Consider the following 57,671-nt stretch of genomic DNA (forward strand, 5'->3'; position numbering starts at 1 on the left):
GATTACTGGAGAATATTTTGGCTAGAAATTTAGACCCTAAATGCCGTCAATGCCGCCGTGAAGGTGAAAAACTGTTTTTGAAAGCTGAAAAATGCTTTACAGACAAATGTGCAATTGAAAAGCGCAATTTTGCCCCTGGTCAACACGGTCAACGCCGTAACTCACGTTTGTCAGACTACGGTGTGCAATTACGTGAAAAGCAAAAAGTACGTCGTATCTATGGTGTATTAGAAGCACAATTCCGCAGCTACTACGCTGAGGCAGATCGTAAAAAAGGTATTACAGGTGAAAACTTGTTGCAATTGTTAGAGTGTCGTTTGGACAACGTTGCATACCGTATGGGTCTAGGTGGTTCACGCACTGAAGCGCGTCAAATTGTGCGTCATAACAGTATTTTGGTAAATGGTAAACGTGTCAATATTCCTTCATACCAAGTAAAAGCGGGTGATGTGGTGTCTGTAGCTGAAGCGTCTAAACAACAGTTGCGTATTAAAGCTGCATTAGAAGCTGCAGAACAACGTGGTTTCCCTGAGTGGTTAGAAGTAGATGTGAAATCATTAAGTGGTAAGTTTAAAGCTAAACCACAACGTGATGAATTACCTGCAACCATCAATGAATCATTGGTTGTCGAGTTGTATTCTAAGTAATTTAGTGGTGTTCGTACTTAGTTATTACTCTTAACCTATTCATTCAAGGAAGTTTATGCAAAATAGTCCAACAGAATATTTGAAACCACGTGTTGTTGATGTAGAAGTGATTACACCTTTACGTGCTCGCGTTACGCTTGAGCCGATGGAGCGTGGTTTTGGCTATACATTAGGCAATGCGTTGCGTCGTGTATTGTTGTCGTCCATTCCTGGCTTCGCCATTACTGAAGTGAAAATTGATGGTGTGGTACATGAGTACTCAACAATTGATGGTGTGCAAGAAGATGTTGTAGACATCTTATTGAACCTTAAAGGCGTGGCACTAAAACTCAATACTAAATCAGAAACGATTTTGGTATTGAACAAGTCTGGCGAAGGCGTTGTTACAGCTGCCGATTTTGAAACTGGCCATGATGCTGAGATCGTGAATCCGAACCATGTTATTGCCCACTTAACCAAAGGTGGCAAGCTGAATTTGGAGGTGAAAGTGGAAATGGGTCGTGGTTATCAACCTGTTCCAGCACGCCAAAAAGTGAACCAAGAAGACCGCGTATTGGGCTTCATTATGGTAGATGCATCGTTCAGCCCAATCAATAAAGTGAGCTATCACGTTGAAAGTGCGCGTGTTGAGCAACGTACCGACTTAGACAAGTTGATTATGGATGTTGAAACCAATGGCATTATTGAGCCTGAACAAGCGATTCGCGATGCGGCTCGTATTTTGATTGGCCAATTGTCTGTGTTTGCAAACTTAGAGGGTGCACCTAGCGAAGTGGAAGTGAAATCTGCTCCGCAAGTAGATCCAATCCTGTTGCGTCCAGTAGATGATTTGGAATTGACAGTACGTTCAGCCAATTGCTTAAAAGCAGAAAATATTTTCTACATTGGTGATTTGATCCAACGTACCGAAAATGAGTTATTAAAAGCGCCTAACTTGGGCCGTAAATCACTCAATGAAATTAAAGATGTGTTAGCTTCTAAAGGCTTAACACTTGGCATGAAGCTTGAAAACTGGCCACCAGTTGGCTTAGAAAAAGCTTAATCCGTTTATTTGCAGTTAAAAGTTTAAGGAAGTTACTATGCGTCACGGTAATAGCAATCGTAAGTTAAATCGTACTAGCAGCCATAGAGCCGCTATGTTCCGTAACATGTCAGTTTCATTGTTGCGTCATGAAGTGATTAGAACCACTTTGCCTAAAGCAAAAGAGTTGCGCAAATATGCTGAGCCGCTCATTACTTTGGGTAAAGATGCAACATTGGCAAACCGCCGTTTGGCTTTTAGTCGCTTGCGTGATCGTGATATCGTTACTAAATTGTTCGGTGAATTAGGTCCACGTTACAATGCACGCAATGGCGGGTACTTACGTATCTTGAAATGCGGTTTCCGTAATGGCGACAATGCGCCGATGGCCTATGTTGAGTTGGTTGATCGTCCAGACAACACGACAGAAGCAGTCACAGTAGAGTAACTGTTAAATTGCGATGTCAGTAAAAAGCCAGCCTATGCTGGCTTTTTTATTTTATACGCTAAGGTTTATTCTATTAACTTTAAAATATCTGAAGTGGTAAACGGCCAGTTTAATTCGGCCTGAGTGTCTAGACGTTTTAACACTGGGATAGTTGTGCCGTAGCGCGTGACAAGGTCGTCATCGTTAGCAATTTCAATCATTTGCACTGTAAGATTTATTTCATCTAGCATGGCTTCTGCCAGCTCACATAAGTGGCAAGCAGATGTTGTATAAAGTTGAATCATTAAATGTTGTGGGTTGTCCAAATTGATGCATTATTTCTAGTGGTTTTCATCGATTTTAATCTAAATTAAATCATAATAACGTATTGAGAAAAATAATACCTATCCTGGGATTGTGATGTCAGACAAACAAGAAATCAAAGAAAGCTTAAGCGAGAGCCTGCAACAGGTGATCTCGTTATTAGAAAAGCACAAGTTGGTGGAAAGTCTTGTACATAAGCAGGATATGCCTAAGCACGATCTGGTAGAAAGCTTGGTACATAAGCAAAATCTCAGCGAGCTGCAAAAAAAATTAGATGTACTCCACCCGGCAGACGTAGCCTATATTCTTGAGGCGCTACCCCTTGACGACCGCCTGAAAGTCTGGGATTTGGTCAAAGCTGAGCGCGATGGTGAAATTCTGCTGGAAGTGTCTGACGCAGTGCGTCAGACCTTGATTGCCGACATGGATAGCCAAGAATTGTTGGCAGCAGCAGAGCAGCTAGATACCGATGAACTGGCTGATTTGGCGCCGGACTTACCGAAAGATGTGTTGCAAGACCTGATGTTCAGCTTGGATACGCAGAACAGAGAGCGATTGCAGTCCGCGCTGTCATACCCGGATGATGCCGTGGGCGCGTTGATGGACTTTGATATTGTGACCATACGTGAAGACATCACGCTGGAGGTTGCATTACGTTACCTCCGTAGATTGGGCTCACTGCCAGACCATACTGATAAACTGTTTGTGGTCGATCGCTCTGATATCTTGCGCGGCGTGTTGCCACTCAAACGTATGGTGGTGCACGAGCTAGATGTGAATGTTGCGGATGTGATGGCTGCCGATGCTGTCGTGTTTCATCCAGAGGATGTGGCGGATGAGGCGGCAAAAGCGTTTGAGCGTTATGACTTGGTGACGGCGCCTGTTGTGGACAGTAATAATAAGTTAGTTGGGCGTATCACGGTGGATGCGGTAATGGACTTTATCCGTGATGAAGCGGAATCCGACAAGCTCTCGATGGCGGGTTTGCGTGAGGAAGAAGACTTTTTTGCTTCAGTGTGGAAATCTGTGCAGAACCGTTGGGCATGGTTGGCCATCAATTTAATTACAGCATTAATCGCATCGCGTGTGATTGGCTTGTTTGAGGGGTCTATCGAGAAAATTGTCGCGTTGGCCGCATTAATGCCAATCGTGGCCGGTATTGGTGGTAACTCGGGTAACCAAACCACAACGATGATTGTGCGAGGCTTAGCGTTAGGGCAAATTTCATCGCACAATATGAATTCGCTCATTCAAAAGGAGTTAGGTGTAGCGCTATTGAATGGTTTGATTTGGGGCGGTGTACTTGGGTTGATCGCCTATATTCTTTATGGAAATTATGAGCTCGGCCTTGTGATGATGAGTGCAATGACACTCAATTTATTGCTGGCGGCCATTATGGGCGTCATGATTCCATTGGTCATGAATAAGTTTGGGCGCGATCCTGCAGTGGGGTCAAGCGTATTGATTACCGCCATGACGGATAGTGGCGGATTTATGATCTTTTTGGGTTTGGCCACCATCTTTTTGCTATAAATAACTGATATCACCTTTATGACGAACCCAGAAATAGAACTGATTTGGCAAGAAATTATGGCGGATTTCTCATCGCCAGCAGCGCTTTGGCAGTTGCTAATTATTGTGCTTGCCGTGGGGACTGCATTTGCAATCAATGGTGCATTACGTGCCTATTTCATGGATCGTTTACATGACCACACTAAGCCTGTGCTGGGGGTTGTTAATCGTATTCTGTTCCCAATCAGCGCATTAATCATGGTGGGGCTTGCACGCTACATTTGCGCAGAGTGGATGCATGTCGGCATGCTTAGAATCGCAAGTAGGCTATTGTTAGCAATGGCGGTGATTAGGGTGCTGGTGTATGCACTACGCTATATTTTTTCACCTAGCGGTTGGCTTAAAACATTAGAGCATGTGATTGCATGGGGGATCTGGTTACTGGTAGCGCTGCACTTGAGCGGTATTCTGCCGGAAATCGCTTTGGCGCTAGAAGATGTGAAGTTTAATATTGGTAAAAACCCGGTCAATCTATTGGTGGTATTACAAGGGATGCTCACTGTGGTGGCAACTATCTTTGTTGCGTTGTGGTTAAGTCGGCTCATTGAAAATAAGCTGATGCGTGCAGACCAAATCAATATCAATATGCGCGTAGTGCTCAGTAAGCTGGTACGTATTGTATTTATCTTTCTAGCAGTGTTAATCGCCTTATCAGCCGTAGGGCTCGATATCACACTGCTTTCCGTATTTGGTGGTGCTCTAGGTGTGGGGCTTGGTTTTGGCCTGCAAAAAATCGCCAGCAACTATGTGAGCGGATTTATTATCCTGGTCGACCACTCGGTGCAGATTGGCGATTTAATTACGGTAGCTACGCATTACGGTGTTGTTAAAGAGCTGCGTTCACGCTACATGACACTGCGTAAGTTGGATGGCACAGAGGTGATTATTCCAAATGAGATGATGATTACTGAAGTGGTCATCAATCATACCTCGGCAGAACATAAGGGCCGGATACAAATGCCGATCCAAGTGGCTTACGATGCTGAGCTAGATCAAGTCATTAAGCTCATGCGTAGTGTTGCAGAACAGCATTCGCGCACGCTTAAAACCAGTAACGTGGATGTGCATGTGAAAGGGTTTGGTGAAAGTGGTATTGATATGATGCTTTCATTCTGGGTGGCCGATCCTGAAGAGGGTTCTTCGGCATTGCAATCCGAGCTATATCAGAATATTTGGAAGTTATTTAAAGCCAATGGGATTGGTATTCCATACCCACAACGTGAGATTCGCTTGCTGAATACAAGTGTCTCACCAGAGTAATCTGGTGCGTGCGAATTGCTTGAATAGTGCTGGATATAGATAATAAAAAAGCCCGTTAATTTAACGGGCTTTTTTATGACTTAAATAATGATTATTTAAGTTTAGTTTCCTTATACATTACGTGTTTACGTGCCACTGGATCAAATTTTTTGATTTCCATTTTTTCTGGCATTGTACGTTTGTTTTTAGTAGTGGTATAGAAATGACCAGTACCAGCACTTGATTCTAATTTGATTTTTTCGCGCATTGCTTATGCTCCTTAGATTTTTTCGCCAGCAGCACGCAATTTTGCGAGCACAGCGTCAATGCCGTTTTTGTCGATAGTGCGCAAAGCCGCATTGGTAATACGCATGCTTACCCAACGGTTTTCACTCTCAACCCAGAATTTACGGTTTTGTAAATTTGGTAAAAAACGACGTTTTGTTTTGTTTTGTGCGTGAGAAACATTGTTGCCCACCATTGGTTTTTTGCCTGTTACCTGACATACACGTGCCATAATGACTCCTGAGACAAAATTGTCTTCAATACTTTGCTTTTTTAGAAAGACGGCAATTATAGTATGAAAACGATAATGTTTTCAAGCTAAATAGCTTAATTTGCTAATTATTTTCGTTGCTAGAGTTAATGTTTACCGGTACTACCAAAGCCACCTTCACCACGATCGCTTTGCGCAAACTCATCTACGATATGAAAGTCGGCCTGCACCACAGGCACAATCACCAATTGAGCGATGCGTTCCATCGGGTTCAGAATAAACGCCTCTTTGCTGCGGTTCCAGCAAGACACGAGCAATTGCCCTTGATAGTCTGAATCAATCAGCCCAACCAAATTGCCAAGCACGATGCCGTGTTTATGGCCTAAGCCGGAGCGTGGTAGAATCAGTGCCGCATAGTAGGTGTTGTCGATATGAATCGCCATGCCTGTTGGAATCATGATGGTCTCGCCCGGTTGTATGCTTTGTGTATGATCAATACAGGCGCGCAGATCCAAACCGGCGGAACCGGGAGTGGCATAACTGGGCATCATATGGTGGAGGCGATTATCAAGAATTTTTAGATCAACGGTAATGGACATAACGATGGTTTTTGTTTGAGCTGATGAGAATGTATTATTAAACACTAATTGCCTGTGAAAAGCACTAGACAATAAAAAAGCCAGCTTAACAAAGCTGGCTTGATACTAGTACATATGTCTAAAATTTGTAGCTAGCGCTTAATCCTAGTAGGTAGTTTCTATCTGCACCTGGTTCAAAGAATAAAGCATTGCCATCGTTGACGCGTACTGAACCAATATATTCTTTATCAAACATATTCTCCACGCGAAGGAACTCTTTGAAGTTCCAATGCGCGAGATTTTGCTCAAATCCAGCGCGTACATTAAAGATAGTGTATGAAGGCGCTTTATCTATATTGATGTCGTTGACATATACTTGGCTGCTATGCCTGCCTTCTAAAGCAGAAAAGAAGCCAAAGGTTGGATAGCTCCATGCAACTTCACCGTAAATTTGTGACTTGTAAGTACCAGGAATACGGTTGCCTGAATTCACTGTGCCTGTGGTGCCCGCTGCGTTAATGACGGTAACGAACGGATCCTCGAATTTGGCATTGAGCAATGTATAGGATGCGAAGACATTAATGTTGTTATCAAAGCTGGCATCTATTGAAGCCTCGATGCCTGTGCGTTTTGTGTCCCCTGCATTTTGAAAGCTGGATCGCCCAGCAACAGTCTGCCGAGTCACGATTTCATTCTCAGTATCTATTTTAAATAAAGTGAGGTTAGCTCTAATGTTGTCAGTAACAAATGCCTTTGCACCTATCTCAAAGTTGCGACTTTCCGCAGCCTTGAGCGATAGGTTGGGTTTGCTGGCTACACCGCCAGCGACATTATCAAAAGCAGCCTCAATGAAGGTTGGTGTTTCAAAACCTTTACCAAAGTTGGCATATAGATTTAACCTGTCAGTTGCTTTCCATGTGAGCCCGATAACAGGCGTGGTTTTTTGGTATTCCACAGCGCCGCTATTGTTACCGTTACTGCCTGTCCCAGTTAAAAAGTTATCCTCTACTTTGAGTCTTACTTTGGTATGCCTAGCGCCTGCATGCAGGTCTACGCTGTCAGAAACGCTTAGTTTACCTTGTACATATTGATCAAAATTGGTGGCGATATTCTCTTCATCGCGATTTTTAACGTTAACACTTACGCCACTCGCTAGAACATTGGTATCCAAACGACCATCTTCGAGCTTGCCATACGTTATGCCTGCACTAATGTTATAAGGTAAATTGCCTAAAGTGCCTTTGTTATCCCAGCGAGCATCCATGCCATAAAAATCACGGTCAATTTCGCTGAGTCGTGCATTAGTAGTGGCTGGTGTGAGGGCTGTGGCTGTCGTAGTTAAAATCTGTGCGTTTTTACGGTTACCTACATATGGCACAACACTTAGCTTATTATTTTCATTGAATGCATGCTCAAAATTAAAGCCAACTTGTGTGTGGGTACGGCTGACGCTGGTATTGGCGTTGATAGCAGCCGGTACCACAGAGTCTCGGGTGCTGCTGTTAAAGGCACGTGCACGGTCCAAGCCAAGCGGGTCTTGCGCATCCTGATCAAACCAATTAATCAAAGTGGTGAGTTTGGTATCTTCACTGATATTGAATTTAAATTTGGCGGTGGCTTGCTGTTTATCGCTCTCGCTATTATCGCGATAGCCATCGCTCTCAAAGTTGGAGCCATTTAATAAGTACTCAACACCGTCTGCAATACCCGCTGCATTGATGACTTGGCGTTTGGTGTTGTAACTGCCAAACATCACTGTGCCACCTATTTCAGGGGTTTTCGGTGCGTCTTCTGTGAACATTTGAATCACACCACCGGAAGAGTTGCCATATAGTGCGGAGAACGGGCCGCGTAATACCTCTATACTTTTGATTGCGGATAAATCCACAACACCAGGCTGACCTTGGCCATCCGGCATAGTGAGTGGAATGCCATCAACGTAAACTCGGACACCACGCACACCAAAGCTAGAGCGTGAACCGAAGCCGCGACTTGAAATTTGTGGGTCTTGGGCTTGTTGTGTTCTATTTTGTGCGGTGATGCCAGGCACTCTAATCAAGCTTTCCGAGAGCGTCATTTGTAGCTGGCCGTTTTGAATATCCTCTTGCTTGACCACGTCAATGGCAATGGGAAGGTCAAAGCTATTTTGCAGCGTGCGGGTGCCAGTGACAACAATCGGTGCGATATGCAAGGTTTTCTCATCCTCCTCTGCATAGGCATCGAGCGCCGGTACCATGCCTAATGCGCTGGCAACAGCCATCGGTAATAGTTTAAATTGGACTGTTTTGTTGTTTGAAATCATGTTGGTTTCATCGGTAGTGAATTAATCGCGCGATAATAACCATAATTAGAAGGATTGGCATCAGCAATATCATGATTTTATGCGATGCGCTCAGAGGGATTGACTTGCATTTGATGCAAGTCAAACGGGCAGGCTATTTAAGCATGCTGGCAAGGTGCTGCAATATTAACAACGCTACTTCTGGCTTTGTACTAAGTGGCAATGTGTGAGTGCCGGCATCATCAATCAGCGTGACTTGATTATGGTCTTGCCCCATGGCGATGCTGACATCATTGGCAACGATAAGCGGGAGTTTTTTAGCGATACGTTTTTGTGTTGCATGTTTAATCACATGCTCGGTCTCGGCAGCGAATCCTATGCAAAACGGTGCGTTGGGCAAGCTAGCAACATCAGCCAGTATGTCTTTATTTTTTAGCAAGGTTAAGCTAAGTGTGTCTTCACTTTTTTTGATTTTTTGTGTAGAAACTTGTGCCGGACTGTAGTCTGCTACCGCAGCAACGGCAATCAATACATCTTGATGATGCACTTGCTGCATCACTGTTTGATACATACTTTTTGCATCCAGCGCTTTGATAAAGGTAAGGTTGCTTGGAGGTGTTTGCGTGCTATGCCCACTCACCAAGGTGACTGCTGCACCCATGTCAACTGCTACTTGTGCAATAGCATAGCCCATTTTACCGGAGCTTAAATTGGTGATGGCACGGACCGGGTCAATCGGCTCTAGTGTGGCACCTGCAGTAATGAGGATACGTTTTCCTTGCAGCAACTTGGGCGTAAAGTGCGTAGTCACAGCTTGCATCAGTGCCTCAGGTTCCAGCATGCGTCCTAAGCCAATTTCACCACAGGCTTGCTCGCCGGCAGCCGGCCCTAATATGCTAATGCCATCCGCCTTCAGTTGGCTGATATTGCGCTGCGTTGCTGGGTTCTCCCACATCTGTTTGTTCATGGCTGGTGCAACGAGCAACGGACAGTTTCTCGCTAAACATAGGGTAGACAGTAAATCATCCGCACGACCATGCACGAGCTTTGCTAAAAAATCTGCGCTGGCAGGGGCAATCAAAATAGCATCGGCTTGGCGACTGAGTTCAATATGCGGCATACCATTCGGAATAGCGTTATCCCACATATTCATATACACCGGGTTGCCCGAAAGCGCTTGCATCGTCACAGGTGTAATAAATTGACAAGCGGCTTCAGTCATCACAACTTGTACACTGTAACTCTGTTGAATCAGTAGGCGCACCAGTTCGGCCGCTTTATAAGCTGCAATACCGCCTGTGATACCCAGTACAATCGCGCGTTTTGAAGATTGAGATGCCATGCGCGAATTCTATCTGAAACAAGGTGCAATTGCGATGATTGCGCGTACGGCATGAAAGCGGCATAGATTGCTGTTAAGATAATAGAAAAAACAGGTGCCTTATGTGGAAAAAAATACGCATTATCATTCTGCTGTTGATTCTTGCAACGGTGATTCAGCAGACGTTACAAGAAGATGCGGATTTGGATTGGAATAAAAATTTCTATGTAGCGGTATATCCTATCAATGCAGATAATAGCGCGGTAGTAAGCACTTACATTAACACACTCACCCCCCAAGATTTTGAGCCGGTGGCAGAGTATTTTGCAGAAGAAGCACAACGTTATCAGTTAGGCTTGCGTCGCCCATTTGAGATTCGACTCGGGGATAAAATCAATCAAATTCCTCCAGCACCCCCAGTGGAAAGTGGCGTATTGAAAGTCGTGCTATGGAGTTTACAGTTTAGATATTTTGCCTGGAAAAACTCACCTAGCATGTCGGTTAAGCCGGATATCCGGCTGTATTTGCTATACCATGATCCTTTAACTAGCCCTCGCCTTACGCATTCAACGGCTTTAAATAAAGGCAGAATAGGGCGTGTGAACTTGTTTGCCGATGCAGCGTATGCCAAAAAGAATTTGGTGATTCTGGCGCATGAACTGCTACATACGGTCAAAGCAACTGACAAGTATGACTTAGCGAACGGATTGCCTAGTTTCCCCGACGGTTACGCCGAGCCAGAGAAACAGCCCAGATTGCCACAAGATTATGCAGAGCTGATGGGTGGCAGAGTGCCACTGACCGAAAGTACTGCAGAGGTACCTAAGAGCTTGCGGTTAACTTTGATTGGACGCAAAACTGCAAGAGAAATTGGCTGGGTGCGATAATCATCAGATGGTCATTTCAATATAAGAAAGAAAAGAAAGCACAGCATGGCGATTACAGATTGGCCTGAAGGGGAGCGCCCAAGAGAAAAGCTGATGCAGCAGGGAGCAGCGGCATTGTCAGATGCGGAGTTGCTTGCCATCTTTTTGCGCGTAGGGGTAACAGGTAAAAGCGCAGTAGACTTAGCGCGTGATCTTTTGCAACAGTTTGGCAGTTTAAATGGCATTTTTTCGGCGTCGCTAGTGCAAATCAACCAAGTGCATGGCATGGGTGAAAGCAAGTATTGCCAGTTACAAGCAATTTTTGAGATGAGTCAGCGGGCATTGGCAGAGCAAATGCAGGTACGCGATGTGTTGTCCTCGCCTAAGCAAGTACGTGATTATTTGATGCTCAAGCTAGGGATATTACCGCGAGAAGTGTTTATGCTGCTGTTGCTGGATGCGCAAAATCGGGTATTGGCGCAGGAAGTGTTGTTTGAGGGCACGTTGACGCAAACCAGCGTCTATCCGCGTGAAGTGGTGAAGCGCGCGCTGCATCACAATGCCGCTTCTGTTATTTTTGCACATAATCATCCTTCTGGCATTGCTGAGCCTAGCCAGGCGGATGAAAGCCTGACACAGGCATTAAAGCAAGCATTGGCCTTGGTGGATGTGCGGGTGTTGGATCATTTTATTGTGGCGGGCAATAGTACCTGTTCGTTTGTAGAGCGCGGTTTACTTTAAGAGCGAGGAGCCTGAGATGTCTTTGCAAACTTGGGAATTGTTAAGTTACATTGTGACGGTGTTTGGTTTGCCGTTGGCAATCCTCTCATTTATGCTAGAGCAGCGTAAAGAACGTGAGAACGAAGAAGAAGAGGTGTATCAGTTATTGTCGGATGCCTATACCGATTTTCTTAAGCTGGTGATGGCGAATCCAGACCTTAAATTGCGCTCACAATCCAGTATTGAGCAGCTAACAGAAGAGCAACTGGAGCGTATGTACGTGATGTTTGAAATTTTGATTTCATTATTTGAACGTGCCTATTTACTTGCTTACGAGCCCAATATGGCGGGCAAGCAATTGCGGCGTTGGTATTCATGGGATGACTATATGCGCGAGTGGTGCGAGCGCGATGATTTTCGGGAGTGGTTGCCAAGGCTGTTGCAAGGTGAAGACCCCGATTTTGCCAAGTACATCACAAAAATCGCGAAAGAAAAAGGCCGGGTTGGTACGCCGACCTTGATTGAGGTTTAACCTACCTTAAGTGTGCTATGTGCTTTCACTAAACGTTTGAGTTCTGGCACACAAGAGCCACAGTTGGTGCCGCATTGCAACTTGGCTTGTAGCGTTTGCAAGTCTGCCCCAGCTTCACAGGTGTCGATAATTTCATTCTCTGACACATCAAAGCAGTTACACACAATTTTGCCACGGCTTTTTTGACCGCTAGGTGGCGCACTTAATGGCGCAAGTGCCCAACGTCTGAGTTCATCGGTAAATTGGCCTTGTTGCATCACTTGTTTCAGCCAGTCTGCTGCCAATGTTTCACCAATCAGTTTCACGCCAGTCACTTGGCCTGATTCTACCAAGATGCGTTTATGGATACCGCGTTTGGCATCGTCATAATTTAGCATGGGTGCGTCTTCCACCATGCCAAGCATTTGGTCCAAACGTTGAATAATCGCGGCATCAGGCGCAGTATGATGCGATGCACGCAATACGACCATGCCGTGGTCACGACCATACAATCCGCAGGTGGCGTAATCAAACTCTTTAAGTAGGGGGCGAATGTTTTCAACCAAACTTAGATTACTGCAAGTGCGCATGACCGTCATTTGCCAAGGCAGATCCAGCTTTTCAATCTTAATGGCCGTGTGCTTTAACTCTGGTTGCTTGGAGGTCTTATCAAATGCTGGCGGCATCAAGGCATTGACACCCAAGCCACTCATCGTTTGGCTTCCCCAGTGCATAGGGATAAAGGTTTCCGCCGGTTTGACTTCTTCGGATTGCTGCACACGAATATTCAGGCTGCCGCGTTTATTGCTCAGTTTCACAATGTCGCCGGACTTGAGCTGCCGGCGCGTCATGTCATCCTGATTCATGGAAACGACCGGCTCTTCCACATGGTTATAAAGCTGCGCAATGGTGCCAGTGCGGCTCATGCCATGCCACTGGTCACGTAGGCGACCTGTCAACAGGTGTAGCGGATGGCGTGCATCGGTTTTATCGGCAGTACCTTTATATACCGCGTTGTGGAACTGCGCTTTGCCGTTAGGTTTTTGGAACACGCCATCGGTATACAGGCGTGCCTCACCTGTCGTTGCACCTTCTTTAAATGGCCATTGTTGCGGACCTTGTTGTTCCAGCAACTGGTAGCTGAGTCCGGTAATGTCTAAATCGCGTCCGCGTGTTGTTTCACGGTGCTCGTTGAACACGCTTTCCGTGGTGGGGTAATCAAATAACGATTTACCCGTAATGGATTTAGATGCGAGTTTTTTCTCTAAACGTTGTGCAAAGTCTACCGCAATTTCCCAATCGTGGCGCGCTTCACCCGGCTTGGGCGATGCACTTTGCAAGCGTGTGATTCTGCGTTCCGAGTTGGTCACGGTGCCTTCTTTTTCACCCCATGTCGTGGCTGGAAAGAACACATCGGCGTATTGGTTGCTGTCGGTGTTGTTAAAGGCATCTTGCAGCACGACGAGTTCGGCAGTATTCAGCGCTTCTAGTACATTATTCAGGTCCGGCATCGAGTGTGCTGGATTGGTGCAGGCAATCCATACCGCTTTGATTTCACCTTTTTTAATGGCATCAAACATTTCAACCGCAGTTTTTCCGGGCTGGGCGGGCACATCATCAATGTCCCATAGTTTCGCCACTTCTGCGCGGTGCTCGGCATTGGCTAAGTCACGGTGACCAGAAAGCAAGTTGGCCATGCCGCCGACTTCACGGCCACCCATGGCATTGGGTTGTCCGGTGAGCGAGAATGGGCCAGCGCCCGGTTTGCCAATTTGGCCAGTGGCCAAGTGTAGGTTGATGAGTGCCGCATTTTTATCCGTGCCGTGCACCGATTGATTGAGCCCCATGCAATACATGGAGAGCGTAGGGCCAGCACCAAACCATTTAGCCGCTTGAATAATATCTTGCTCACTGATGCCGCAAATATCAGCCACCATTTTAGGGGTGTATTCGCGTACGGTTTCTTTTAAAGCGTCAAAACCTTCGGTGTGGTTGCGGATATACTGCATATCCAACAGCCCTTCCCAGAGCATCACGTGTAATAGACCATTGAATAGTGCAACATCGGTGCCCGGTAAAATGGCCAAATGTAAATCAGCAAACTGTGCCGTATCGGTGCGACGCGGATCGACCACCACCACTTTCATGTCAGGATTTTTAGCTTTGGCATCTTCGATGCGGCGGAAAATAATCGGATGTGCAAAAGCGGTATTCGACCCTGCAATAAACAAACACCCGGTATGGTCGATATCTTCATAACAGGCGGGTGGGGAGTCTGCACCCAATGTGGCTTTGTAACCAGTCACAGCGGAGCTCATGCATAGGCGTGAATTGGTGTCGACGTTATTGGTGCCAATCAAGCCTTTAGCCAGCTTGTTGAACACATAGTAGTCTTCGGTCAGCAATTGGCCCGAAATATAAAAGGCCACGGAGTCCGGACCATGTTGTGCAATGGTGTCGGCGAATTTATCCACCACATAATCCAGAGACGCATCCCAAGTACTACGCTGACGCTCGGCACCGCGCTCGGTACGCAATTCCGGATATAGACCGCGTGCATCCAATTTGGCCGTGAGGTGTAGGGTTGAACCCTTGGTGCATAGGCGTCCGAAATTGGCAGGGTGGTCGGGGTCACCTTTCACATCAATAATACGTTGATGCTCTGTTTTAATAATCACGCCACAACCCACGCCACAATAGCAACAGGTAGCCTTGGTCTCTTTGACCGCAGGATTAATAGGGGATTGCACTTGATTTGCCATTTGCTACTTTGTCCGTCTTTAAATTACTAACTTCAAACTTCTAAATACACCATACCATCTTCTACTTTGACTGCATAGCAAGCGGTTTGACCAACATCTGGCTCTTCCGCTTTGCCGTCTACCAAGCTGATTTTCCAGCTATGTAGCGGGCAGGCTACTTTGTCACCATAGACAATTCCTTGCGAGAGTGGGCCGCCTTTGTGTGGACAGGTATTGTTCAGCGCAAATACACGGTCATCTTCGGTGCGGAAAATACCAATATCTGTTTTTTCAGTACGCACCAAGCGTGAACCCAGTTTAGGGATTTCGGTTAAGGGGCAAACTTTTGTCCAGCTCATAAAAACTCCAAAATGATATGAAATGCAGTCAACGGTTAGGAGACTATTAGTAAATAAATAAATAAAAAATTAAGAATCAGAGAGAAAATCGCCAGCCACTGCCATTTGAGTAATCGGGCTCTTGCAATCAGTGGTGTGCGTTGCAATGCAATGGGTTTGAGCTCGCCGTATTCCAGCGCATGTAACATCTCGTCTGCTGTTTCAAAGCGTTTATCGCTATCTCGTGCAACGGCTTTAAGAATAATATTTTCTAGCCATGCCGGAATATCCGGACGGTAGCGTGTGGGGCGAATCGGCTCGCCAAAACGTGGCGCTTGAAAAGGCTCGATCTCGCCATAAGGATATTTTCTGGTCAGCAAGTAATACAGCGTGACGCCTGCCGCATAAATATCGGTAGTGATGTCTGCAGAATTACCTTCAAACAATTCCGGTGCCATAAAGCTGGGTGTGCCCGGGTTACTCATGGTTTCCGGTGTGCCGATGGTGGTATTGAGTGCTACCCCTAAATCTAAAATGCGCAAACGCTGGTCTGACCCAATATGAATATTGGCTGGTTTGATGTCGCGATGAATAATGTTTAAGCGGTGCAACATGCTGATGCCTCGCATCAGGTCTTCAGCGGTCTTGGCTACGCCATTGACCGTAAAGTGATGTCCATGTTCAATGCGCTGCTGCAAGGTCGCACCTTCGTGCCAGGTCATCACATAATACAAATGCTTACGTTGTTCAGCCGTTAACGGCAGCACTTGTGGCACGCATTGCGATACCACGCGTTTAGCCAGCCATTCTTCATTCAATAGCGCTTGGCAACTGTCTTTATCATTGGCCATGATAGGCTGCAGTGTTTTTAATACAAACAATTGCTTGCTCTGGTTTCTGACTTTGTACAGTACGGTAGCGCGTGAGTCATGCAAGATATCCTGCACTTCAAAGCCATCCAGTGTATCGCCCACTTTTAGTTTGGGTGGCACGGCTAAGTTCTGTGCATCCGAGAGTAAGTCATTCAGGTTATCGGTGCCAATCTCATCGATGCGCACAATGATTGCCGTTGCATTGTCTTGCCCACCTTTTTCCAGCGCCGTTTTGGTGAGGTGGTCACTGATCATTTGCGGGCTGTCGTACAGCATCATCGCATGATGGATCGCTTTCTCACCTAAAGGCTCCCATACGCCATCACTCATCATGGCAAAGGTGTCGCCTACTTCTAATAGGCCTTCGGAAAAGTCTACATTAAGCGTGCTATCTAACCCTACAGCGCGCTTGAGCACGTGGCGCATGTCGGGTCTGTCCCATACATGATCGGTCGTGAGTTGTGTGAGCGTTTTGTTGCGAAGGCGATAAATACGTGTATCCCCCACATGCGCCAGAATATAACGCTGCCCTTTCAATACAAGTAGCGATAATGTTGTCGCCATGCCAGACATATCGCGATTAGCTGCGGCCTGTGCCAGCACCCAACGGTTGGCGGCACTCAACACTTTTTCTAACGAGATATGGATTTGCCAAGTATCAGGCGTTGCATAGTAATCGGCAGAGACTGTACGCACTGTCATTTCAGCGGCTTCGCGCCCGCCCGCGTTGCCACTGACACCATCAGCCACCGCAATGAGCGCGCCTTTGGTGGCGAGCACCGCGTGGTTTGGCGTGACCACACCCGCGTAATCTTCATTACGTGTGCGTGGCCCTACTAGGCTGCTTTCGCCAACGCTAAATTTCAGTGACATGACAATACTTAACGATTAAAACAGCCACTATACCTTAGCGGTGGTAGCCGTTGCAGCACCCCAGGTAGTTCTCCAGCGTGTTTTCACACCCATTAATCCCACCATGGCTAAGATGGCCAATCCGGCAAATATCAATAAGCCAATTTGATAGCTGCCAGTCACTTGTTTAGAGTAGCCCAAGCTGGAAGCAAGATAGAAACCACCGATGCCGCCCGCCATACCAACCAACCCAGTCATGACGCCAATCTCTCTGCGGAAGCGTTGCGGCACCAATTGGAACACTGCACCGTTGCCCATGCCGAGTGCTGCCATAGCCAGAATCACAACCGTTAAGCCTAAGGCTTGAGTTGGAATACCAAAACTTAAGATAAATAAGAACAAGGCCGCCAAGATGTACATGATGGTGAGTGAACGAATGCCGCCGATACGGTCTGCCAATAAGCCACCAAATGGGCGTACCAATGAACCAGCAAACACGCATGCGGCCGTAAAGTAACCAGCATGGACTGGCGGTAGACCATATTGGTCATTGAAATAAATAGTCAATGAAGAAGCCAAGCCAACAAAGCCGCCAAAGGTCACGCTATAAAAGAACATGAACCACCAAGCGTCTTTGTCTTTTAATACAGCAAGATATTGCCCTAAAGATTTGGCTGCGGGTGCGTCCGGTGCGTCTTTGGCAAAAATCACATACACCAACAAGGCAATGCTGAGTGGGATGAGCGCTAAACCAAACACGTTGTTCCAGCCGAATGCAATCGCTAAGCCTGGCGCAAATAACGCGGCTAACGCTGTACCAGAGTTGCCTGCACCCGCAATGCCTGCACCCGCAATGCCTAATGCCGTGCCTTGATGCTCTGGCGGATACCAGCGTGAGGCCAATGGCAGTGCCACGGCAAACGCTGCGCCGGCAAAGCCCAAGAACATGCCTAATAACAAGGTATGTTGATAAGTATGCACACCATGTAGCCAAGCCACCAGCAGTGCGGCAATCACAATAAACTGGCCCACTAAACCCGCTTTTTTAGGCTTGATTTGATCAACCAACACGCCCATAAAAATACGCAGCAAAGCGCCTGTCAGCACTGGTGTGGCGACCATTAACCCTTTTTGTGCTGGCGTTAGATTCAGGTCTGCCGCGATTTGCACGGCGAGTGGGCCTAACATGACCCACACCATAAAGCTTAAATCAAAGTAGAAAAAGGCAGAAAATAGAGTGGGCTTGTGGCCGACTTCCCAAAAACTTTTTTGCATGATCATCTCCTTGGTGAAGCATTTTGCTTCACCTGTATATTGTTGAGCGTGAAACGGTTAGTCTCACGGGCACTTGATTGAAAAAGAAGCGGTATTACACTATGTGGTATTACGCCGTGCGGCACTACACTGTAATAGTGTCGAACTCTTTGTGCTCGGCGCGTTTTTTCACGCGATCTGCCCAAGGGTCTACAGAACCTTGTAAGGCGTACAGCAAGCGCTCATAAGCGGCGGTACGGCCTTCGGCATCTTCTAGAATACGTTTCTTCACGTAATCCAGACCTACACGTTCAATCCAGTGCACGGTACGGTCAAGGTAACGCGCTTCTTCGCGGTAAATTTGGATAAACGCACCAGAGTACTCAATCACTTCTTCTGCCGTTTTCACTTTGCAGAGGAACTGGGCGACTTCGGTTTTGATACCGCCGTTACCACCGACATAGATTTCCCAGCCAGAATCGACGCCAATGATGCCGACATCCTTAATGCCAGATTCCGCGCAGTTACGTGGGCAGCCAGATACCGCAAACTTCACTTTATGCGGTGCCCACATGTGGTCAAACGCTTTTTCAATATCAATGCCTAGCTGTGTAGAGTTTTGTGTACCAAAACGGCAAAACTCAGAGCCCACACAGGTTTTAACAGTACGGATCGATTTGCCGTAAGCGTAGCCAGAAGGCATATCTAAATCTGCCCACATGCTGGTGAGGTCTTCTTTTTTCACACCGAGCAAGTCAATACGCTGACCGCCAGTGACTTTCACCATTGGCACATTGTATTTGTCGGCCACATCGGCAATTTTGCGCAATTGATCAGAGGATGTAACGCCACCATACATCCGTGGAATCACAGAGTAGGTACCATCTTTCTGGATATTTGCGTGCACGCGTTCGTTAATAAAGCGTGACTGCGGATCATCTTTGGCTTCATGTGGCCAACTGGAAATTAGGTAGTAATTCAATGCAGGGCGGCAAGTTGCACAACCGTTAGGTGTGCCCCAGCTCATGCCTTTCATCGCATCTGGAATATTCAGGTATTTGTTTTTGCGAATTTCTTCACGGACGACCTCGTGGCTCTTATCGGTACAACCGCAAATCGATTTGCTGCTAGAAGGCGGTGCATAACCACCCCCTAAAGTAGAGGCTAAAATTTGCTCGACCAAGCCTGTGCAAGAGCCACAGCTTGAACCCGCTTTGGTTTGTTTTTTAACGTCGTCAATGGTGAACAAGCCTTTTTCTTGAATGGCTTTGACGATCGTGCCTTTGCATACACCATTACAGCCACAGACTTCCATTTCATCTGTCATAGCGGCTGCTTTGTCTTGACCTTGGTGCCCGGTATTGCCCAGACTATCTTGCCCGAACATGAGGTGATCACGTATCTCATGAATCGGTTTGCTATCACGCAACATCTGGAAATACCAAGCCCCATCCGTCGTATCGCCATAGAGCACGCTGCCGATGATTTTGTCATCTTTAATCACGAGTTTTTTGTACACCCCGCCTACTGCATCGTGCAACACAATTTCTTCGGTATCTTCACCGCCAGAGAAATCTCCGGCAGAAAACAAATCAATGCCTGTGACTTTTAATTTTGTTGAAGTCACGGAGCCTTTGTATAACCCAATACCAAAGTTGGCCAAGTGTGTGGCGCACACCTTAGCCATTTCAAATAACGGTGCGACCAACCCGTAAGAGGTGCCGCGATGTGAAACGCATTCGCCCACTGCATACACGCGCGGGTCGTAAGTTTGCATGGTGTCGTTGACTACAATGCCACGGTTACAATGGATGCCAGCCGATTCAGCCAATGCATAATTCGGGCGAATGCCTACGGCCATGACGACTAAATCGGCAGGGACTTCTTGGCCGTCTTTAAATTTGACTGCCGTCACGCGGCCATCTTTACCAATCAGTGATTCGGTATCTTTTTTCAGTAAAAAGTGCAGGCCTTTAGACTCTAGTGATTTTTGCAGCATCACGCCTGCAGTTTTGTCTAGCTGGCGTTCAAGTAACCACTCGTTTTTATGGACGACAGTGACATCCATGCCCTGGATTTTCAACCCATTGGCCGCTTCTAAACCAAGCAAGCCGCCACCAATTACCACTGCATGTTTATATTGTTTAGCAGTTTCAATCATGTCGTTAGTATCTTTAATGTCGCGATACCCCAGCACGCCTTGTAAATCGGCACCGGGAATTGGCAACATAAACGGCTTGGAACCTGTGGCCAACAACAAACGGTCGTATTCTGCACTGGTGCCATCTTCCGCATACACCACGCGATTTTTACGATCAATCTTGTTGATGCGTGCGTTAGTGTAGAGCGTGATATTGTTTTCTGCGTACCATTCGCGTGTATTTAAAATGATGTCATCAATCGTTTGCTCGTTTGCAAGCACCGGCGACAGCATAATGCGGTTGTAATTGGGATAAGGTTCATCGCCAAACACTGTAATGTGATAGATATCCGGCGCTATTTTGAGCAGCTCCTCTACCACGCGCATCCCTGCCATCCCGTTCCCGACCACCACTAAATTCATTTTTTTCATAGTACACCTACCTTGTTTAATCTATCGCGTTTAAGCAATTTACGAGCCATGTATATAACCATAGCGGAATCAATGCATTACATATCGTCTATACGTCATTTAACGTAGTGATGACCATTAATAGTGCATATGCACCAAGATGTGATTTATCTTGGTGCATGCGCAAAAACCTATCTCGCTACCCACTTTTTGTGGGTAGTGATGTTAGTTAAAATGTGTACATGGCAGTGAGCCATAGTTTTTCTGTATCTCTAAAACGATTCGCTTGAGAGGTAGTGGCTGTCGGTTGATAATGATCACTTTCCGTGAATTTGCCGTACTCCAGTTTAGTCATGATATTTTTATTAACGTTATAAGTTACGGCAGCGTTCCATTCTTTACCATAGCGGTTACCGTTAGTGCTTGCGCCGTTACCTACGGTATTGAAATCTTCATCCGAGTCGATTAAATGATAGTCGGCAAAAAATAAGAAATCGTCATAACGATAAGTGGCAGTCACAAAAGTATCTTTGATGCCTGATCTTGGCGTCACTAAAAACTTATCTACCCAACCTTGGAATAAGTGGTTGGTACCATAAGGTGTTTGGAAAGCATATTTGTTATCGTTACTAGATAACAACTCTTGGTCGATACGCATATTGAAGTTATCCCAACCCAAGCCGCCACCCAGTTTGTAGTAGTGTGCATCAATACGACTGTCGCCATCCGCATAGTCACTTTGTTTGGCATATTCGGCCGTGTAGTGCGCTCTGAAATTAGGGTTGAATGGGTGTGTACCGTCTAAACGTAACCCAAAGGTTTTATTGGATTGATCAGCAGTTAAATTAGGACGGCCGCTATTATTCAAAGTACCTGCACCAAACCATGCATTGCCAAACCCTAAATCGTTCACATTTGATAAATAGCCGTAACCGACTAAGAACTCAGTAGGGGATATACGGTAGCGTATATTTAAAATATCTAAATCACCGCCACGTTGCACGCTAGTAATTTGAGTGACTTCCTCGAAATGAGCTGCAAAAATCTCAGTTTCTGGAAGGCTCTTGTTCAACACGGATACACCATCAAATACTTGCATCACTTGGCGGAAAGCAATATCGCCAATAAACCGTACGTTATCTAAATTGACGGCTTGGCGGCCTAAACGGACGCGCGTGTTCTTCACGCCAGTCCAGTCGATGTAGGCTTGGTTGATGTCCGTAAAATCAGGGTCTACGATTTTGGCGTATTGGATTTTACTGTTTTGATTAGAGGCACCATTGATACGGAAACCGTTCGTGCCATCATTAAAGCTATCATCTAATTTGGAAACGTTAATAAACTGCACTGCAAAACTAAAGTTCTTGTATGGAGCCGTTTGCCAACCTACCAAGCTACGTAATGTAATACCATCAGCATCTTTCAAATCGTTGTTTCTGGTTGGATTGAGTGTGTTAGCCGCGTTGCTATAGTTAGCAGGTTGCAAACCATCTTGCTCTACGTGTTCATAGCGTAGTCTAAAACTAGTCATATTTTTACCGGTTTTAATCGCATCCATGAAGGTATATTCTGGCAAGGGCTCTTCCTCTGCGATTGCGTAGCCTGATACTGCAGAAAAACACAACAACACTGCAAATGAAACTTGACTCAGCTTAGACTTGGTATTACTTTTCATTCTGTTACTCCTTTTCACAAGATGGGGTGATACGTACTTAGGTACGTGGGTCTGTGGCTAAACTCCCATTTAGCCGCAGATCCTTTTTTTATGTTTATGCTGCTTTTTTCGCGTGGCGCTCGTATAAAAACTTCAGGACTTCGCTGCGTAAATGGTTGTAGTGCGGATCTTCAGCTAAATCCAAACGCTTTCTTGGGCGTTCTAAATCTACCGTTAATATTTCACCTATCGTCGCAGCCGGGCCATTCGTCATCATGACGATTTTGTCGGAGAGCAACACAGCTTCATCCACATCGTGTGTGACCATGACTGCGGTACAGCCGGATTTCGCCATGATTTTCATCAGCTCGTCCTGCAAGCCAGCACGTGTCAACGCATCTAATGCACCAAACGGCTCATCAAGTAATAACACTTTGGGTTCCATCGCCAATGCTCTGGCAATGCCTACGCGTTGTTTCATGCCGCCGGAAATTTCGTTAGGACGTTTTTCCGTTGCATGGGTGAGGCCTACCAGCTCCAATGCAGCTTTGGTGCGTGCTTGCAATTGTGCTTTGCTTTCAGTATTCCCAAATACGCGGTCCACCGCTAAATAGACATTCTCAAAGCAAGTCAGCCAAGGCAGTAACGAGTGATTTTGAAATACCACAGCACGCTCAGGCCCCGGTTTGGCAATTTCTCGCCCGGCACAAAATAAATGCCCAGCCGTTGGGGTAAGCAAGCCGGCGATCAAATTCAATACCGTGGATTTACCACAGCCGGAGTGGCCGATAATCGAGACAAATTCGCCTTCTTTGATATTGAGGTTAATGCCTTTGAGTGCATCAAACGTGCCTTTTTTGGTGACAAAGGTCATGTCTATATTCTCTAGTTGCACATAACGCTCTTGCAATGGTCTTTCTTGCACCGGTCTCTCTTGTAATAGTGTTTCCATATTGTTCTCCCTAAAGTCCGTGCGTTATTCGTAACTAAAACGTTTAGCTAGCAATGTCAGGCCTTGCTCGAGCAATAAGCCCACCACGCCGACAATCACAATAGCGATGATGATGTGTTCCACATTCAGGTTGTTCCATTCATCCCACACCCAGAAGCCAATGCCCACGCCACCGGTCAGCATTTCTGCTGCCACAATCACCAGCCATGCCACGCCGATAGATAAGCGCACACCAGTCATCATGTAAGGCAGTACGTACGGGAACAAGATTTTGGTCACGACTTTCCACTCAGATAAATTCAGCACTTTGGCCACATTCATATAATCTTGCGGCACTTTGCTCACGCCCACAGCGGTGTTGATAATCATCGGCCAAATAGCGGAGATGAAAATCACCCAAATCGCTGCTGGGTTGGCGGCTTTGAATACCAGCAAACCAATCGGCAGCCAGGCTAAAGGTGACACCGGTTTAAGTAGACTGATAATTGGCGCAGTCATGCGTGACATAAACTCATAACGGCCAATAATAAAGCCCATCGGAATGCCCACTAACGCAGCCAATCCAAAGCCGGTCGCTACACGCTGCAGTGAATTCAGGATGTTCCAACCAATGCCCACGTCATTCGGGTTGTTGATGTAGAACGGATCGCTGAACAAGATGGTCGCCGCTTTAAAGGTAGAAATAGGACCAGGTACGCCTTGCGATTGGTGGGAGATAAGTGTCCATACGACAATCATCAGTGATAAGCCAATCATGGGTGGAATGGCCCAGGCAAAAAACTGGCGCGCTAATTTAACCAACTTGCTGTCACTGCGGGGTGCAACTACCGCGGGTGTTTGCAGCATGTTGTCAGCATTTGCGGCTGGCATGGCCACCTTGTCGGAAGCTTGTACATCCATGGTGTTATCCTTGCTTTCTGCTAAGGGTATAGGGGTATCGCCGGAGGTATGCGCACCTCCTTTAAGGGGGGCGATATTCTTGATAGTCAATGTGCTCATAGGAATGTCTCCAGTAGGGTTGATTACACTTTGACTTTGAATCCGTTAGCGTAGGCAGCAGGATTGGTGCCGTCCCACACTACGCCGTCCATTAATTTGCTAGCACGCATTGGGCTGCTTGGTACGCTTACACCAAGTGATTTTGCAGCTTCGGTGTAGATATCAATGCGGTTCACTTTTTTGGCCACGGCTAAATAATCTGGATCTGACTTGAGCAAACCCCAACGTTTATGTTGGGTGAGGAACCACATACCGTCTGATAAGTACGGGAACGTCACTTTGCCGTCGTTAAAGAACTTCATGTAATTCGGGTCTTCCCATTTTTTGCCAATGCCGTTGTCGTAGTGGCCAACAAAGCGGCCGGCAATCACTTCTTCCGGTGCGTTCACATAGGCTTTGCCGGAAATGAGTTTGGCGACTGCAGCACGGTTAGCGGTGGCATCAATGTAGCGGCAAGCTTCCAAAATCGCTTTGGTCATGGCCAACGCAGTTTTTGGGTTTTGCTCAACAAACTCAGCAGTACAGCCTAATACTTTCTCAGGATGGTCCACCCAGATATCTTGTGTGGTAGCAACGGTAAAGCCGACTTTGTCGTAAATTGCACGTGCGTTCCAAGGCTCGCCCACACAGTAGCCATCCATATTGCCGATACGCATGTTGGCCACCATTTGCGGTGGAGGCACGACAATGGTTTTCACATCTTTCATTGGGTTAATGCCGTACGAGGCTAACCAGTAGTACAACCACATGGCATGGGTGCCGGTAGGGAAAGTTTGCGCAAAGGTAAAGTCACGGTTTTCGTTGTCGATCAAACGTTTCAGTGTTGCACCACTGGTCACGCCTTTGTCTTTTAGTTGGCTGGCCAAGGTGATGCCTTGACCGTTATTGTTCAATGTCATCAGCACATTCACGTCTTTTTGCTTGCCGCCAATGCCCATTTGTACGCCGTACATCAAACCGTACAGTACGTGTGCTGCATGTAATTCGCCGTTGACTACTTTGTCGCGAATACCTGCCCATGACGCTTCTTTGGAAGGCAGAATTTTGATGCCGTATTTTTTATCAAAGCCCATTTCAGCAGCAACCACAATCGGTGCGCAATCTGTCAGTGGAATAAAACCGATTTTGACTTCTTTTAATTCTGGCTCATCGCTACCTGCTGCCCATGCATTGGTGCTGACTGAAGGTGGAACAATATTCATCATCGCGGCCGCTCCTAGTGTCCCTGCTACAGCATGTTTAAAAAAGTTACGGCGGCTAGCATTGATGCCGGATTCAGCCGTATTGGTTGGCAAGGGGTCACTCAACGGTGTGTTATCCAACTCTGAATTACGCATTAAAACTCCTTCATTCACATAAAAAATAAACAATAAAAAAGGCGTCTACCGGGCAAGATAAATCTTGCTGGTAAGACGCCTTTGTCTTTAATTTACTGCAACAGAACTACCGACTTTGGTACTCTGTTTTAACTAGCAACGTTCCGCCGTTGGAGGCTGCTATGGGTTGTCTCTAATACTAACTGTTAGTGTGTACTGACTACACAATCAACATTTTTGCTGCTTCAATCAACTGGTTAGATAAATCCGCCAGCTTCATATTTCGTTTCATCGCCATCTCACGCAACATCGCGTAAGCATCTTCTTCATCCAAATTACGTTGACGCATCAAAATGCCTTTTGCCCGCTCTACCAATTTGCGCTCTTCAAGCTTCAAATTGGCGACACTCAACTCTTCTTTAAGCTGCTTTGTTTCTTCAAACCTGGCAACTGCTGCATCAATCACTGGCGTTAACCTTTCACTCGGAATCGTTCCTACTACGTAAGCACATACACCTGCTTGCGTTGCGGCTTTAATCTTTTGTTTGTCACCATCATGCGTAAACATGACCACCGGTCTGGGGTTATGTTGCGACAACACACAGATGTTTTCTAGTGTATCTCGGTTGGGCGACTCGGTATCGATAATGACAATATCGGGTGACATTTCACAACACACATCATGTAGGTTTACTCCATCCTCCACATGTGCAATCACATCAAACCCATTTTCTATCAATGATTGCTTCAATGGTTTGCTACGCGATAAATCATTGTCCACAATCAATACCTTTAACATGGTTGAGCTTTAGCAAAGGTTGTGCCAATAAATTAAGTATTTTTAACTGTTTGATTTTAAATGACTTGTTTAATAATGTTAAGGGGCGTTATTCAGTTTTATGAAATTCATTCCTGCACAATCGCGGTGCGTGTGCACCAAATCTATCATATGCAAACCTGCAATTTCCTGAGTTTGAATGTTCAAGCAGTCACTTAACGCAAGCAAAGGTATAGTTGTCAGCCAGCGAAACACAGCATGTGATGTTTGCGTTATATCAGCAGTGTTCATCTTTGGTATGTCGTGATTTATACTGTGATGCTTATTCATACATCATTAAAAGTGCATCATGTCGATCAATAAAAAAATCATGTGGGGGTTGGTGGCAGTGTTGGGTGCTTATGCCATGAGTACCATTGCTACATATCGTGGTGAAACCATTAATGCGTTGTGGTTGATAACCGCTGCTTTGTGTATCTATGCCATTGCTTATCGTTTTTATGCCGCATGGATTGCCGCCAAAGTATTGGTGATTGATGAAACGCGCGCTACACCTGCAGAACGTTTAGATAATGGGCGTGACTTTATTCCTACGAATAAGTGGATTGTGTTCGGTCATCACTTCGCCGCCATTGCTGGTCCTGGCCCGCTGGTCGGCCCAACCCTGGCAGCACAGTTTGGTTATTTACCCGGCACGTTGTGGATTTTGGTGGGTGCGGTATTGGGTGGTGCAGTGCAGGATATGGTGACCTTGTTTCTCTCCATGCGTCGCAATGGTCGTAGCTTAGGCCAAATGGCACGTGATGAGATTGGCGTAGTAGGAGGCTCTGCCGCGCTGGTAGGCACATTGATGATCATGATCATTTTGATTGCCGTGTTGGGCTTGGTGGTGGTCAATGCCATGAAACATAGCCCGTGGGCAACGTCTACCGTGGCGGCAACTATCCCCATTGCCATGCTGGTGGGTGTGTATATGCGTCATATCCGTCCGGGACGCGTGCTTGAGGCATCCGCTATTGGTGTCGCGCTGCTGTTGTTTTCTGTACTCGCAGGTGGCTGGGTCGATCATCATGAGACGTTGCGGGTGTGGTTTGATCATGATGGCTTGCCATTGGCCTACGCCATTATTGTGTACGGCTTTGCTGCCGCGGTATTGCCGGTGTGGTTGTTGTTAGCCCCGCGTGATTATCTCTCTACCTTTATGAAGTTGGGTACGGTGCTACTGTTGGCGGTGGCCATTGTGATTTTGAGGCCCGACATTCATATGCCTGCCATCACCCAGTTTACCGATGGCACTGGGCCGATTTTTGGCGGTAAGTTATTCCCATTTGTATTTATTACCATTGCCTGCGGTGCCATTTCAGGCTTTCATGCGTTGATTGCCTCCGGTACCACACCCAAACTGCTAAGCAATGAGCGTGATATTCGCATGATTGGCTATGGCGGTATGTTGCTAGAAAGTTTTGTGGCGATTATGGCGATGATTGCCGCCACGGTATTAGAGCCCGGTGTATTTTTTGCCATCAACAGTCCGGCTGGTGTGGTGGGCAAAGAAGCCATTGATGCTGTGGCCAAAATCAACAGCTGGGGATTTGCCGTGACGGTAGAGCAAATGGAACAGCTGGCGAAAGACATGGGAGAAAGCACCTTGTTTGCTCGTACCGGTGGTGCGCCAAGCTTGGCAGTGGGCATGGCCAGTATTTTTGGGAGTGCATTCGGTAAGCATTTACTTGCACTGTGGTACCACTTTGCCATTATGTTTGAAGCAATATTTATTTTGACCACACTGGATGCCGGAACGCGCGTGGGGCGCTTTATGCTACAAGATATGCTGGGCAACTTTAATAAGAAGTTAGGTGAGACGTCTTACACCCCTTCAGTGATTCTCACCAGCAGTATTGTGGTGGCAGGCTGGGGTTACTTTTTATATATAGGCGTGATTGATCCCAACGGCGGCGTGAATATTCTGTGGCCACTGTTTGGCATTGCCAATCAAATGTTGGCAGCCATTGCATTGAGTGTGGCGACTGGCATTTTGGTGAAATCCGGTAAATTAAAATACGCATGGATTACTGCATTGCCGCTGACATGGCTGGTGGCGATCACCACGGCGGCGTCATACCAGAAGGTGTTTTCTGAGGATGTGCGGGTAGGGTTCTTTGCCGCCGCCAACGATTTAAGCACTAAATTGGCGAGCGGTATCCTGCCTGCCGATAAAGCCGCAGTAGCGCCGCAACTCATTTTTAATCAGCATTTAGATGCGTATCTCACCTTGTTTTTTGTGGTGGTGTTGTGGGTGGTGGTGATTGATATGCTGAGAGTCACTAAGCGGTATATACAGGGTAAACCTACCTTGCCTGTCAGCGAAACGGCTTACGTGAAAACTAATTTACTCACTTAACGTCAAACGGATATGTTTAAAAAACTAACGCAATTTTGGTCTGCTATTCGCCAGCTTTCTGGTGATGACGCCTATGAGCGTTATTTGCAGCATCATGCCGAGCATCATGTAGAAACGCCACCACTCAGTCGAGAAGCATTCTTCAAACAATGGCAAGATGGTAAGTGGAAAGGTGTTAAGCGTTGTTGCTAACAGAAGCGGACGTGGCACGTGTGATTGAAATGGCTTGGGAAGATCGCACGCCATTTGAAGCAATTCAATATCAGTTTGGTTTGAGTCAGGATGGTGTGATCAGGCTCATGCGTGATCGGTTAAAACTTAGTTCGTTTAAACTTTGGCGCAAACGCACACATGGCCAGAAAACAAAGCATGGTCAGCTGCGGTCATCAATGGTCGTTAGGCATCAATCAAAAGAGCACAATAAAGCAAACCGATTAGCTAATTAGTTGTTTTGGTGCAAACGGTCAATTTGCATATATTCACCAGTGGCGTTTTTGTCAGTCTCAAAGTCGTTCTCAATCGGATCGTCTTTCACTGAGCGTCTCTTTTTGGTGGTTGCATGGTATTCCGCAATAATATAGTTAACTTGATCGTCGTGATCGGTTAATTTTTGAAACGTATTCATAAGCCAGTTAATCATTTTGCGTCACACATCACTAGGTTGTAGATGATTTGAGATGTGCAACTTGTGTGCCAATCAGCGCAACAAAATTTTACTTTATAGCTTGTTGATTTTTATGGATTTTTTGTAGCTTTGTTTTTGTTTGAAGAAAAACTGGCGTTGGGAATTAGAGCATCTCGTCAGCTTTTCAACAATGGACAGTGATTTATTTGACGCTTGGCCGTTTTGTTGCCAAAAAGAGTGCAATGCCAATCAACACCATGGGTAAGCTTAACCATTGCCCCATGCTCAAGCCTAGCCCTAACAGCCCTAAATGCGCATCTGGCTCACGTGTAAATTCCACTAAAAAGCGGAAGCTGCCGTACATGATTAGGAATAGTGCTGAGATTTGGCCGACAGGCCTTTGTTTGCGTGAGAACCACCATAGTACCGCAAACATGACGATGCCTTCCAACATGAATTCATAGAGTTGCGATGGGTGGCGGGCAATCGCATCTACTTGTGGAAAAATCATGCCGTAATCACTGCCGGTCGGTCGCCCCCACAACTCACCATTGATAAAATTGCCCATGCGCCCAGCGCCCAAGCCCAGCGGTACCAAAGGCGCTACAAAATCCATGATTTTGAGCCATGGCTGCGGGTGTTTTTTGGTGAAGCAAAACATGGCGACTAGCACCCCTAAGAATCCGCCATGGAAACTCATGCCGCCTTGCCAAATTTTCAATAAATTAAGTGGGTGCGCAATGAGATCAGGGAACTGATAAAACAGCATATAGCCAATGCGGCCACCCAGTATCACGCCCAATGCGCCATAAAATAGCGCGTCATCCAGCATTTGTGTGTTCCAGCCAAACCACGGTTTGTGCTTAATTTGATATTTTCCTAGCAACAAAAACGCAACAAAACCAATCAAATACATTAAGCCATACCAATGAATGCCAAAGCTATCGGTGATTTGTATGGCTACGGGGTTAAATTGTGGGTGGGTTAACATGAAACGCCTTAGAATGCGGTAAAATAATATTATACGTTTTAATTGCTTTGAGGTTATACATGCCAGTTTATCGTTCTCATACTACAACACAAGGCCGCAATATGGCGGGTGCACGTGCGCTATGGCGCGCTACGGGCATGAAAGATGAGGACTTTAGCAAGCCTATCATCGCAATTTCCAACTCATTTACACAGTTTGTACCTGGCCATGTGCACTTAAAAGACTTGGGCCAATTGGTCGCGCGCGAGATCGAGCGTGCAGGCGGCGTCGCCAAAGAATTTAATACTATTGCGGTCGATGATGGTATTGCCATGGGGCATGGCGGCATGTTGTACAGCTTGCCTAGCCGCGACTTGATTGCTGATAGCGTGGAATACATGGTCAATGCACACTGTGCCGATGCGTTGGTGTGTATTTCCAACTGTGACAAGATCACCCCGGGCATGTTGATGGCCGCTTTGCGTTTGAATATTCCGGTAGTGTTCGTGTCCGGTGGCCCAATGGAAGCCGGTAAAGTCAATTGGCAAGGGACGACACATAAGCTGGATTTAGTCGATGCCATGGTAGCCGCGGCTGACAGTAAAGTGTCTGATGCCGAATCCGACGCTATTGAGCGTTCTGCTTGCCCAACGTGTGGTTCATGTTCGGGTATGTTCACTGCCAACTCGATGAACTGTTTAACCGAGGCTTTGGGCTTGAGCTTGCCTGGTAATGGCTCCACTTTGGCTACCCATGGTGCGCGTAAGCAATTGTTTTTACAGGCGGGTCGCTTGATTGTGGATTTGGCTAAACGCCATTACGAGCAAGATGATTACACGGTGTTACCACGTTCAATTGCAAATTTTAAAGCGTTTGAAAATGCCATGAGTCTAGATGTGGCCATGGGCGGCTCAACGAATACAGTGTTGCATTTGTTGGCAGCTGCGCATGAAGCCGGCGTGGATTTTACGATGAAAGACATTGACCGTATTTCTCGCCATGTGCCGTGCGTATGTAAAGTAGCGCCTGCGACAGCGAAATATCATATGGAAGATGTGCACCGCGCGGGTGGTGTGATGGGGATATTAAGCGAGTTGAATCGTGCGGGCGTGATTCATGGTGATACGCCTACAGTACACAGCCCAACATTAGCCGCCGCACTCGAAAAGTGGGACATTACGACCACACAAGACGAAGAGGTGAAGAAATTCTTCCGTGCCGCACCGGGTGGCATTTCTACCACCATTGCATTTTCACAAAGTATGTTATGGCCTGAATTGGATATAGACCGCGCCGAAGGCTGTATTCGCGATAAAGCGCACGCTTACTCGCAAGATGGCGGCTTGGCTGTACTTTACGGCAATATTGCACTGGATGGCTGTATTGTGAAAACGGCCGGGGTGGATGACAGTATTCTTAAATTTACAGGACGTGCCCGTATTTTTGAAAGCCAAGATGCCGCAGTAGAAGCGATTCTTGCGGATAGCGTTGTTGCGGGTGATGTAGTGGTGATTCGTTATGAAGGTCCACGCGGTGGCCCTGGCATGCAAGAAATGTTGTACCCAACCTCTTACCTGAAATCTAAAGGACTTGGCAAGGAATGTGCTTTGCTTACAGATGGTAGGTTCTCAGGTGGTACATCAGGGTTGAGTATCGGTCATGCCTCACCAGAGGCTGCAGAAGGTGGGGCCATTGGCTTGGTAGAAGAGGGTGATACGATAGAGATTGATATCCCTAACCGCACCATCCACTTGAATATCAGTGATGCAGAAATGTCGGACCGCCGTGCGCACATGGAAGCCAAAGGCAAGGATGCCTGGAAGCCGCAAAATCGCGAGCGTTATGTCTCACCAGCATTACGTGCTTATGCCGCCATGAGTACCTCTGCCGCCAAAGGTGCGGTGCGTGATGTCGCACAAATTGAAAGAAACTAATACTATGGCCAAAAACAGTATGGAAAATATTTTGCTAGCCACACAAGCTAACCTAGAGGGTACGGTATCACATCCGCATCTTACATTTACAGAAGATGAAAATGGTTTGCAGTATATTGAGGTAGATAATCAATATGCAAAGGCTAAAATTGCATTACAGGGTGGCCAGGTCATTCAATGGCAGCCAAAATCAGAAAAGCATCCTGTATTATGGCTATCCGATCATGCAAGATATGTAAAAGGCCGTTCCATCCGTGGTGGCGTACCTATCTGTTGGCCGTGGTTTGGTGCACACCCTACCGATAGCACTTTATGTCCACATGGATTTGCGCGCGTGATCCCTTGGCAATTCATTGATGCAGATACTACTTATTCCGGTGCAACGCGTATTGCATTACAGATGCAACACACGCCAGAGGCACAACGTCAATTGTCTTACCCTTATGTGCTGACCTTGATGTTGACGATTGGCCGTCGCCTTAAAATCGATTTGGCGACTACCAACAAAGCGGCACACCCGTTCATGATTGGCGAAGCATTTCACACTTACCTTAATGTCAGCGATATTGAGAAGATTAGAATCACAGGCTTGCAAGAGTGTTTGTATGCCGACAAAGTAAGGCAGTATGAGCGCCATGTAGAACATAGCCTGCTGAAATTTAATGGTGAGTTTGACCGTGTTTACCTTAACCACAGTGCTGACTGCATTGTGCACGACTCTGACTATAACCGATTGGTACGTGTGTCCAAATCCGGCAGTAATACCACGGTGGTATGGACGCCTTGGGAAGAAAAAGCGCATGCACTTGGCGATATGGGTAATGACGATGAATGGCGTAAAATGATTTGTGTAGAGTCCGCCAATGCCATGGAAAACTCGATTGTGATTAACCCTGGTAGAACACATAATTTCTCTGTGGAATACAGTGTCGAGTCTCTCTAGATCTTGATATCGATGGCTAGCGTTGTCCAATATTTTAATGTTGGGTCAACCTAGTCCCTTGGTATCACGTTAAAGGTTTGCAACCCAAGTGTTTAGCGCATGCAGCCGTTTAAAAACTCCAATAGACTATTGTGGATTTTTAAATTATAGGTATGATGCTGCATGCAAAAAATATTGCAGATGTAATATAAATTTAACGGTAATTCAAGGAGATAGCATGAAAGTTTTATTATCAACAATCGCGGCGGCCACCATGTTATTAGCTGGTCAGGTCAATGCTGCAGATGCAGAAGCCGCTAAAGCACTTGCACAAAAAAGTGGCTGTTTAGCTTGCCATAGTATCGATAAAAAAGTATTAGGCCCATCTTACAAAGATGTTGCTGCCAAATACAAAGGCGACAAAACTGCAGAAGCTAAATTAGTAGAAAAAGTGAAAAAAGGTGGTAGCGGTGTTTGGGGTCCTATGCCTATGCCAGCCAATAGCCCACAAGTGAAAGACGACGACATTAAAACAATCGTACAATGGGTATTATCACTGTAATTTAGCACGACGAATTTTAAAGCCAGCTTTTCAGCTGGCTTTTTTATTGTCTATTCACTTAACTCACCAGCCCGAGTAGGTAGATAAATACGGCAAAAATGGCGATAGGAGCAACATAGTTATTGGTGACTGTCCAGATTTGATAGGCCTTCCGCTTCAGGTTTAGCTCATCTTGTAAGTGGTTTTTCTTCATTACATATCCAGCAAAAATGGCCATCATTAATCCACCCAGTGGCAGCATGATGGTCGATGTTAATTTATCTAACGTATCAAAAATACCTAAGCCAAATATGATGGTGACTGTTTTCCACGTGCTAAAAGAGAGTGATACCGCGATACCTAATAGCCAGATGGCAATACCCAAGACCAATGTAGCATGTGTGCGTTTGACTTGCGTGTTCTCCACAACCCAGGCAATCGTTGGCTCTACTAAAGAAATGGCGGATGTCCACGCTGCAAAGGCCACCAGCGTGAAAAACAATACCGCGATAAAACTGCCACCGGGCATATGACCAAATGCGATAGGCAGTGTTTGGAATATCAGTCCGGGCCCCGCATTAGGCGCAAGATGATTTGCGAATACAAGTGAATAGATCGCCAGACCAACCAATAACCCTAGCATGGTGTCGGCAATCGCGATGTAGATGGTGGTTTTGGCAATAGAAACATTGCGTTGCAGATAGGAACCGTACACCATCACAGCACCCATGCCTAAGCTTAATGAGAAGAATGCGTGTCCGAGTGCAGAAAGCACTGCCACGGGTGTGATTTTTGTGAAATCAAAGGTAAACATAAATTGATAAGCTGCATGCATATCACCCACTGACATACTGTACCCAAGCAATATGAGCAGAATCGCAAATAATGCAGGGATTAAAATATTATTGGCTTTTTCTAAACCAGCGCTTACTCCCCGTGCAACGACGCTCATCGTCATTACCATAAACAGGCTATGCCAGAAAATGAGCGTGATTGGGCTGTTAAGGAGTACTTCAAAATTCTGAGCGGATTGTGTGGCAGAAATATTGTGAAAAGTACCTTGCGTGGAAACAGCGATATAGCTGAGCACCCAGCCCCCAATTACGCTGTAAAAGCCTAATATCAGCACTCCGGCTAGCATGCCGGCAGCACCAAGGTATTTCCAATAGGTAGAAGCATTCGCCTCTAAGGCCAATTGTTGCATGGCATTAAACGGGTTTTTTTGTGCGCGGCGACCGAGCATGATTTCGGTCATCATCAGTGGGATACCCACAAAGAAAATACAAGCAATAAACACCAGCACAAATGCGCTACCACCGTTCACACCAATCATATAAGGCAGCTTCCATATGTTGCCTAGCCCAATGGCAGAGCCAGCGGTGGCGAGCATAAAGGTCCAACGGTTTTTCCATGCACCACGATGCTGCATTAAAAACTCCTTGTTACTTTTCCTTACTTGAGAAGTAGCGGTCTGTTTCTTGTTTAATGATTTTTGATAGCAACAATAAGCCGATGAGGTTAGGAATCGCCATCATACCGTTCATCAGGTCTGAGAAGTTCCACACGAATTCCAAGCTGGTGACAGCACCTACCATGACTGCAATCGTAAATACCACGCGATAGATTTTAATCGCGCGTGGCCCAAACAAAAATTCAATCGCTTTTTCGCCATAATAATTCCAGCCGATAACAGTGGAGTATGCAAATAACGCAATAGAGATAGCAACCAGCACATTGCCGGCAGGGCCTAAGGTTTCAGCCATGCTGGCGCTGGTGAGCTCAGCTGGGCCAACGCCTTGTGTCCAGCTATTGGCCGTGAGGATGACCAAAGCGGTCATAGAACAAACCACTAAGGTATCAATAAACGTTTGTGTCATGCTCACCAAAGCTTGCTTGACTGGGTCGTTAGTGCGCGCGGCTGCGGCTGCAATTGGAGCCGAGCCTAGTCCGGACTCATTGGAAAAAACGCCACGAGCAATACCATAACGCATGGCAGCGGCAATAGTGGCACCGACAAATCCGCCAGTGGCTGCAGCAGGATTGAATGCATGGTAAAAGATTAAGCCAAATGCATGTGGAATTTCACTGGCATTGAGTGCCAACACAAACAAGCTGCATCCCACATAAATTGCAATCATGACCGGAACTAAGTACGACGTAAATTTACTGATGCTGCGGATGCCTCCTAAAATCACTAGTCCGGTCAATAATGTCAACACAATGCCGGTAGTGACTACGGGGATATGAAATGTAGCCTCAAATATTTTGGCAGTGGCATTCACTTGCGTCATGTTACCAATGCCAAATGCGGCACAGGCTGTGAATATCGCAAATAATGTGCCTAGCCAAGGCAGGCCTGCTCCATGTGTAAGGTAATACATGGGGCCACCACGCATGCCATGCGGGCCTTTTTCGCGGTATTTTACTGCCAACACAGCTTCGCTGTATTTAGTGGCCATGCCAACCAGACCTGTGACCCACATCCAAAATACGGCGCCTGGGCCGCCCATGGTAATGGCGGTTGCTACACCAACGATGTTGCCAATACCGACAGTCGCTGCCAGTGCAGTCATCAGCGCTGCAAAATGGCTAATATCACCTTCATGGTGATGATCTTTTTGGAAAATCAGGCGAAAGGCGTGGGGCAGTGCGCGAAATTGCATGCCTTTCAGCAGGATGGTGAGATATAAGCCAGTGCCGACCAATAAGGTCAGCATAACAGGCCCCCATACAATACTAGATAACGTGGCGACGAGTTGTTCAATAGCTTGCATGGATGGCTCCCTTTTTAACGGATTATAGTCACAAATGGCGCCAGATTGATAGTGAATGCTGGTTTAGCTCTTAAAGTGATGTGTCAGTACGGTCGTCATAGATAAGTGATCGGCCACGCCAGCACTTTCACGCACGCTATGCATCGCCCACATGGCATTGCCTACATCCACACTGGCAACACCTAAGCGAGAGGCGATGATAGGGCCAATCGTGCTACCGCAACCTAAGTCAGTGCGATGTGCATATTGCTGGTACGGCACGCCTGCGCGCTCACATAGCTGGATAAAATGTGCAGCGGTATCTGCGTTGGTGCTATAGCGTTGGTTGACGTTGGTTTTAATGACAGGGCCTTGATTCACTCTGACATGGTGGCATGGTTCGTACACGCCAGCGTGATTCGGGTGAAAAGCGTGTGCCATATCGGCACTAATAAAGAAACTATTGGCTAGTGCGCGCAATCGACCCTCTTCATTGGTATCGGTAGCGCTACATATGCGCTGGATAATATCTTGCATGAAGCTACCACCAGCGCCGGTTGCACTCTCACTGCCTACTTCTTCATGGTCAAATAAGGCGCAGATAGCGGTGGCCTCTTGATCGTGGGTGTCCAACAACGCACATAAAGCGGCATGACAAGAAGCCAGATTGTCTAATTGGCTGTTGGCAATAAAATCTTCATCCACGCCCCAGAAACTGCCTTTTTGGGTGTCGTAGACATTCAAATCCCAGGTGAGAATATCCTTGGCTGCAATGTTTAATTGTTGCGCGATTTTATTGGTAAATAAGGCATAGGCTTCTTCATGATTAGGCGATAAGCCAAAAATCAATGGTAGGCCGGTTTGTTTATTGAGCACTAACCCTTTATCGTTTACTTCCCGATTCATATGAATGGCTAGGTTGGGTAAGCGCACTACAGATTGGTCAAATTGAATCAGATGGGTATCAAAGCCGTTGCCATTTCTTACATTCACACGGCCTGCCAAACTTAAATCACGGTCGGTAAATGTAGCGAGAATCGGGCCGCCATAGACTTCCACCCCAAGTTGCGCGATACCCTCATTGCTTTGCGCTGCTTTTGGTTTGATACGCAACCCCGGGGAATCGGTATGTGCGCCCACCATGCGAAAGCCTGCCTCGGCGGTAGGTTGTTTGCCGAGCACAAAAGCAATGATAGACGCGCCATCACGTACTACAAAATAGCGTCCATTTTTTTTAAATTGCCAAGGTTCGTTTTCACGTAAGGACTTAAAGCCGTTGGCTTTAAGCATGGCTGCCGTGGTTGCCACTACATGCCATGGGCTTGGGCTGGTGTCGATGTAATCGAGAAGCGCTTGCGCGGAGGCCTTGGCTTGGGGTGTGATGTTAAGTTGAAGCGTCATGGCTGCACCCACTGTTTGTCGATGAGGAAATCTGTATAAAGTTTGGCTTCTGGTGTGCCAGCTTCTGGCTTCCAGTCGTAACGCCACTTCACAATCGGTGGCATAGAAAGCAGGATAGATTCTGTGCGTCCATTCGACTGCAAACCAAATAAGGTGCCACGGTCGAATACAAGATTAAACTCGACATAACGCCCACGGCGATAGGCTTGGAAGTCGCGCTCACGCTCACCATATGGCGTATCTTTTCTGCGTTGTGCAATCGGTAGATAGGCGTTTAAAAATGCATCGCCCACCGCTTTCAGCATGGCAAAACTTTGCTCAAAGCCCAATGCGTTGAAGTCGTCAAAGAAAATACCACCAATGCCGCGCGGCTCTTTACGATGTTTCAAATGAAAGTACTCATCGCAATGCTGCTTAAATTTTGGGTAGAGTGCTTCGCCAAAAGGCGCAAGTGCATCGCGACAGGTGCGATGGAAATGCACGCAATCTTCTTCAAAGCCATAATAGGGTGTGAGGTCCATGCCGCCGCCAAACCACCAGATATCTTCTGTTGATTGTGAGGCGGCTTCGTTGTTTTCACTCGGAGCTTTTGCCACAAAGAACCGCACATTCATATGCACTGTAGGAATGAATGGATTACGCGGATGAAATACCAAAGAAACACCCATGGCCTCCCATGTTCTGCCCGCTGCTTCTGGATGTGCCAAGCTGGCAGATGGCGGCAGTTTGTTGCCCATTACGTGAGATAAGCCTACGCCGGCGCGCTCAAATACATTGCCTTCTTCTAATAGACAAGAGTTACCACCACCGCCTTCTGGGCGCTGCCAGCTATCTTGCAAGAAGTTTTTACCATCGACTAGCTCAATGGCCTCTACAATTTTGCTTTGTAGGCTTTGCAGATATTCAAAAACCGCTTGCGGATCAATCATAGCGTGAGTGTTTTTCTAGCCTTTGACGGCACGATAGCCGATATCTTTACGGTACTGTGCGCCCTCAAAGTGAATACCTTCTGTAATTTGATAAGCGCGTTGCTGCGCAAACTTAACGGTTTCACCTAATGCTGTGACACACAATACGCGTCCGCCACTGGTCACGGCTACGCCATCTTTTAAGGTGGTGCCTGCGTGAAATACATAGGCATCTTCCAGTTGTTTGGGCAGGCCGGTAATTTCATCGCCCAGTTTTGGCGTATCTGGGTAGTTGGCGCTAGCCATCACAACGCCTAATGCAAAGCGTCTGTCCCACTCTGCTTCTGCTTGGTCCAGCGTACCGGCAACGGCATGTTCAGCCAGCGTTAAGAAATCAGACTTTAAGCGCATTAAAATAGGTTGAGTTTCCGGATCGCCCATGCGGCAGTTAAATTCAAGCGTTTTCACTTCGCCATTGGGGCTAATCATTAACCCTGCATATAAAAAGCCAGTGTAAGGAATGCCATCTTTGGTCATGCCTTCTACGGTGGGTTTAATGATTTCACGCATCACTTTGGCATGAATGGCTGGTGTAACGACAGGTGCGGGTGAGTAGGCACCCATGCCTCCGGTATTGGGGCCAAGGTCAGCATCTAACAAGCGTTTGTGGTCTTGGCTGGTGGCTAACGGTAAGATGTTTTTGCCATCGACCATCACCATAAAGCTGGCTTCTTCGCCGGTTAAAAACTCTTCAATCACCACGCGCGCGCCAGCGGCGCCCAGCTTATTGTCACCCAGCATCATATCAATGGCAGCATGTGCTTCATCTTCATGCATGGCGACCACTACGCCTTTACCAGCCGCTAAACCATCGGCCTTAATGACGATAGGCGCACCTTGTTCACGCACATAAGTATGCGCAGCTTCAGCATCGGTAAATGTGCCATAGGCTGCAGTAGGAATGTGATGGCGTATCATAAATGCTTTGGCGTAATCTTTAGAGGATTCTAACTGTGCCGCAGCTTTGGTTGGGCCAAAAATTTTCAGGCCTTTGGCGCGAAACGCATCGACCACACCTTGTGAAAGCGGGGCTTCCGGTCCCACTACTGTAATGGCGATATGTTCTTGAATAGCAAAATCTACCAAGGCATCTACCGCAGTAATCGGTACATTCACCATATCAGGATTAGTGGCTGTGCCCGCGTTGCCAGGCGCCACATACACGCGGCTGACCTCTTTGTTTTGCGTGATTTTCCATGCCAATGCATGCTCACGACCACCGCTACCAATGACTAATACTTTCATAAATTTATTTTAATGGGCAAAGCACGTTGTTGCGTGCTCGCTCACTCCTTGTCTATCCAACACGATATGCCTGCGTCGTTCGCTCCGCGGCGCCTAGTGCTTTATCCCATAAAATGTATTTATAAGGTTCAGCAATTGTAACAACAACTAATACAAAACCGTTGTGAGCACTTTCAATGCAAGGCGCACGGAACAGAGCAACCGGAGCGTACATATGGTACGTGAGGATTGCGAGTACCGCGCAACACCGTAGTAGAAGTGCGCAGCAGGGTTTTTAATGTCTAAAGTGGCGGATGCCAGTCAGTACCATCGACAAACCACGTTCATCGGCTGCGGCAATCACTTCATCATCACGCATGCTACCACCTGGGTGAATCACGCAGCTCGCGCCTGCATCGGCCAGCACATCTACACCGTCACGAAATGGGAAGAAAGCATCGGAAGCGACCACAGATCCTTGCAGGCTCAAGCCAGCGTTTTGTGCTTTGATGGCGGCAATTTTTGTACTGTCCACGCGACTCATTTGCCCGGCACCTACACCTAAGGTCATGCCATCTCCACAGAACACAATTGCATTCGATTTCACATATTTCGCCACATTCCACGCAAACAATAAATCACTGAGTTGCTGTGGTGTCGGCTGCTTTTTGGTGACGATTTTTAAGTCGGCTTGGCTAAGCTCGTGATTGTCTGCGGTTTGCAATAATATGCCGGAGCCAATGCGTTTAGAGTCCATAGCGTTACGGCCATTTTCCCACGCACTTTTCCCACCTTTTGGCAGCGCGATTTTTAATACGCGTACATTAGCTTTGGCTTTAAATATGGCTAAGGCTTCAGCCGTAAAGTCGGGCGCAATCAGTACCTCAACAAACTGTTTGGCAACTGCCTCTGCGGCAGTACCATCCACCGTGCTATTAAACGCGATGATGCCGCCAAAAGCAGAGGTCGGGTCAGTTTTAAATGCTTTTTGGTACGCCTCAAGTGTAGTCGCACCTAAGGCAACACCACATGGATTAGCATGTTTGACGATTACGCAGGCAACACCAGTAAACGATTTAACGGTTTCCCAAGCGGCATCAGCATCTGCAATGTTGTTATAGCTGAGTTCTTTGCCTTGCAGTTGTTCCGCAGAAACCAGTGAGCCGGGCGCTGGATACAAATCGCGATATAACGCAGCCTGCTGGTGTGAGTTCTCGCCATAGCGTAGATCTTGCACTTTGACAAAGTGACCGTTCACTTGGTTTGGGAAAGGGTTGCGTGTGCCATCTGTATTGAATGAAGACAGGTAATCTGAAATTGCACCGTCATAATTACTGATGCGATTAAACGCGGCAACGGATAAAGCAAATGTGGTTTGTTGCGATAGCGCACCAGTAGATTTGAGTTCGGCCAATACATCGGCGTATTGGTTGGCATCAGTGAGCACAGCAACGTCTTTCCAGTTTTTAGCGGCTGAGCGCACCATGGCTGGGCCGCCAATATCAATGTTCTCAATCGCATCTTCTAAGGTGCAATCAGCCTTGGCCACGGTCGCCTCAAACGGGTAGAGGTTCACGATGACCATGTCGATATTTGGAATGCCTTGCGTTTGCATGGCTTGCACATGTTCTGGTAAATCTCTGCGGCCTAAAATGCCGCCATGTACTTTCGGATGTAACGTTTTAACGCGGCCATCCAGCATTTCTGGGAATCCGGTGTAGTCACTCACTTCGATGACTGGGATACTGTTGTCACGAAACAACTTGGCTGTGCCGCCTGTAGAGAGTAACTCTACGCCCAGTTGGCTAAGTGCCTGTGCAAATTCAATAATACCGGTTTTGTCTGATACGCTGATGAGCGCGCGTTTAATAATCGCCATTGATGGATTCCGTGAGACTAATGATAAATGGGTGTTTGCTTGCCTGAATCATCGCAGCTAGGTATTGGCTACCAGCCGTGTGTTCATGTTCTTGGTTTTGCGAGTTTGTGTTAATTACAGGCCGTATTCCGCCATTTTTTTACGTAAGGTATTGCGGTTGAGCCCTAGCATCTCAGCGGCTTTGCTTTGATTGCCCCCCACTTTGTTGAGGACATATTCAAGCATCGGTTTTTCAACGCAGCCCAGTACCATCTCGTAGATCGCGTGTGGCGGTTGGCCATCCAAATGCACAAAGTACTCATCTAGCGACTCGTTAATCGCGTCACTCAGTTTGCAGATATTTGCCATTATGCCGCTATTGCCTCGCTAGATACTGTGGTGTGCTCGTCGGTATCCGTGTCTGCGTATACCAAGCGCTCGTGTTTTGATTTGAGTTCATTAAAGAAATCATCAATTGCATTTAACTGCAACTCGATGGTTTGTAAGGTGTTCATGTGATGGCGGAAGTTGGCTGAGCCGGCTAGGCCCTTTGTGTACCAAGAGATATGCTTACGCGCCACACGCATGCCAGTGAGGTCGCCATAAAAATCATACAAATCATGTATATGCTCAAGCATGACTGTGTGAATTTCATCTACGGTAGGCGCCAACATGTGTTCGCCTGTGAGTAGGTAATGCTCTATTTCACGGAAAATCCAAGGGCGTCCCTGCGCGGCGCGGCCAATCATCACGGCATCGGCGCCAGTGTAATCTAAAACGAATTTGGCTTTTTCTGGGGTGGTAATGTCGCCATTGGCGATGAGTGGAATGTTGATGGCTTGTTTAACGGCGGCAATCGTATCGTATTCTGCATCGCCCATATATAAGCATGCGCGGGTTCGGCCATGCATAGCCAGCGCTTGAACGCCAATATCTTCGGCCATTTTGGCCACGGCAATGGCATTGCGATTTTGCTTGTCCCAGCCGGTGCGGATCTTCAGCGTGACGGGAACATCCACAGCATTGACTACTGCTTTAAGGATTTGCGACACCAATGGCTCATCTTTTAATAGCGCAGAGCCTGCCATCACATTACAGATTTTCTTGGCTGGGCAGCCCATGTTGATATCAATGATTTGCGCACCGTTATCTACATTGTATTTGGCTGCTTCGGCCATCATTTTGGGGTCAGCACCAGCAATCTGCACAGAGATTGGGTCTACTTCACCTTCATGATTGGCGCGGCGGCGTGTTTTTTCGCTGCCATATAATAAGGAGTTGGACGTCACCATTTCAGACACGGCCAAGCCTGCGCCCATTTTTTTGCACAGCTGGCGGAAAGGGCGATCTGTCACGCCTGCCATGGGGGCAACGACTAAATTATTTTTAAGGATGTGCGAACCAATTTGCATACAAATTTGGCAGTGTGGAAAAGCTGCCTATTTTATACGCAATTGCGGGGTGTGGAAACCCATTCTAGTGATTATTGTGACGAAATTGTTGAGTGGCCGTGACAGAATGCAACTTTAAAAAACATTTAAAATTCAATCAGTAAGGACTTACTTTCTGCGGAGATTAACGTGCGAGCTGATGAGGGTGTGTGCTTGGTTTCTGAAACGGGAGCCATCAGTATCTTTGACCCACATATGTAATAAGCCAGAAAAGAACAAATGCGTATCCATGGCAAGTTGGATTGGGCTATGTGTTGGATTGATTAGGTCTTTTTGTAATGCTCTTGCGTATACCTGTTCTAGTTTATCTACCATACCAGAGCAGTTATTCAAGATTTGTTGCAATACCGTGGCAAATTCATCCACATATTCGCACTTAGTCATCATAATTTCGTAGGTTTGGCGAGTTTCTTGGTGATCGTTGAGAATTTGAATAGTACCTAGAAGAAAATTTTCAATACGTTTCAACGGATCCGCCACTGGATCATTTGTTTTGTCGATATCTGCGAGCAGCGTATCGTCCATACGGTCAATCAGTGGTAGAAACACCTGCTCACGCAATGCATAGAATAGTTGTGACTTGTTTTCAAAGTGCCAATAGACCGCGCCGCGTGTAACGCCGGCATGCGAGGCAATTTGTTCTAGACTGGTGCGACTCACACCCTTTGTCAAAAATACTTCACGGGCAGCGTCAATAATACGCTGGCGAGTGATTTCTGCGTCTTCTTTCGTTTTTCGTACCATAATATACTGTGTGCTCGATATTAAAAATGTGTACGTTTTGAGTGGCTTGCGACACTTTTTTCAAAATACGTACAAAAACTTATTTACATACATTCATGTTTGTATATAATATACATTCATGCTTGTATGTATGCAAGCAATTTAATTAAACTAATATTTTAAACTTCATCAAGGCATTCACCTAGAGGCAGCTATGGCAAAAAGAACAATGCAATACACTCACACACTACTGGCAGTCATGCTCAGCACGCTGATTGCAGCATGTGGTCAACAAAAACAAGACGCTGCTGCTGGTGGAATGCCAGCCTTGCCTGTAGGTGTCATTGAAGTGCAACCGACTTCTGTGCCAATTCGGGCGGAAGCTGTGGCACAGACTGAAGGTGCAAAAGAGGTGGAAGTGCGCCCAAGGGTAGGCGGCATACTGCTGAAGAAGATGTTCCAAGAAGGTGAGCCGATTAAAGCGGGTCAAACCATGTTCTTGATTGATCCGGTGCCATTCCAGATTGCGGTGCAACAGGCTGAAGCGCAATTAGCGCAACAAAAAGCACGTATTACACAAACGCAACGTGAAGCAGACCGTTTAAAAGGTTTGTTGGATACGCAGTCGATTAGTCAGCGCGAGTATGACAATGCGCTTTCTGATAATTCTGTCGCTTCTGCGACATTACTGCAATACGAAGCGATGTTGCGCGAGGCTAAGCTCAACCTTTCCTATACCAGTGTAACGGCACCCACCAGTGGTATCGCGGGGCGTTTCGAGTTTTCAGAGGGTGCATTGGTATCAGCGAATACAAGTCTGCTCACTACAATCGTTCAATTGTCTCCAATTTGGGTACGCTTTAGTTTGTCCGATTCTGAATTAGCGTCATTGGGCGGTCAATTAACTAGCCGTAACGTAAAAAACATTCAATTAGTGTTGCCTGATGGCACTGACTTTCCTGAGTCTGGAAAGTTAAACTTCTCAGCGAGTGAGATTGACCCGGCATTAGGCACGCAGCAACTGCGTGCGGTATTTGAGAATGCCAACCGTAGTCTATTGCCAGGTCAATTCGTGCGTGCACGTGTGACCACTGGTACACGTGATGGTGTATTTATCATCCCGCAAACAGCGGTATTAACTGGTGACCAAGGCAAGTTTGTCTATGTGGCAGAAAAAGATGCTTCAGGCAAAACAATTGCAGCAGTAAGACCTATCCAAGAAGGCGGCTGGGAAGGTAAAAACTGGGTGATCTTAAGTGGCCTAAAAGCAGGCGATAAATTATTAGCCGATAATTTAATTAAGGTACGACCAGGTGCGCCTGTGGACCCACATCCATTGGGTGAGCCTCCTGCGGCAAATCCAAAAACTTCAGCTAAAGCACCAGCTAAAACTTCAGCATAAGGTAACGATTCATGACCAAGTTCTTTATTACAAGGCCCATTTTTGCCTCGGTGCTGTCGATTATTATCGTACTAGCAGGTTTGGCAGCATCATTCCAATTGCCGATTGCACAATATCCACAAATTGCACCACCTACGGTAATGATTACGGCCACCTATCCAGGGGCAAGTGCCGATACACTCACTAAAACTGTTGCGGCACCGATTGAAGAGCAGCTCAGTGGCGTAGACAATTTGCTGTACTTTAACTCTAGTGCAGACTCCAGTGGTACGTTGACAATTACTGCGACCTTTGAAGTAGGTACTAACGTGGACCAAGCCACGTTTAACGTGAGCAATCGTGTGAATATTGCTTCACCGCGCTTGCCAGAAGAGGTGAGAAGAAACGGCGTAGTCGTACAGAAAAGATCGAATGATATTCTGCTCGTGACGATGTTCACTTCTAAAAATCCAAAACACGACCGCTTATTTTTAAGTAACTATGCCACGCTAAATGTTGTGGACGAATATAAGCGTGTAAAAGGTGTTGGCGATGTCACCGTATTTGGTGGTCAAGATTATGCGATGCGTATTTGGTTGCGACCAGATCGTATGGCACAACTTGGCGTAAGTACAAGTGATGTAGCCGCGGCGATTAACGCACAAAACAATCAGTATGCGGCGGGTAAAATTGGGCAAGAGCCAGCACCTGCCGATCAACAAATCGTCTACACAGTGACAGCCAAAGGTCGTCTGGTGGATCCTGCTGAATTTGCCAATATTATTGTGCGTGCCAATGGCCCGAAAGGTGTGTTGTACCTTAAAGATGTTGCACGGATTGAGTTAGGTGCACAAACCTATAATGTAGCCTCTGCGCTTAATGGTAAACCAGGCGTGGCAGTGGCCATTTTCTTGCAAAACGGTGCAAATGCGTTAGATACTGCTGCAGCGATTAAAGCGAAAACTGAAGAGTTAAGACCGCGTTTTCCTGAGGGGATAGAAACAACAATTCCTTATGATACCAGTGACTTTGTGAAGGCAACGATTGAAGAGGTATTCAAAACCTTTGGTGAAGCTTTGGTGTTGGTGGTATTGGTCGTGTTCCTGTTCTTGCAGAGCTGGCGCGCAACGTTAATCCCGTTGATTGCGGTGCCTATCTCGCTGATTGGTACATTCGCTGGCCTATATATGTTTGGTTTCTCCATTAACTTGCTCACCTTATTCGCCATGATTTTAGCCATTGGTATTGTGGTGGACGATGCGATTGTGGTGTTGGAAAACACGGAACGCCTGATGTCCGAGGAAGGTTTAGATCCATTCCCAGCAGCGGTTAAGTCAATCCAACAAGTGTCAGCTGCTGTGGTGGCGATTGTGCTGGTGTTGTGCGCAGTGTTTGTGCCTGTGGCGTTCCAAGGCGGAATTGCTGGCGAGTTGTATCGTCAGTTTGCGGTAACCGTTGCCATTGCAGTGGTGATTTCTGGCGTAGTGGCTTTAACGTTAACGCCTGCACTGTGCGCGATGATTTTGAAAAAATCGCATGGCGAAAATGCCTTCTTTAGAAAGTTTAACCAAGGTTTTGGCGGGCTGACTAAGTTTTATACAAACACGGTTAACCTGACGTTACACCACAAAATTATCGGTGCCATTGTATTTTCTGCGATAGTTGCAGCGGTTGTATTTTTGTTCAGAATAGTGCCAGGTGGCTTTGTGCCTGCGGAAGATCAGGGCTATGTGGTGACAGTCGTGGTCATGCCAGATGGTGCAACCTTGGGGCGTACAGTTAAAACGACTGAGAATATTCGTGCGGAAATTGCAAAAGACCCTGCGGTGGCACATGAGTTTGCAGTGAATGGATTTGAGTTGCTCACAGGTGCCAACAAAACCAATGCTGCAACGATGTTTGTGCGTATGACCGATTGGAAAGAGCGCACATCTTCGGCTAATGACATTGTGGGTAAGTTATTTGGTATTGGCATGAGTCAGACAGATGGTATGGCGTTTGCCGTGAACCCGCCTGCGATTCGTGGTTTGGGTTCTGCAGGTGGCTTTGAGGTCTATGTACAAAGCCAGCGCGATACTGATCCAATTAAGTTGGCAGCTGTGATGAACAACTTTATGGACGCGATGCGTGCTGATCCAACGCTGACTGGTATCAACAGTTTCTTTAGACCGACAGTGCCGCAATTAATGATTGAGGTGGACGAAGCTAAGGCGATTTCACAAAATGTGAAAATTGCAGATATCTACACGACATTGCAAAGTACGATGGGCTCGTTTTATGTGAATGACTTTAACCGTACAGGCCGTACATATCGTGTGCAGCTACAAGCGGAGCCTGAGTTTAGGATGAAGCCGGAAGACTTAGGCAAAGTGTATGTGCGTAGCCAGCCAACTGCTGAGAGTCCTAATGGCAACATGATCCCGTTGTCTGCGCTTAGCACGGTCAAAAACATTGTGGGTGCTGAGCAATTAGAGCGCTATAACGGTTTGTTATCTGCCAAAGTGTTTGGCGGTGGTGCTGCAGGAGTTAGCTCAGGCGATGCGATTGAAACAGTAGAACGTATTGCCAAAGCGAATTTGCCAGATGGTTACCAAATTGCGTGGACAGGCCAAGCGTACCAAGAGAAACGTACGGGTTCAGCGGCACTATTTGCCTTTGGCTTTGCCATCATCATGGTGTTCTTAATTTTGGCAGCACAGTTTGAAACATGGGCGTTGCCACTGGCTGTGATTATGGCGGTACCGTTTGCGCTAGCGGGTGCTTTAACTGCAGTGCTTACACGCGGCATGACCAATGATATTTACTTCCAGATTGGTTTGATTACCTTGATTGGTTTGGCGGCGAAAAACGCGATTCTGATTGTGGAGTTTGCGAGCCAAAAAATGGAAGAGGGCATGCCGATTGCAGAAGCTGCACTAGAAGCCGCACGGTTACGCTTTAGACCGATTGTGATGACGTCAATGGCCTTTATCTTAGGGATTATCCCGCTAGTATTTGCAACAGGTGCAGGTGCTGCAGCAAGGCAATCTATGGGTACCGGCGTGTTGGGTGGGATGTTGTTGGCTACGTTTGTGGCTACCATTTTCATCCCGTTGTTCTTCACGTGGTTAAGTAACCAAAATACAGTGAGACACCATGGTGATGTTTAGAGAACAGGTGATGTTTAAAAAACAAGTGATGTCTAATAACAAAGGAAACGGTATGCAACCGTCAAATATTATGAAACCAACCATGAGAACCATTGCGCTATTGGTGTCGATGACATGGCTAGCAGGCTGCACTTTGCTTGGCCCGATGTATCAGCGTCCGGAAGCCAAAGATGTGCGCTTGCCTGAGCAGTTTAGACAAGCGGATGATGCTAGTGCGGTACAAGCACCCAACCAATGGTGGACGCTGTATCAAGATGCGCAGTTGAATGCGCTGATTGAGAAAGCACAACAAAACAATACCAATGTGCAGCTGGCGGTAGCTCGTATTGAAGAAGCCGATGGCTATATGCGTGAAGTAGGCGCTTACTTGCTGCCAACTGTAGACTTAGATAGCTCAGGTGTGCGTAATCGCGTGACACAAGCTGGTATTTTTCCGGTATTTGGGCAAAACCCGCGGAGTACCTATAAATTGGCGCTTAACTCATCCATAGAGCTGGATTTTTGGGGTAAGTTAAGACGTGCCAAAGAGGCGGCACGTGCAAGTTATCTCTCTACCCAATACGCTAAAGAAACCGTGCTATGGTCTTTATCTAGTTTGGTCGCCAATAATTACTTGATTATCCGCAGTTTAGATTCACAACTTGCGGTCAATAAAAGTAATCAGGCCATTAGTGAAGAGAGCTTGGCGCTGACAAAACGTCGTTTAGCGGGTGGGGTGGTGTCGGTGCTGGATGTACACCAGGCGGAACTGGCGCTAGATAACCTAAAATCACAGCAAGTGGAATTGCAGCGTCAACGTGCAATCAGCGAGCAACAATTGGCGGTGCTCACGGGTGAGCTTGACACTCAAATTGCAGCGGCTGATTTGTTGACGTTGCCAATTCCGCCGATTCCGCCCGCTGGTTTGCCATCCAGCCTAATGGAGGCAAGGCCGGATGTACGTGATACGGAGCAGCAACTGATTGCCGCCAATGCCAATATCGGTCTTGCCAAAGCAGCGCTTTACCCTAGCATCACTTTGACCGGTGCCTTCGGTGGTGAAAGTGTAGAGTTGGGTGATTTGCTGAAATCAGCTGCACGCGTGTGGTCGTTGGGCGTAGGCTTAAACTTGCCTATCTTTAACGGTGGTAGGTTGAATGCCAAAGTAGACCAAGCCACAGCTAAGCAAAAACAAGCGTTAGCAAGCTATCAGGGTGCTGTACAAACAGCTTTCCAAGAAGTGAATAATGCGCTGGTCAATTTGCGTCAGTACAAATCGGTAGAAGCGATTGCGCAATCTAAACAAGAGACAGCCAAGAAAATTTTAGAGGTTTCACAAAACCGCTATAAATCTGGTTACTCTGCTTATTTAGAAGTGCTGGATGCGCAACGTAGTTATTACGAAGCCACGCAAAGCTTTGTACAGAGCCGTCAAAATGTATTGACCGCATCGGTGGATTTATTCAAGGCATTGGGCGGTGGTTGGCAGCCAGTAGAAAAAGCGGCTAGCGCAGAGCCAGTTAAGAAGGCTGAGTAAGTTGTTCTAATCGGGTCAGCCAAGTGAGTGCTTGCACTTGGCTGTTTCCACACATTTCGGTGCTGGGTTGTAACCCGGCACAAAACACGGGCCGTTCTGGCCGACCAAAAATCATACACCGATTGTCTGCATCTAATTGAACACACCTAACACCCGCGGGCTTGCCATTGGGCATGCCGGGAATCGGGCTGTTAATGGAAGGTGCGATGCAACATGCGCCACATCCTTCTCGGCACGCTAAGGCAGCGGTGACCAAGGGAAACCTAGCGCAGAAATGTGTTGTTGGATATCGTGCATGGCACGTGTGACCGATTGGTTGGCGCCTTTGACGCCTAATTCGATGGTGCGACGCGTATCTAGCTTAGGCAGGCTAAATAATTTGATGTCCGGATATTGTGCCAAGATCTGGTGCATCATATCCAATAGCTGGCTTTCGCCTGCATCCAATACCAAAATAGAAGACTCGAGATAATCTTGCTGATGAAATAGATGTGGGTAATAGGTATCGAGCACCCATTCCACCATAGGGTGTGCCATTTCTGGAAACCCCGGTACAAAATAGTGTTGCTGAATGCTAAAGCCAGCCACGCGATTAACTGGGTTAGGAATCAAATCGGCGCCTTGCGGAAAGTCTGCCATCAATACACGTTTAGGGTAGGCCGCCTCACCAAATCTGGCTTCTAGCTCAGCCACTGCACCTGCGTGACGCTCAATAGGCACACCGAGTGCATCCGCCGCGCATTGACGCGTGTAATCGTCAGGTGTTGCGCCGATACCACCAAAGCTAAACACAATATCACCGCGCGCCATGCTGGCACTTAAGGCTAGGGTAATCTGTGCCGGAATATCGCCCAAGTAGTTAGCCCAACTAAGCTGTAAGCCACGTGCCGAAAGCAATTCAATCACTTTGGCCAAATGTTTGTCTTGGCGTTTTCCGGAGAGAATTTCATCGCCAATGATGTAAATGCCAAAATTTTGCATAAAAATTGCTTAAAAATACTTTGATGCGACGTATTTTAACTGTTGCACTAATAGTTGTCCTATTGAATAATTAAGGTGAGGGTAGGAAAAGTGAATGCAAAAAAATAATGGCATACAGGTTTGAGTGTCTTTGGAAAATAATAATGTAGCAATTCAATCAGCACAATTAACGCACTTACTGGCAGTCAGTGCGCGGACAGTCTTTGCCAGTTGTTTGCTGGCTATCGTCCTTGTCGTGATGCAAGGTGACGAGATTCCTAGGCAAATTCTGCTAGGTTGGCTGTGGATTATGCTTGCCGTAAGTGCCACCAGAATTTTGGTGACTCGCTTTCATGCCAAGCACCATACGGACGATCCGCATGAAATTAGACGCCGCTTGACCATGTTTAGAAGCGGCTTAATATTGAGCAGTATGATATGGGGTGCGGTGGGGCTGCTGATGATCCGTTATGGCCAGCTCGAGCAGCAGCTGTTTGTGAGTTATCTAATTGCCGGACTGTCGGCTGGCTCAATCGTCTCCTATTCTATTGACCGGATTAGTGCGATGACGTATATCGCATTTGCGGTATTGCCGACATTATTAGGGTTTGCCGTGCTCGGCCATAGCATTTCGGTGCCGATGGCTATTGCTGGTATTGTCTACGTCATTTTTTCTATTTTTAGTATCCAATCGTTTTATCGCAATTTGCTGGAAAGCGTTTTATTACGACAACAAGCAACTGAACGTGAGGAAGAAATTAAGCGATTGGCTTTTTATGATGCGCTGACCAATCTGCCCAATCGCAGGCTGCTCATGGATAGATTGCACCATGCGTTGGTGCTGAGCCGTCGTTCTGGCAAGCGTGGCGCGTTGCTGTTTCTGGATTTAGATCACTTCAAAATGCTCAATGACACGCTAGGTCATGATATGGGCGACTTACTGCTTAAACAAGTGGCTGAACGTTTGAAATTGAGTGTGCGCGAAAGTGATACGGTTGCACGTTTAGGCGGCGACGAGTTTGTAGTGATGCTAGAGGATTTGAATGAGGAGCAGCTTGCTGCGACCAAGCAAGTTGAGCATATCACCAGTCAAATGATTGCTAGGCTTAACGCGCCTTACCAATTAAATCAGTTTGAATATATCAGCACCCCCAGCATCGGCATTGCTATGTTTGGAGACCATGGTGAGTCGCACGAAGACTTGCTTAAACATGCAGATATTGCCATGTACCAAGCCAAGAAAGCGGGACGCAATATCATCCGCATGTTTGATTTTAAGATGCGAGATACTTTGCATTTGGAACGTGAGCATTAGTATTAGCCTGCAGGCTGCATGTGCTGTAAACGCTGTGTGTAGACGTTGCGCAATAATGGCGGTAAGTGCTCAATGCGCAGCGCATACTCCAGTGTGCTGGCATCGCCTTCTTCCAGCTTTTGTAGACCCAATGCCATTCTGATGCTGATGCTTTGCGATTGACGTTCTACCAGTGCAATCGAATCACCAGCAGCCACGTCACCTTCTTGAAGTACTTTGTGATAAAAACCGCTGCGTCCACTGTGTAAAAACATGGATAAGATATCCGGTTTGCCCACTTTGTGTCCAAATTTAAAACAGGGAATCCTAGGCATGGTCGCTTGTATCACTGCGCTGCCTACGGAAAATATATCCCCTACATAGACTTCATCCTCTAGCAAGCCTGAGACAGTAAAGTTCTCGCCAAACGTACCAAAGGGCAATGCAGGTTTGCTCAAGACTTTTTGCCAGTAAGCATAATGCTCAACAGGATAGCTATATACCGCCTGAAATTCACCACCATGTACTGTTAAGTCGGCTTGACCATCTCCGGCTAGGTTGGTTTTGCTTAGCCGGACCTTTCCGGATTGTGGGGTTTTATAAATGCCAGTGTTGACCGAGTTTCCGTTGATTTCAACGACGGTGGGCATGGCCGTATTGACAGAGATTAACTGCATGAGATGTACGCTCGCTCAAGTAACGATGAGTGCTATTTAACCGTAAAAGCGCCGCTGACCATATGCGTTAATTTGCGTATGTGCTTGGGATTAGTGTGCGCTTTCCCAGTTATTGCCTACGCCTACTTCTGCTAATAGTGGCACATCAAGTGTCGCTACGCCCTGCATCAGTTTCGGCAGTTCTGCTTTTACCAGCGCCAGCTCATTGTCTGGTACTTCTAATACCAATTCATCGTGTACTTGCATAATGAGTTTGGTCTGTAGTTTTTCTTGTGTCAGCCAGTCTTGTACTGCAATCATGGCGAGTTTGATCAGATCTGCCGCAGTGCCTTGCATAGGCGCATTAATAGCAGCGCGTTCTGCGCCGTTGCGTCTTTGTACGTTAGGGCTATTAATTTCTGGCACCCATAAGCGTCGTCCAAAATAGGTTTCGACATAGCCCTGCGCCTTGGCAAGCTCGCGCGTGTTTTGCATGTATTGTTTTACGCCGGGGTAGCGCGCAAAGTAGCGTTCAATATAGCTAGCGGCAGCGCTGCGCTCAATGTTGAGGTTCTGCGCCAAGCCAAAGGCGCTCATGCCATAAATTAAACCAAAGTTAATCACTTTGGCGTATCGGCGCTGTTCGTTATCGACTGCACTGCGTTCTACGCCAAAAATCTCGGCAGCGGTAGCGCGGTGAATATCCTCATTGTTGGTAAAAGCTTGCAACATGCCGCTATCTTGCGACAAATGCGCCATAATGCGCAGTTCTATCTGTGAATAGTCGGCAGAGACAATGTGGCAGCCTTCACGCGCAATAAATGCTTCGCGGATACGGCGACCTTCGGCCGTGCGTACTGGAATGTTCTGTAAATTGGGGTCGGAGCTGGCTAAGCGCCCCGTGATGGCTACAGCTTGGTTATAGCTAGTATGCACACGCCCGGTTTTGGCGTTAATCATTTTTGGCAGCTTGTCGGTGTAGGTGGATTTGAGCTTAGCTAAGCCGCGATACTCCAGCAACACTTTGGGCAACGGGTAATCTAGTGCTAGCTCTTGCAAGACGTCTTCATCGGTACTGGGGGCGCCGCTAGGCGTTTTTTTGGTGGGCTTGATGCCCAGCTTGCCAAACAGAATCTCTTGTAGCTGCTTAGGTGAGCCTAAGTTAAATGGTTGGCCGGCTAATTCGTACGCTTGCTTTTCCAGTGCTACCAGTTTCAGGCCAATTTCATTGCTCTGACGGTTGAGTTGATTCGCGTCAATCAGTACGCCATTGCGTTCGATAGTGAATAAAATCTCCATCGATGGCATTTCAATTTGGCTGTAAATAAAGTTGAGTTTGGTGTCTGCTTCCACTTGCGGATGCAGTGCCTGATGCAGTTGCAACGTAATGTCAGCATCTTCTGCGGCGTATTCAGCGGCAGTTTCTACTGTCACCTGATTAAAGCTGACTTGCTTGGCGCCTTTGCCTGCTACCTGTTCAAAACTGATGGGCGTGATGCCCAAATGGCGTTCACTTAACTCATCCATGCCATGACCGCGATGGCTTTCCAATACGTAAGATTGCAGCAACGTATCGTGCGCAATGCCGTTGAGTGCGATGCCATGATTGGCTAACACGTGTTTATCGTATTTTAAATTTTGCCCGACTTTTTTGAGCGCAGGGTTTTCTAAAATGGGCTTGAGTTTGGCAAGCGTTGTATTGCATGGTAGCTGCGTCGGCGCATCAAAATAATCGTGAGAGAGTGGCAAATAAGCTGCCTCTCCCGATTGCACGCTAAACGAGACGCCCACGATTTGTGCGGTCATCGGGTCAAGCGAAGTAGTTTCTGTATCGAAACAAAACAGTGAGGCTTGTTGCAGCTTGTCTAGCCAAGCATTCAGGTCGGTTTCGTTCAAAATCGTGTGGTAGTCACGGCGCGTATCCGCTTGATAATGAAAGTCAGTGTCAGCTTTAGTAACGGGTTGACTAACAGGCGGATGCCCAGAAGAGGCGTTGGTAGTGTGGCTAGGCATATTGTCCAATTCACGCTTCCAGCTTTTGAACTCAAAGTGGTCAAATAATGCAGTGAGTTTCGCTTTGTCTGGCGCTTGCGCTACCAGCTCATCAAAGTGTTCGCGGATGCCGATATCGCAGCGGATAGTAATCAGTTCGCGCGCAGTGGGTAGCCAAGGCAGTGCTTTACGCAAGTTCTCGCCCACCACACCTTTGATATTGTCTGCATTGGCTACGATATTTTCCAATGTACCGTATTCCTGCAACCATTTAACCGCAGTTTTGGGGCCGACTTTTTCTACGCCGGGCACGTTATCCGAGGTGTCGCCGATGAGCACTAAATAATCAATGATTCTTTCTGGCGGCACGCCAAATTTGTTTTGTACACCAGCAATATCCAACACATCATCGGTCTTGCGGAAGGCGTCACGCATGGTGTTGACCACGGTGATATGTTTGTTGACCAATTGTGAAATGTCTTTATCGCCAGTGGAGATAATGGTGTTGATGCCTTCACGTTCCGCCTGTTTGGCCAGCGCACCAATCACATCATCCGCCTCTACGCCATCTTCAATAATCAGTGGCCAGCCCATGGCGCGGATAGTTTCAAACAGTGGCTCAATTTGCACACGTAAATCATCTGGCATGCTGGCGCGGTTGGCTTTGTATTCCGGGTAAATATCATCGCGGAAGGTCTTACCCTTGGCATCAAACACGCATGCACTATATTCGGCCGGATAATCTTTATGTAGACGGCGTAGCATGTTGAGCACGCCCTGAATGGCACCTACCGGTTCGTTTTTGCTGTTACGCAAATCCGGCATGGCGTGAAACGCGCGGTACAAATAAGAGGAGCCATCTACCAGCAATAATGTTTTCATACGGGTTCCAAAAAGCGAGCAACAAAGTGACTAAAGCAAACTTAGTTAAGTCGGTTATTCTAGCTTTTATCGCTATAAAACACATGGCGTTGTTTAAAAATTGTTTTACTGTTGTGTTCCGCCAATTGAATTTAGCTGTGCATGGTAGAATCAAATGCATATATTGAGTAGGGCGAGTTTGTAAGATGACGACAAGAAAATTACCACTAGTGACAGCGCCTGAGCTATTGAACGGCGATTCTGCCAGTTATGGCTCTTGGCATGCATTTGAAATCATGGCCGAGTTTGTAGGGGCGACCGAAAAACTCAAAGAAATTACCCCGGCCGTTTCTATTTTTGGAAGCGCCCGTACCAAGCCGGATCATCCTTACTTTAAGCTCACCGAAGAGATTGCCCGCCTGCTCTCAGACTCCGGATTTAGTGTCATTTCCGGTGGTGGCCCAGGTATTATGGAAGCTGCAAATCGCGGCGCATTTGCTGGCATAGGCCCTAGTGTCGGCTTGAATATCGAGCTGCCGTTTGAGCAGAGTGGCAATCCGTATCAAGACATTAGCCTGACGTTTAAATACTTTTTTATGCGCAAGGTGATGTTTGTAAAATATGCATCGGCCTATATTGTGATGCCGGGTGGCTTTGGTACTCTGGACGAACTCATGGAAGCGATTACACTGGTGCAGACTGGTAAATCTCGCAAAATTCCTATTATTTTGGTTGGCACCAAATTTTGGGCTGGCCTGATCGATTGGCTGAAAAATACACTGATTGCTGAAGGTATGGCGTCGCCAGAAGATATGTTGTTGATTCAGTCTATTGATGACCCCAAGCAGATTGTGGAAACCATTTTTAGACATTATGAATCTACAGGGTTTGAGCTCACACCGGCAGAGCGCAAAATCCAATTATATTTGTAATGCCCAGCATTTTATTTATCGTGCCCAGCACTTATGGCCGGTGTAATTTGTTAAAATAATTAAAACTGTTAAGGAGAAGAAAAGTGCACCGTTTAAAGTTACTGTCTCATGTGATGTGCATTTTCTTAGTCAGTGGATTTGCAATGACCAGCACGGCTGCTGAGCCAGCCAAAGCGCCGCAGCGTGAATTGTTAGAAGAAGTGCCGCCACCTCCCAAAGTAATTGAGGGTGAGCCGATGGAAGAACCACAAATCACCATCCGCAAAAAGGGCACAGAGACCATCGAAGAGTACCGTATTAACGGTGAGCTATACATGATGAAAGTCACACCGCAAGGCGGCACGCCTTATTTTCTGCATAAAGATGATCCTAACGGTGGTTGGGTGAATATCGGCCCTAACCCACCTTTATCTGTACCGCATTGGATACTATTCCGCTTTTAACCTGAAGAGGGCCATGCCCTCTTTATTATTTTGGTGATTTTTGTTTAACCAACATGTCTGTTTTTACCACACTCACATCTGACGATGTTCGCGATTGGCTAACGCAATTTAGTATCGGCCAATTTCAGTCACTTAAAGGGATTGCTGCTGGCATTACCAATACTAATTATTTTGTGACAACAGATGCTGCGCGCTATGTGCTGACCATTTTTGAAAAAAATGATTTTGATGAGCTGCCATATTTCGTCAATCTGATGGCACACTTGGCGCAACACGGGGTACCGTGTCCAGCACCTATTATGGATAAGCAGGGAATCGCGCTGCATCGCCTGAAAGGCAAGCCTGCATTGATGGTGAGTTGCCTGCAAGGTCGGGATATTAGTACACCGAATGTTGCACAATGCCA

52 protein-coding genes (1 of these 52 cut by a window edge) are annotated in these 57,671 nt (G+C 46.8%); 21 read left to right on the forward strand and 31 right to left on the reverse strand.

The window, feature by feature from the left end:
• The first annotated feature begins 17 nt into the window (after positions 1-17).
• Genes rpsD through rplQ form a run of 3 tightly spaced genes read left to right on the forward strand, consistent with a single transcriptional unit; the run spans position 18 to position 2,116 of the window.
• Positions 18-647: a 30S ribosomal protein S4 gene (rpsD, locus tag A3Q3_RS0111170; protein WP_020183671.1), complete on the forward strand. Its 630-nt coding sequence runs from the start codon at positions 18-20 to the stop codon at positions 645-647.
• A 55-nt stretch (positions 648-702) separates the two neighbouring features.
• Entirely contained in the window at positions 703-1,689 is a 987-nt protein-coding gene (gene rpoA, locus A3Q3_RS0111175) for a DNA-directed RNA polymerase subunit alpha (protein ID WP_020183672.1), read from the forward strand.
• Between the two features lie 37 nt (positions 1,690-1,726).
• On the forward strand, positions 1,727-2,116 hold the full coding sequence (rplQ, locus tag A3Q3_RS0111180; protein WP_020183673.1) for a 50S ribosomal protein L17: 390 nt from the start codon (positions 1,727-1,729) through the stop codon (positions 2,114-2,116).
• 65 nt (positions 2,117-2,181) lie between these two features.
• Here rplQ and A3Q3_RS0111185 read toward each other — a convergent pair whose 3' ends face one another.
• The gene (locus A3Q3_RS0111185; RefSeq protein ID WP_026361885.1) at positions 2,182-2,400 is read right to left on the reverse strand and encodes a glutaredoxin family protein; all 219 of its coding nucleotides are present in this window, start codon (positions 2,398-2,400) and stop codon (positions 2,182-2,184) included.
• A 115-nt stretch (positions 2,401-2,515) separates the two neighbouring features.
• On the opposite strand from A3Q3_RS0111185, the gene mgtE reads away from it, so the two are divergent.
• Positions 2,516-3,952 (forward strand): magnesium transporter, encoded by a 1,437-nt coding sequence (gene mgtE, locus A3Q3_RS0111190; protein ID WP_020183675.1) that lies wholly within the window; start codon positions 2,516-2,518, stop codon positions 3,950-3,952.
• Between the two features lie 18 nt (positions 3,953-3,970).
• Positions 3,971-5,251 (forward strand): mechanosensitive ion channel family protein, encoded by a 1,281-nt coding sequence (locus A3Q3_RS0111195; protein ID WP_020183676.1) that lies wholly within the window; start codon positions 3,971-3,973, stop codon positions 5,249-5,251.
• Positions 5,252-5,342: 91 nt separating this feature from the next.
• Here A3Q3_RS0111195 and rpmG read toward each other — a convergent pair whose 3' ends face one another.
• From rpmG to coaBC, 5 genes are all read right to left on the reverse strand, one after another.
• A complete protein-coding gene (gene rpmG, locus A3Q3_RS0111200; RefSeq protein WP_013441158.1) occupies positions 5,343-5,498 on the reverse strand; it encodes a 50S ribosomal protein L33 in 156 nt (51 codons plus the stop codon).
• A 12-nt stretch (positions 5,499-5,510) separates the two neighbouring features.
• Positions 5,511-5,747 carry a 50S ribosomal protein L28 gene (gene rpmB / locus A3Q3_RS0111205; protein ID WP_020183677.1) on the reverse strand — a complete coding sequence of 79 codons (237 nt, stop codon included), beginning with the start codon at positions 5,745-5,747 and terminating at the stop codon, positions 5,511-5,513.
• A gap of 125 nt (positions 5,748-5,872) precedes the next feature.
• Positions 5,873-6,325 carry a dUTP diphosphatase gene (gene dut, locus A3Q3_RS0111210; protein ID WP_025223670.1) on the reverse strand — a complete coding sequence of 151 codons (453 nt, stop codon included), beginning with the start codon at positions 6,323-6,325 and terminating at the stop codon, positions 5,873-5,875.
• 118 nt (positions 6,326-6,443) lie between these two features.
• The gene (locus A3Q3_RS0111215) at positions 6,444-8,606 is read right to left on the reverse strand and encodes a TonB-dependent receptor (protein WP_020183679.1); all 2,163 of its coding nucleotides are present in this window, start codon (positions 8,604-8,606) and stop codon (positions 6,444-6,446) included.
• A gap of 133 nt (positions 8,607-8,739) precedes the next feature.
• Positions 8,740-9,927, reverse strand: coding sequence for a bifunctional phosphopantothenoylcysteine decarboxylase/phosphopantothenate--cysteine ligase CoaBC (gene coaBC, locus A3Q3_RS0111220; RefSeq protein WP_020183680.1), 1,188 nt, complete (start codon positions 9,925-9,927; stop codon positions 8,740-8,742).
• Between the two features lie 101 nt (positions 9,928-10,028).
• Here coaBC and A3Q3_RS0111225 point away from each other — a divergent pair, with 101 nt between their 5' ends.
• The 3 genes from A3Q3_RS0111225 to A3Q3_RS0111235 are packed head-to-tail and all read left to right on the forward strand — an operon-like array spanning position 10,029 to position 12,024.
• The gene (locus A3Q3_RS0111225; RefSeq protein ID WP_020183681.1) at positions 10,029-10,793 is read left to right on the forward strand and encodes a hypothetical protein; all 765 of its coding nucleotides are present in this window, start codon (positions 10,029-10,031) and stop codon (positions 10,791-10,793) included.
• A 45-nt stretch (positions 10,794-10,838) separates the two neighbouring features.
• The gene (gene radC / locus A3Q3_RS0111230; protein WP_020183682.1) at positions 10,839-11,513 is read left to right on the forward strand and encodes a DNA repair protein RadC; all 675 of its coding nucleotides are present in this window, start codon (positions 10,839-10,841) and stop codon (positions 11,511-11,513) included.
• 16 nt (positions 11,514-11,529) lie between these two features.
• The gene (locus A3Q3_RS0111235; RefSeq protein WP_020183683.1) at positions 11,530-12,024 is read left to right on the forward strand and encodes a hypothetical protein; all 495 of its coding nucleotides are present in this window, start codon (positions 11,530-11,532) and stop codon (positions 12,022-12,024) included.
• Here the strand turns inward: A3Q3_RS0111235 and A3Q3_RS0111240 are convergent.
• The 10 genes from A3Q3_RS0111240 to A3Q3_RS0111285 form a co-directional block, all read right to left on the reverse strand.
• Positions 12,021-14,765, reverse strand: coding sequence for a nitrate reductase (locus tag A3Q3_RS0111240; RefSeq protein ID WP_020183684.1), 2,745 nt, complete (start codon positions 14,763-14,765; stop codon positions 12,021-12,023). The genes A3Q3_RS0111235 and A3Q3_RS0111240 overlap by 4 nt on opposite strands.
• Before the next feature lie 32 nt (positions 14,766-14,797).
• Positions 14,798-15,103, reverse strand: coding sequence for a nitrite reductase small subunit NirD (gene nirD / locus A3Q3_RS0111245; protein WP_020183685.1), 306 nt, complete (start codon positions 15,101-15,103; stop codon positions 14,798-14,800).
• A gap of 35 nt (positions 15,104-15,138) precedes the next feature.
• The gene (locus tag A3Q3_RS0111250) at positions 15,139-16,827 is read right to left on the reverse strand and encodes a bifunctional protein-serine/threonine kinase/phosphatase (RefSeq protein WP_020183686.1); all 1,689 of its coding nucleotides are present in this window, start codon (positions 16,825-16,827) and stop codon (positions 15,139-15,141) included.
• A 27-nt stretch (positions 16,828-16,854) separates the two neighbouring features.
• Positions 16,855-18,081: a NarK/NasA family nitrate transporter gene (locus A3Q3_RS0111255; protein WP_020183687.1), complete on the reverse strand. Its 1,227-nt coding sequence runs from the start codon at positions 18,079-18,081 to the stop codon at positions 16,855-16,857.
• 124 nt (positions 18,082-18,205) lie between these two features.
• On the reverse strand, positions 18,206-20,632 hold the full coding sequence (nirB, locus tag A3Q3_RS0111260) for a nitrite reductase large subunit NirB (RefSeq protein WP_020183688.1): 2,427 nt from the start codon (positions 20,630-20,632) through the stop codon (positions 18,206-18,208).
• A 208-nt stretch (positions 20,633-20,840) separates the two neighbouring features.
• Entirely contained in the window at positions 20,841-22,286 is a 1,446-nt protein-coding gene (locus A3Q3_RS0111265) for an alginate export family protein (protein WP_020183689.1), read from the reverse strand.
• 94 nt (positions 22,287-22,380) lie between these two features.
• Positions 22,381-23,217 carry an ABC transporter ATP-binding protein gene (locus tag A3Q3_RS0111270; RefSeq protein WP_020183690.1) on the reverse strand — a complete coding sequence of 279 codons (837 nt, stop codon included), beginning with the start codon at positions 23,215-23,217 and terminating at the stop codon, positions 22,381-22,383.
• Between the two features lie 24 nt (positions 23,218-23,241).
• Entirely contained in the window at positions 23,242-24,063 is an 822-nt protein-coding gene (gene ntrB, locus A3Q3_RS0111275; RefSeq protein WP_232418472.1) for a nitrate ABC transporter permease, read from the reverse strand.
• 176 nt (positions 24,064-24,239) lie between these two features.
• The gene (locus A3Q3_RS0111280) at positions 24,240-25,553 is read right to left on the reverse strand and encodes a CmpA/NrtA family ABC transporter substrate-binding protein (RefSeq protein ID WP_020183692.1); all 1,314 of its coding nucleotides are present in this window, start codon (positions 25,551-25,553) and stop codon (positions 24,240-24,242) included.
• A gap of 199 nt (positions 25,554-25,752) precedes the next feature.
• Positions 25,753-26,331 carry an ANTAR domain-containing response regulator gene (locus A3Q3_RS0111285; protein WP_020183693.1) on the reverse strand — a complete coding sequence of 193 codons (579 nt, stop codon included), beginning with the start codon at positions 26,329-26,331 and terminating at the stop codon, positions 25,753-25,755.
• 328 nt (positions 26,332-26,659) lie between these two features.
• Between A3Q3_RS0111285 and A3Q3_RS0111295 the strand changes: the two genes are divergently transcribed.
• From A3Q3_RS0111295 to A3Q3_RS0111305, 3 genes are read left to right on the forward strand one after another with little or no spacing between them, the layout of a single operon-like run.
• Positions 26,660-28,711: a carbon starvation CstA family protein gene (locus A3Q3_RS0111295; RefSeq protein WP_020183695.1), complete on the forward strand. Its 2,052-nt coding sequence runs from the start codon at positions 26,660-26,662 to the stop codon at positions 28,709-28,711.
• Positions 28,712-28,723: 12 nt separating this feature from the next.
• The gene (locus tag A3Q3_RS0111300) at positions 28,724-28,903 is read left to right on the forward strand and encodes a YbdD/YjiX family protein (protein ID WP_020183696.1); all 180 of its coding nucleotides are present in this window, start codon (positions 28,724-28,726) and stop codon (positions 28,901-28,903) included.
• Positions 28,904-28,914: 11 nt separating this feature from the next.
• On the forward strand, positions 28,915-29,157 hold the full coding sequence (locus A3Q3_RS0111305) for a TIGR03643 family protein (RefSeq protein WP_232418412.1): 243 nt from the start codon (positions 28,915-28,917) through the stop codon (positions 29,155-29,157).
• Here the strand turns inward: A3Q3_RS0111305 and A3Q3_RS0111310 are convergent.
• The gene (locus A3Q3_RS0111310; protein ID WP_020183698.1) at positions 29,154-29,336 is read right to left on the reverse strand and encodes a hypothetical protein; all 183 of its coding nucleotides are present in this window, start codon (positions 29,334-29,336) and stop codon (positions 29,154-29,156) included. The two genes, A3Q3_RS0111305 and A3Q3_RS0111310, sit on opposite strands and share 4 nt — an antisense overlap.
• A 202-nt stretch (positions 29,337-29,538) precedes the next feature.
• Positions 29,539-30,327, reverse strand: coding sequence for a prolipoprotein diacylglyceryl transferase (gene lgt, locus A3Q3_RS0111315; protein WP_020183699.1), 789 nt, complete (start codon positions 30,325-30,327; stop codon positions 29,539-29,541).
• 59 nt (positions 30,328-30,386) lie between these two features.
• Here lgt and ilvD point away from each other — a divergent pair, with 59 nt between their 5' ends.
• The 3 genes from ilvD to A3Q3_RS0111330 all read left to right on the forward strand — a co-directional run bounded on the left by ilvD (position 30,387) and on the right by A3Q3_RS0111330 (position 33,724).
• Positions 30,387-32,240, forward strand: a complete 1,854-nt coding sequence (gene ilvD, locus A3Q3_RS0111320) for a dihydroxy-acid dehydratase (protein WP_020183700.1) — start codon at positions 30,387-30,389, stop codon at positions 32,238-32,240.
• On the forward strand, positions 32,215-33,183 hold the full coding sequence (locus tag A3Q3_RS0111325) for a D-hexose-6-phosphate mutarotase (RefSeq protein ID WP_020183701.1): 969 nt from the start codon (positions 32,215-32,217) through the stop codon (positions 33,181-33,183). Before ilvD ends, A3Q3_RS0111325 begins: the two co-directional genes overlap by 26 nt.
• A 217-nt stretch (positions 33,184-33,400) precedes the next feature.
• Positions 33,401-33,724, forward strand: a complete 324-nt coding sequence (locus A3Q3_RS0111330; RefSeq protein ID WP_020183702.1) for a c-type cytochrome — start codon at positions 33,401-33,403, stop codon at positions 33,722-33,724.
• 58 nt (positions 33,725-33,782) lie between these two features.
• Here A3Q3_RS0111330 and A3Q3_RS0111335 read toward each other — a convergent pair whose 3' ends face one another.
• The 9 genes from A3Q3_RS0111335 to A3Q3_RS0111375 form a co-directional block, all read right to left on the reverse strand.
• A complete protein-coding gene (locus A3Q3_RS0111335) occupies positions 33,783-35,132 on the reverse strand; it encodes a sodium-dependent transporter (RefSeq protein WP_020183703.1) in 1,350 nt (449 codons plus the stop codon).
• A gap of 13 nt (positions 35,133-35,145) precedes the next feature.
• Positions 35,146-36,477, reverse strand: coding sequence for a sodium:alanine symporter family protein (locus A3Q3_RS0111340; protein ID WP_020183704.1), 1,332 nt, complete (start codon positions 36,475-36,477; stop codon positions 35,146-35,148).
• Positions 36,478-36,540: 63 nt separating this feature from the next.
• Complete coding sequence (locus A3Q3_RS0111345; RefSeq protein WP_020183705.1) at positions 36,541-37,857, reverse strand: M18 family aminopeptidase; 1,317 nt, start codon at positions 37,855-37,857, stop codon at positions 36,541-36,543.
• Positions 37,854-38,786 (reverse strand): oxygen-dependent coproporphyrinogen oxidase, encoded by a 933-nt coding sequence (gene hemF / locus A3Q3_RS0111350; RefSeq protein ID WP_020183706.1) that lies wholly within the window; start codon positions 38,784-38,786, stop codon positions 37,854-37,856. The genes A3Q3_RS0111345 and hemF overlap by 4 nt, the downstream gene beginning before the upstream one ends.
• 15 nt (positions 38,787-38,801) lie before the next feature.
• Positions 38,802-40,070: a phosphoribosylamine--glycine ligase gene (gene purD / locus A3Q3_RS0111355; RefSeq protein WP_020183707.1), complete on the reverse strand. Its 1,269-nt coding sequence runs from the start codon at positions 40,068-40,070 to the stop codon at positions 38,802-38,804.
• A 274-nt stretch (positions 40,071-40,344) separates the two neighbouring features.
• Complete coding sequence (gene purH, locus A3Q3_RS0111360) at positions 40,345-41,928, reverse strand: bifunctional phosphoribosylaminoimidazolecarboxamide formyltransferase/IMP cyclohydrolase (RefSeq protein ID WP_020183708.1); 1,584 nt, start codon at positions 41,926-41,928, stop codon at positions 40,345-40,347.
• 114 nt (positions 41,929-42,042) lie between these two features.
• Entirely contained in the window at positions 42,043-42,276 is a 234-nt protein-coding gene (locus A3Q3_RS0111365; protein WP_020183709.1) for a helix-turn-helix domain-containing protein, read from the reverse strand.
• Positions 42,276-43,319, reverse strand: a complete 1,044-nt coding sequence (gene dusB / locus A3Q3_RS0111370) for a tRNA dihydrouridine synthase DusB (protein WP_020183710.1) — start codon at positions 43,317-43,319, stop codon at positions 42,276-42,278. Before dusB ends, A3Q3_RS0111365 begins: the two co-directional genes overlap by 1 nt.
• Before the next feature lie 147 nt (positions 43,320-43,466).
• A complete protein-coding gene (locus A3Q3_RS0111375) occupies positions 43,467-44,102 on the reverse strand; it encodes a TetR family transcriptional regulator (RefSeq protein WP_020183711.1) in 636 nt (211 codons plus the stop codon).
• Positions 44,103-44,295: 193 nt separating this feature from the next.
• On the opposite strand from A3Q3_RS0111375, the gene A3Q3_RS0111380 reads away from it, so the two are divergent.
• Genes A3Q3_RS0111380 through A3Q3_RS0111390 form a run of 3 tightly spaced genes read left to right on the forward strand, consistent with a single transcriptional unit; the run spans position 44,296 to position 50,127 of the window.
• Entirely contained in the window at positions 44,296-45,483 is a 1,188-nt protein-coding gene (locus A3Q3_RS0111380; RefSeq protein WP_026361890.1) for an efflux RND transporter periplasmic adaptor subunit, read from the forward strand.
• Positions 45,484-45,494: 11 nt separating this feature from the next.
• Positions 45,495-48,611, forward strand: a complete 3,117-nt coding sequence (locus A3Q3_RS0111385; protein WP_020183713.1) for an efflux RND transporter permease subunit — start codon at positions 45,495-45,497, stop codon at positions 48,609-48,611.
• 52 nt (positions 48,612-48,663) lie between these two features.
• Positions 48,664-50,127: an efflux transporter outer membrane subunit gene (locus A3Q3_RS0111390; RefSeq protein ID WP_232418414.1), complete on the forward strand. Its 1,464-nt coding sequence runs from the start codon at positions 48,664-48,666 to the stop codon at positions 50,125-50,127.
• Here the strand turns inward: A3Q3_RS0111390 and A3Q3_RS14345 are convergent.
• Both A3Q3_RS14345 and A3Q3_RS0111395 read right to left on the reverse strand, forming a co-directional pair.
• The gene (locus A3Q3_RS14345) at positions 50,111-50,383 is read right to left on the reverse strand and encodes a YkgJ family cysteine cluster protein (RefSeq protein ID WP_081623279.1); all 273 of its coding nucleotides are present in this window, start codon (positions 50,381-50,383) and stop codon (positions 50,111-50,113) included. The genes A3Q3_RS0111390 and A3Q3_RS14345 overlap by 17 nt on opposite strands.
• Positions 50,365-51,108, reverse strand: a complete 744-nt coding sequence (locus A3Q3_RS0111395; protein ID WP_020183715.1) for a molybdopterin-binding protein — start codon at positions 51,106-51,108, stop codon at positions 50,365-50,367. Before A3Q3_RS0111395 ends, A3Q3_RS14345 begins: the two co-directional genes overlap by 19 nt.
• A gap of 124 nt (positions 51,109-51,232) precedes the next feature.
• Here A3Q3_RS0111395 and A3Q3_RS0111400 point away from each other — a divergent pair, with 124 nt between their 5' ends.
• Positions 51,233-52,402 (forward strand): diguanylate cyclase domain-containing protein, encoded by a 1,170-nt coding sequence (locus A3Q3_RS0111400; RefSeq protein ID WP_369751679.1) that lies wholly within the window; start codon positions 51,233-51,235, stop codon positions 52,400-52,402.
• A gap of 2 nt (positions 52,403-52,404) precedes the next feature.
• On the opposite strand, the gene A3Q3_RS0111405 is transcribed toward A3Q3_RS0111400, so the two are convergent.
• The gene (locus tag A3Q3_RS0111405; RefSeq protein WP_020183717.1) at positions 52,405-53,058 is read right to left on the reverse strand and encodes an MOSC domain-containing protein; all 654 of its coding nucleotides are present in this window, start codon (positions 53,056-53,058) and stop codon (positions 52,405-52,407) included.
• Positions 53,059-53,148: 90 nt separating this feature from the next.
• Positions 53,149-55,911: a DNA polymerase I gene (gene polA, locus A3Q3_RS0111410; protein WP_020183718.1), complete on the reverse strand. Its 2,763-nt coding sequence runs from the start codon at positions 55,909-55,911 to the stop codon at positions 53,149-53,151.
• Positions 55,912-56,096: 185 nt separating this feature from the next.
• Here polA and A3Q3_RS0111420 point away from each other — a divergent pair, with 185 nt between their 5' ends.
• The 3 genes from A3Q3_RS0111420 to A3Q3_RS0111430 all read left to right on the forward strand — a co-directional run.
• Positions 56,097-56,822 carry a TIGR00730 family Rossman fold protein gene (locus A3Q3_RS0111420; RefSeq protein ID WP_020183720.1) on the forward strand — a complete coding sequence of 242 codons (726 nt, stop codon included), beginning with the start codon at positions 56,097-56,099 and terminating at the stop codon, positions 56,820-56,822.
• A gap of 83 nt (positions 56,823-56,905) precedes the next feature.
• Positions 56,906-57,265: a DUF2782 domain-containing protein gene (locus A3Q3_RS0111425; RefSeq protein WP_020183721.1), complete on the forward strand. Its 360-nt coding sequence runs from the start codon at positions 56,906-56,908 to the stop codon at positions 57,263-57,265.
• Between the two features lie 53 nt (positions 57,266-57,318).
• Positions 57,319-57,671 carry the 5' end (the start) of a homoserine kinase gene (locus A3Q3_RS0111430; protein WP_020183722.1) on the forward strand. It continues 574 nt past the right edge of the window, so 353 of the gene's 927 nt are visible here — the first part of the coding sequence; its start codon is at positions 57,319-57,321; its stop codon lies beyond the right edge, outside the window.

The sequence above is a fragment of the Methylotenera sp. 1P/1 genome (assembly GCF_000384355.1).
Taxonomy (GTDB): domain Bacteria; phylum Pseudomonadota; class Gammaproteobacteria; order Burkholderiales; family Methylophilaceae; genus Methylophilus.

What these genes read in the sequence shown, in the direction of transcription:
- ilvD (WP_020183700.1), top strand. Translation starts at nt 30,387, where the DNA reads ATGCCAGTTTATCGTTCTCATACTACAACACAAGGCCGCAATATGGCG.
- A3Q3_RS0111185 (WP_026361885.1), bottom strand. Translation starts at nt 2,400, where the DNA reads ATGATTCAACTTTATACAACATCTGCTTGCCACTTATGTGAGCTGGCA.
- A3Q3_RS0111345 (WP_020183705.1), bottom strand. Translation starts at nt 37,857, where the DNA reads ATGACGCTTCAACTTAACATCACACCCCAAGCCAAGGCCTCCGCGCAA.
- purD (WP_020183707.1), bottom strand. Translation starts at nt 40,070, where the DNA reads ATGAAAGTATTAGTCATTGGTAGCGGTGGTCGTGAGCATGCATTGGCA.
- nirD (WP_020183685.1), bottom strand. Translation starts at nt 15,103, where the DNA reads ATGAGCTGGACAAAAGTTTGCCCCTTAACCGAAATCCCTAAACTGGGT.
- A3Q3_RS0111250 (WP_020183686.1), bottom strand. Translation starts at nt 16,827, where the DNA reads ATGTCACTGAAATTTAGCGTTGGCGAAAGCAGCCTAGTAGGGCCACGC.
- dusB (WP_020183710.1), bottom strand. Translation starts at nt 43,319, where the DNA reads ATGCAAATTGGTTCGCACATCCTTAAAAATAATTTAGTCGTTGCCCCC.
- A3Q3_RS0111225 (WP_020183681.1), top strand. Translation starts at nt 10,029, where the DNA reads ATGTGGAAAAAAATACGCATTATCATTCTGCTGTTGATTCTTGCAACG.
- A3Q3_RS0111295 (WP_020183695.1), top strand. Translation starts at nt 26,660, where the DNA reads ATGTCGATCAATAAAAAAATCATGTGGGGGTTGGTGGCAGTGTTGGGT.
- lgt (WP_020183699.1), bottom strand. Translation starts at nt 30,327, where the DNA reads ATGTTAACCCACCCACAATTTAACCCCGTAGCCATACAAATCACCGAT.
- A3Q3_RS0111280 (WP_020183692.1), bottom strand. Translation starts at nt 25,553, where the DNA reads ATGCGTAATTCAGAGTTGGATAACACACCGTTGAGTGACCCCTTGCCA.
- A3Q3_RS0111255 (WP_020183687.1), bottom strand. Translation starts at nt 18,081, where the DNA reads ATGCAAAAAAGTTTTTGGGAAGTCGGCCACAAGCCCACTCTATTTTCT.
- A3Q3_RS0111335 (WP_020183703.1), bottom strand. Translation starts at nt 35,132, where the DNA reads ATGCAGCATCGTGGTGCATGGAAAAACCGTTGGACCTTTATGCTCGCC.
- A3Q3_RS0111270 (WP_020183690.1), bottom strand. Translation starts at nt 23,217, where the DNA reads ATGGAAACACTATTACAAGAGAGACCGGTGCAAGAAAGACCATTGCAA.
- A3Q3_RS0111420 (WP_020183720.1), top strand. Translation starts at nt 56,097, where the DNA reads ATGACGACAAGAAAATTACCACTAGTGACAGCGCCTGAGCTATTGAAC.
- A3Q3_RS0111340 (WP_020183704.1), bottom strand. Translation starts at nt 36,477, where the DNA reads ATGCAAGCTATTGAACAACTCGTCGCCACGTTATCTAGTATTGTATGG.
- A3Q3_RS0111240 (WP_020183684.1), bottom strand. Translation starts at nt 14,765, where the DNA reads ATGGCAAATCAAGTGCAATCCCCTATTAATCCTGCGGTCAAAGAGACC.
- A3Q3_RS0111380 (WP_026361890.1), top strand. Translation starts at nt 44,296, where the DNA reads ATGGCAAAAAGAACAATGCAATACACTCACACACTACTGGCAGTCATG.
- A3Q3_RS0111375 (WP_020183711.1), bottom strand. Translation starts at nt 44,102, where the DNA reads ATGGTACGAAAAACGAAAGAAGACGCAGAAATCACTCGCCAGCGTATT.
- nirB (WP_020183688.1), bottom strand. Translation starts at nt 20,632, where the DNA reads ATGAAAAAAATGAATTTAGTGGTGGTCGGGAACGGGATGGCAGGGATG.
- purH (WP_020183708.1), bottom strand. Translation starts at nt 41,928, where the DNA reads ATGGCGATTATTAAACGCGCGCTCATCAGCGTATCAGACAAAACCGGT.
- A3Q3_RS0111235 (WP_020183683.1), top strand. Translation starts at nt 11,530, where the DNA reads ATGTCTTTGCAAACTTGGGAATTGTTAAGTTACATTGTGACGGTGTTT.
- A3Q3_RS0111390 (WP_232418414.1), top strand. Translation starts at nt 48,664, where the DNA reads ATGCAACCGTCAAATATTATGAAACCAACCATGAGAACCATTGCGCTA.
- A3Q3_RS0111395 (WP_020183715.1), bottom strand. Translation starts at nt 51,108, where the DNA reads ATGCAAAATTTTGGCATTTACATCATTGGCGATGAAATTCTCTCCGGA.
- rplQ (WP_020183673.1), top strand. Translation starts at nt 1,727, where the DNA reads ATGCGTCACGGTAATAGCAATCGTAAGTTAAATCGTACTAGCAGCCAT.
- A3Q3_RS0111215 (WP_020183679.1), bottom strand. Translation starts at nt 8,606, where the DNA reads ATGATTTCAAACAACAAAACAGTCCAATTTAAACTATTACCGATGGCT.
- rpmG (WP_013441158.1), bottom strand. Translation starts at nt 5,498, where the DNA reads ATGCGCGAAAAAATCAAATTAGAATCAAGTGCTGGTACTGGTCATTTC.
- A3Q3_RS0111365 (WP_020183709.1), bottom strand. Translation starts at nt 42,276, where the DNA reads ATGGCAAATATCTGCAAACTGAGTGACGCGATTAACGAGTCGCTAGAT.
- radC (WP_020183682.1), top strand. Translation starts at nt 10,839, where the DNA reads ATGGCGATTACAGATTGGCCTGAAGGGGAGCGCCCAAGAGAAAAGCTG.
- coaBC (WP_020183680.1), bottom strand. Translation starts at nt 9,927, where the DNA reads ATGGCATCTCAATCTTCAAAACGCGCGATTGTACTGGGTATCACAGGC.
- A3Q3_RS0111300 (WP_020183696.1), top strand. Translation starts at nt 28,724, where the DNA reads ATGTTTAAAAAACTAACGCAATTTTGGTCTGCTATTCGCCAGCTTTCT.
- dut (WP_025223670.1), bottom strand. Translation starts at nt 6,325, where the DNA reads ATGTCCATTACCGTTGATCTAAAAATTCTTGATAATCGCCTCCACCAT.
- A3Q3_RS0111310 (WP_020183698.1), bottom strand. Translation starts at nt 29,336, where the DNA reads ATGAATACGTTTCAAAAATTAACCGATCACGACGATCAAGTTAACTAT.
- A3Q3_RS0111285 (WP_020183693.1), bottom strand. Translation starts at nt 26,331, where the DNA reads ATGTTAAAGGTATTGATTGTGGACAATGATTTATCGCGTAGCAAACCA.
- A3Q3_RS0111325 (WP_020183701.1), top strand. Translation starts at nt 32,215, where the DNA reads ATGTCGCACAAATTGAAAGAAACTAATACTATGGCCAAAAACAGTATG.
- A3Q3_RS0111265 (WP_020183689.1), bottom strand. Translation starts at nt 22,286, where the DNA reads ATGAAAAGTAATACCAAGTCTAAGCTGAGTCAAGTTTCATTTGCAGTG.
- hemF (WP_020183706.1), bottom strand. Translation starts at nt 38,786, where the DNA reads ATGATTGATCCGCAAGCGGTTTTTGAATATCTGCAAAGCCTACAAAGC.
- A3Q3_RS0111385 (WP_020183713.1), top strand. Translation starts at nt 45,495, where the DNA reads ATGACCAAGTTCTTTATTACAAGGCCCATTTTTGCCTCGGTGCTGTCG.
- A3Q3_RS0111330 (WP_020183702.1), top strand. Translation starts at nt 33,401, where the DNA reads ATGAAAGTTTTATTATCAACAATCGCGGCGGCCACCATGTTATTAGCT.
- ntrB (WP_232418472.1), bottom strand. Translation starts at nt 24,063, where the DNA reads ATGCTGCAAACACCCGCGGTAGTTGCACCCCGCAGTGACAGCAAGTTG.
- A3Q3_RS0111195 (WP_020183676.1), top strand. Translation starts at nt 3,971, where the DNA reads ATGACGAACCCAGAAATAGAACTGATTTGGCAAGAAATTATGGCGGAT.
- A3Q3_RS0111405 (WP_020183717.1), bottom strand. Translation starts at nt 53,058, where the DNA reads ATGCAGTTAATCTCTGTCAATACGGCCATGCCCACCGTCGTTGAAATC.
- rpmB (WP_020183677.1), bottom strand. Translation starts at nt 5,747, where the DNA reads ATGGCACGTGTATGTCAGGTAACAGGCAAAAAACCAATGGTGGGCAAC.
- rpoA (WP_020183672.1), top strand. Translation starts at nt 703, where the DNA reads ATGCAAAATAGTCCAACAGAATATTTGAAACCACGTGTTGTTGATGTA.
- mgtE (WP_020183675.1), top strand. Translation starts at nt 2,516, where the DNA reads ATGTCAGACAAACAAGAAATCAAAGAAAGCTTAAGCGAGAGCCTGCAA.
- polA (WP_020183718.1), bottom strand. Translation starts at nt 55,911, where the DNA reads ATGAAAACATTATTGCTGGTAGATGGCTCCTCTTATTTGTACCGCGCG.